Raw genomic sequence first — 54,453 nt, forward strand, 5'->3', positions numbered from 1 at the left:
CTGAAGGTGGGCCTCAATTTACCCGTTTGGAAAAGTTTTAAAAATGAATATTTTCTTGGAAGGGAAACCATACAAAGCAATCTACCGGACATCCACTGCGTCGTTTATCGCGGCGTTATGAGTTGTCGAAGCTTGAAGGAATAAAATGAAATTCAATGACGAAGAAAAGTCGGCTTTATTGGAAGTGAAGGGTGTGGGCCCCACTGTAGTAAAACGATTCGAAGAGATTGGAATCAGCTCATTCAAGGAACTAAAAAAATATAAAGCTGAGGATATTGCGGAGATGGTGGCTAGCATGCTCAATACAACTTGTTGGAAAAACAGCCCTCAAGCAATGAGAGCAATTTCCGCTGCAATAGAGCGAGCCAAGATCTAATGCCTAGCTATTTTCAATATCAAACTCATAACAAAAAGTTCAACCTGACCTTCACTGCGCTGTTTGATTTTGTGGCTTCACGCTACGCTACCACAAAAACAAACAACTCCGCTTCGGCAGATTAACTTGTCTATGAGCATTTAGAGTGTGCGTTTAATATCTCGGTAAAAATTTTCGTGAGAGCCGAGCACCATTAATTCAAGAATTAAAACCCCATCGTCATATGAATAACCCAGCAAAGCAAGCTGCTTATTCATTTTAAATTTGTGCACTCTTAAAAAAAGCAAATCACCTTTCTTTTGCTCTCCCAATAGTGGATCTTCCATTAGCTCACGAACAGTATTATCAAGATCCTTTTTTTGATTTGCTTTTAGCTTCTTAACGGCTTTTTTAAATGTGGGGGTTTGTAATACCTGGGCAACTTTAGTCAAAGTCGTAAGCCTCAAGCTTACCTGCTTCCCGCTCGGCTTTGGCTATGATCGCCTGCTTTACAAACTCATAAGGTAGTTCTGGGTTATCTTCCATCATTTCACCGATCTTAGCCCAGTGTTCTATCTGCTTCGGTGGTGTCCTGTTAAACGCTTTGGCCATAATCGTGGCCTTCTCAACCAGGTCTTGGTCAAGTCGTACACTACTTGTAGCCATAGTATGCACTCACATTGGTTAAACGTACAGCAATTGTAGCATAACGCCACATTTGTGGCTAAGCCTTAACAAGACAGTCAAGTGGAACTGCGCGGCTCCTTTTGCGGCGTTAGGGCCCTATAAAGGTCGTGCGAAGCAACCTACCGGACATCCACTAGGGCCTGTTAACACTAATTAAATACGCTCTGCTGGAGCCTGAATATTCGACCAGAAAGGCACTTTGAGCGCAGTTTAGCAAGCTAAATAAGCGATAAGTAACGTATCGGGGCGGATATTCAGGCCCAGCCCTTCGGGTTGTGCCCCTCATCCCGCTCTCTGTGTTGTTTGTCGCTTATTTGGAGCAACCAAACTGCGCTTCAAACGCCTTGAGAGCAGAATGAGGGGCGCAACAGAGTGCATTTAATTAGTGTTAACAGGCCCTAGCTACTTAAGCTCTACGCCCCGGTCTTTGCTCTCACTACTCTATTCAGCCAAACCCAAACGCGCGAGAACCACTAAATATGTATCGCGCACGCGGTATGCAATACGACAACCAGCTAAATACGCGCAAGGCACCATAAACAAGGTAACAAACGACGAGAACAGCACACCAAAGGCCAAAGACAATACCATTGGAATCAGAAACTGCGACTGCGTACTGGTTTCGAACATAATGGGTAGCAGCCCGACAAAAGTCGTCAGCGACGTTAAAACGATCGGGCGAAAGCGATTTGAGCCGGCGTTTAAAGCTGCATCAAAAGCGTTTAGGCCTTTTTCTCGCAACTGATTAATGCGCTCCATTAACACTAGATTGTCGTTGACAACCACCCCGGCACAGGCGAGAAAACCAAAAAAGGACATCATGCTGATATTGTGGCCAATTAATAGGTGGCCAAAAATCGAGCCCATAAAACCGAAGGGCACGGCAAGCACAACTAAAAACGGCTCAAAAATTGATTTATAGGCAATCGCAAATAGCGCGTAAGCAATAACAAAGGCCAGTAAAAAGTTTTTCCTAAAGGTTGCGCCAAACTCGGCTTGGGCACGGGTATTGCCATCGGCATTTAAATCCAGGCCCGGGTGCTGCTGGCGCCAGTTAGCACCGTGTTCGGTATTCATGCTTTCGACAATTTCAGTTGCGCTAAAGCCTTCAACAACATCCGCGGTAATACTAATATTGCGCACTCTATCTGTGCGCCGAATGGTACTTGCACTGGGAACTAGATGAATATCGGCAACAGCCTCTAACGGCACCTCAGCACCGCTGTCGACACGAATATACATATCGTCGAGGGTATCGAGGCTGCGACGCTGTTCTTTGGGAAAACGCAGCATCACACGAACGTCTTCTTTAGCGCGTGGAATGCGCTGAATCTCTTCGCCAAAAAATGCTTGGCGAACCTGAGTGGCGATGTCGCGTGTACTGATGCCAAGTGTCTGCGCATAGGGTTTTGCTTGAATTTCGACTTCAGTGCGCCCGGAGTCGAGATTGCTGCGCACATTCTCTACGCCCTCGTAGGCTGCCAAGGTTTTAGTAACTTGCTGCACCGCGGCCATTTGATCGGATAAATAAGGCGAGTCCATCGTCAGGTTCAACATAATATCCGGCGCCCCGCCCCCGAACGACGAAATCAGCGAGAAACTCTGCGCCTCTGGAATTGGCCCGATCAGCTCTTTTAACTTGTTTCTGACTTCAGCCGAACCCAGCGCACGTGTTTCCGATGGTGTTAAGCCAATAAAAAAGTGAATATTGTGATCCCACAAGTTGCTGCTGGATATACGCACAAACGGCTCGCCCTTGTTTTTATCAAGCAAAGCCTGATCGTTGCGCAGCAACTCTATTTGCTTGCGTATATGTTCGGCGGTATCGGTGGTGTATTTATACGGTGAACCCTCGGGGTATTTCACATCCAGCAATAAAAACGGCTGCTCAGGCTGAGGGAAAAACGATGTTTTAACCCAGCCGGCCATTAGCATCGATAGCGAAATCATAAACAACATGACAAACGCAATAATGGTACTGGCCTTGTGGTGCAAGGCCAATTCCAGCGCACGCTTGTAGCTGGTATTAGAGAAGTTCTCCATCGCCCCTGAAAATTTAGCGCGTGTCAGCTCCAGTGCTCGAAGCGCCTTAAAACGGCTTGGCTTTTCCGGCTTCATATGTGCAAGGTGCGCCGGCAAAATCAGCAACGACTCAACCAGAGAAAACAGTAAACAAAAGGTCACCACATAAAAAATTGAAATGGTAAACGGCAGCGACTCTTTCGGTACGTCGAGCATCGGCAAGAAAAAGATAATTGTACTTAACACCGCAAGAATCACCGGTGACAGTACGTTTTTAGTGCCGACTATCGCAGACTCAGTGCCTTTTAAGCCCCGGTGCTGTTTGTCGTAAATGCTTTCGCCAACGATAATGGCATCATCAACAACAATACCCAGCACCATTAAAAACGCAAACATCGACAACATATTGATCGATACATCCATGTGCGGCAATATCCACAGGGCGCCGGAAAACGCGGTGACGATGCCCACAACCACCCACATTGCCAGCTTGGGTCTTAAGAACAGCATCAAAATCAGAAAAACAAGGATCAGGCCACTGACTGCGTTGTCTTTTAACAACTGATAACGACTGTCAAATAAGTCTTTAAACGCGAGGCTCTGTTCAAGTTTTAGGCCGTGAGGTAAGTTTTTTGCAAGTTCATCTATGTAGTTTTGTGCGTTGGCATGCCCTTCAAATAATTTGGGGTCATCGCTAATTCGTACAATAAAGTTAAGACCAAAGTCGTCTTCGAAGAAAAACTCAGCATTAACTTCGGCAAGGCCATCTTTAATGGTGGCGATCTCTCCTAATCGCAGCTGCGTGCCATCGTTAAAACTGCGCACAACAATGTTAAAAAAATCATCGCCATTGTAGGCCTGTGCGCGTGTTTGAATCTGAATATCGCCGTGTTCACTGCGAATATTACCGGCCGGAACATTCAGTGATGACGCACGCACGGCCTGGGCAATTTCACTAAATGTTAAATTGTATTTACGCAGCGTATATTCCGACACTTCAAGCGCAACTTCATCGGCGATTAAACCCTGCACATCCACTTGAGAGATGCCCTCAAGCAGCGGCATTTCATCGCGCACTTTGTAGGCAAGTTTTTTATACTGCTGAGGCGACGCCTGACCGTGAATATTAAAAAAGAAAAATTCGTTGCGCGTCACCTGCTGGCTGACAATGGCGCGCTCCGCTGAGGGCGGGAAGGTATTGATCGCATCGACCCGAGTTTTAACATTATTTAATACTTCGCGAATATCGTAGCCGTCGATCACTTCAACACGTACATAGGCGCTACTTTGCCTGGACTCTGACGTTAGCTGAAAAATACCGGGGATATCGGCGATGGCCTCTTCGATGCGCACAACTATCTGCTGTTCGACTTCACTTGGCGAAGCCCCCAGATACGTCATGTTGACGTTAATTATTTGTGGCTCGCTAGTCGGGAACACTTCTTTTTTAATATTGCCCCAACCAAGATAGCCGCCAATTAATAGGCTCAGCATTAGTATATTGGCGGCAATAGGGTTTTTCGCAAACCAGCTTACAAACGCTTTCACAACTTGTCACCTGTGCGCTTGGCAAGCTCAACGCTATTTTCTGAGGGCGCCACCGATTCCGATACAAATACCGGTTCAACAACGGTGCCCGGCGAAAGCAGCGCATGTTTTTCCAGTAAAATTGGCGTATCGTCACTAAGCTCAGCGCGCAGCCAAACCTGGCCATTGTGTTTGCTCAACACCGAAACCGGGCTTAACTGCACGGTGTTATTTTTATCCAGGGTATAGAGGTTGGCGCGATTGACCAGAGTCTCTTTGGGCAAGACCAAAACCCCGTCAAGTTTTTTGCCAGAAATCTGCGCTTCAACAAACAGGCCCGGCAACAGCGGCGCCGCGTGCTGGTTTGAGAACGGTTGTTCAACTTCCGCAATAGCGTGGTACATACGCGAGCGCGTATCGACCGACGCTTCGGTTCGCGTGATATGGCCGAGCCACTGGTAGCGCTGACCGGCAATGACACCACTTAATACAACTTCGGCACGTGAGCTTATATCACTGCTGGATACGGGCAAGTGCAACAGCGCCATCTGCCTATCTGACAGCGGCAGGCGGACTTCCGCGGTCGCGGTATCGTAGACGCTGGCGATGCGCGTGCCGACAGCAATAAACTGGCCGAGGTTGACAAGCGTTTCTTTAATACGCGCATCAAACGGCAGGTGAATTTCAGTGCGCTCAATATTTAGCTTGGCAATATTGACGTCGGCCTCGGCTGCTTCGAGCTCTGCCTGGGCCTCGGCCAACTGCGGTTTGCGCAGGAACAAATCGTTGGCCTCTCGATTGCCCAAATCGCGCCACTCATTTTTTGCCTGGCGCGAGCGCCCTTTTTCTTCGGCAAGCAGGCGCTGCTTTTGACGCAGACGAGATTCTGCGCTGACCAGGGCTGCGCGATAATCTCTGTCATCAATCTTTATCAAGATTTCACCGCGATCAACAAAACGGCCATCAACAAAACTCGGGCTGACATCGACAATTTGGCCAGAAACCTGGGCGACGATATCCACTTCGCGTTTTGCAGCAACCGAGCCCTGGCTTTTAGCGCTTAAGTTGGCACTCTGCTTTACTGCACGCTTCACCGCTACTTTGGGTTTTGCAGGCTCAAGCAGTTGATCAGGGTCTGCCGTCGGCTCCACTTTTGTTGACATCACTGCAAACGAGAGCAACAGCCCAGCCCCCAAAATAGCAGCGGGTAAAAGCATTTTTTTAAACATAAGACTTACCTAGCCCCTTGATAGGGCGGGAGAAAACGGAACAAGAGCGCAGCTTGAGCGAGCGGTAGCAGCTTCGCATAAATAAATATCCCTATTAAACACCGAGCAGTAACGTTTGTTCGCAAGCAAGCTACTCGATAACGGGCACATCGTCGCCTTAGTCGATATCTGGCCATCTCAGCGGTAGTGATGGTGGCGGCCCCGAGCATCAAACTGTGGCGCTTGACACTAAGCTTCGCGGCAAACACAAACGCCAATAATACGAGCCTTCGCCAACACCACCAACAAAATTGTATGTACAGGCGTTAAACGGGCAGCATTTCACAGCTTTGCGAAACTGTTAAGGCAAATACGCTGAAGCGACAAAGAAATAAGACCAGCGGCACCTAAAGCGCTTTAAGCTCAGTTTTTAGCTCTTTCCAAAGCTTGTTATAGGCCGCCAACGCCGAGCCGGATTTAGCGTAAGAAACTAGCGGCGCTTGTTTTTTAGACATTTTTTCGGCAGCCGAGTTGTAGGGCACCCAGGTTTCGAGCATGTTGATGGCTAGCTTGTCTGCATTGGCTAAGGCATCTTTGTGTATGCCGCGGCGTAAATCAACCTGATTAAAAAAACCGAGCATCTTTTTCGGCTTTTTGTTTTTACTGTTAAAAAACGCCACTACTTCATCGACAGCGCGAATAGATAGCGGGCTTGGAATCACCGGCACCAAGACAATATCGCTGCAGCACAGCAAATACTCAACACTTGGCGATAAACTCGGTGGGCAATCGTGAAACACAAAACTCGCATATTCACTGATCGGCTCGATCAAACGATGAAACAAGCGCCGGGGTGATTTTGTCAGCTCCAGGGCAATATCTGCTTTGCGCAGGCTCAGATCCGCCGGAATCAGACTAAGGCGCGGGTACGGCGTTTTTATTTCAAGGCTGCCGACGGGCTTTTTTTGCTGTAACAGCTGAATCGACTTGTTTTTATGAGGGCCATAAGCGCCGCTAAGATACCAGGTTGAGGCCGCCTGCGGGTCCCAGTCCCACAAGACGGTGCTTTTTTTCTGCTGACTAGCCAAGTAGGCAAGATTCACAGCCGTCGTCGTTTTGCCGACCCCGCCTTTGAGGTTGTACAGGGCAATGGAGTGCATAAAAAGAATCTCTTCAGGTTTGATCAGAGCAACAACGCGGGCATGTAAGTGATATACATGCGAACTAAGCAAGGGCAGATAAGGTACGAAGCGCCACAAAATCAAGCACACAAAGCATATCACTTGACAATACATTGTATATACATAAAACTCAAAGCTCAACTCATTAATTAGAGCACTGACTATGTCTAAGATTACTAAGAAAAAAGCCAAAAAAGTTGCATTAAAGCTGGCCACCAAAGCGGTTAAAAAAGCCGATGTTAAGAAATCGCTGAAAGCCAAAAGTGTGAAAAAAGCATCAAAAGTTGCCTTGAAGCTGGTTAAAAAAGGTTCGAAGAAAAAAGCGCGTATCGCAGCAAAAAAAGTTGTGAAAAAAGTTATTAAAAAAGCAGCATAAGTATAAAAGGCGCTGCTTTGCAGCGCCTTTTAACGTACCATCGCCAAGCTTGCGCGAGCCTTAAGCCCCAATAAGCCCAACAAATAGCAGCAACGAAGCCACGCAAAGCACTAGCCCCAAGCACGAGAGGAGCCCGCCATGGTAGATAAAACAACAGCTAGCGGCAAAAAAGCCCCCCAGAAAAAGAAAAAAAACAAAGAAGCCCAGTTGGTTATCCGGCTTGAGAAAGAGCTGCGCGACAACTTTATCGCCGCATGCCAGGATATCGATACAACTGCCGCACGCGAGCTGCGCGGTTTTATCAAGAAGTTTCTAAAGCGCTATGACAAAGGTGAGTTTGACGATACCTAGCGCCTGTTAACACCATAAAAAGGCCCTAGGCTGCTGATTCTTGCGGCTATTAAGACTTAGCCAAACTGGCTAATTATCTACATTCTAATCACTTTCACAAAAGTTCAGATAATAAAACCGGGCACAGCAAGTCGAATACACAACACACACAAAGCTGTTTCAATTTGTAGCACCTGCTAAAGCTTTGTTTCTTGGCGACAGTAAACTTGCAAAAAGACCGCTAAAACCATGCATATCTTTGCCATTGAGGTATCATAAGCTCAAGCAATAACTGCCGGCTCTACAACGGAAAGATACAGGTAGTTACAGTGCGCAGAAAAACCACGCAGGCAACCGCGATAAAACAATAAATTGCGCCAAATAAACGTATCACAACAAGCGCTATTTATTAGCAGTCGTTGCGATATACATAATTGATCTAGTCGCGATAGAACTATCGTAATTATTATCAATGCTTACTACAGAGGACGTACACACATGACAGAATACGTAGTACTTGGACTACTAAGCCTGTTAATTGCCTTGAATGCCTTTTCAAGCTACAGGGCGGTGACATCTGATTACTTCGACAAAAAACAAAAAACCGCTCAGCTTGTGACGATATGGCTTATACCGCTGCTCGGTGCCCTGCTTATCTTGAGTGTCACTGGCACACCTTCGGGCAGCAAAAATTTTGCCCACCCTGATGGCAGCCAAAGTCACTCAGCTGAGCTTATGTCATTGAAACACTCAAACTTTGGCAATAGCTCATCCGACGATAACTAAAATGCTGGCCATATCTATATGGCCGATATGTTTGTGGCACATAGATTGTGCGTATAGATAAGCACATAGTGCGCCTAGACAGGCACGCGATTCCGGGCTGAAACCGGCGCCTCAGCCCGGCCCATTATCGCGCCTTGCATCGGCTCCGGTTTTATAAACGTGCTAACTCTCAACAAGGTGGTCGTGTTTGCTGCTTTTTAGCATTAAGCGCAACACAAACAGGCCCAGCATGCAGCCACCGGCAATAAATAGCAGGTCGCCGGCCATTCTTGCCCACACCAGATGAACCACTTCCGTGCTGCGAATCACCTCCGTTGAACGCGCGTACCAGTAGCCCTTCTCGAGCACTGCGCGAAACTGAATCAAACCTATCGGCAATAAAGACATAAACAACATCGCCGCCAAGCCGATATTCAAACTCCAAAACGAAAATTTCAGCAGCTTGTCGGTAAAATGATCCAGATCGAAGTGATGGCGCAAACAAATCAGCATTAAACCAATGCCGAGCATGCCATAGACACCCATAAACGCACCGTGAGCATGCGTGGCGGTGGTGTTTAAACCCTGAATATAATAGAGCGATATCGGCGGGTTAATTAAAAAGCCGAGTATGCCGGCACCAACTAAGTTCCAAAACGCCGACGCGACAAAAAACATAATCGCCCATTTATAGCGGGCCATCCACGGTGCGCGGTTGCGCATCGAATACGTTTCGTAAGCTTCAAAACCAATCAGTGTTAACGGCACAACTTCAAGCGCAGAAAAGCTTGCCCCCCAGGCAATCACCGAAGTGGGTGTGCCGACAAAATACAGGTGGTGCAAGGTGCCCAATATACCGCCGGTTAAAAAAATCGCCGTTGTCGACAACACGGCAAAACTGGCCGTCTTAGCTCGAACCAGACCTAAGCGCACAAAAATTAATGACAGTATGGCTGTTGCGAAGGTTTCAAAAAATCCTTCAACCCACAGGTGCACCACCCACCAGCGCCAGTACTCGTTAATCGCCAGGTTCTGGTGTTTGCCCACCATAAAGGCCGCGGCGTAGAAAAAACCTATGCACAAGATCGACACATAGAGCAGCAGAAAAATGGGGCGCTGTTCATCGCGCCGGCTAAAAATTGGGCGAACAGCCATTGTCACCAGTACCAGCCACAGCATCAGCCCAATAAATAAAAGAATCTGCCAGAAGCGCCCCAAATCAACGTACTCCTGGCCCTGGTGTCCAAAAAAGAAGCTGCTGTCTAAATCCAACCACTGCTGAATAGCGATGTACTCGCCGATCATCGAGCCGACCACCACCAACACCAGCGCAGCCCAGAGGATATTGACTCCCAGTTTTTGCAATGGTGCCTCGTAGCGCGACAGCGCCGTGGCGACAAATAAGCCCGTACCGAGCCAAACGGTGGCTATCCAAAATATGGCGATTTGTGTGTGCCAGGTACGCGTCAGGCTGTAGGGAAAGATTTCAGCGAGGGGAAGGCCATAAAAATCGCTGCCCTCAACACCGTAGTGCGCCGTCAGGCCGCCGAGAAAAATCTGCAATACAAATAAGCCAATGGCGGTATAAAAAAACTTATAGGTGGCTTTTTGCGACGGCAGTACGCCTTTATCCATCATGGGTCCTTGGCCGGCCCCTGCAGAGGTTCTTCTTTTAATGCGGCGTGGTACCACACCAAGGCACCGACACCGATAAGCAGCAGTACCAAACTGATAATTGACCAAAACACCGAATCCGGCGTAATCGTATTGCCTATGCTCGGGTCGTAAGGCCAGTTATTGGTATAGCTATAGTTCTCTCCGGGCCGCTCGGTCACCGCCGCCCACGCAGACCAGAAGACAAATGCGGCAAACGCTTCGCGCCGAGCCGGGTCGACAAGACTGTTGTTTTTCATCGCATAGGCATCGCGCTCTTCAGCGCTCGCCTCGTCGTCACCAAAAAGCGAGACATAGTATTGCTGCAGGGCTTTGATCGCGCGAGCGCGCTCGACACTGACCACGATCACTCCAGTGCTGGCGTCATAGCTGTTGTTGCGAATCTCGCGCCGGTAGCGATCGAGTAAGGCATCCTGTTCGGCAATTGTCAGCGCAGAAAAAGTCGAGTGGTAGAGTTCGGCGGCAACATAGTCCAGCCACAAGAGCTGCTCTTTGTGAATCCAGTCTGCGGTCCAGTCGGGCGCAACATAGGCGCCGTGCCCCCAGATACTGCCAAGTTGGTGGCCGCCCATTGAACGCCACGCGAGCTGGCCTTTGTCGATATCGCTGTCGCGAAACAGAACCTGACCGCGGCTATCGACAACCGCCGTCGGCATCGGTGGGCTCTGCTGATAAATGTCCCGCCCAACCCAGAGCAGGGTCACAAATGAAAAGACACACACAGCTACCAGCGCCGCTAGCGCGTACTTACTTCTACGATCCATGTTTTTTCCTTGTCATTAAAGCGCGCCAATTAACGCCGCTTACATTAACTTGTAAATAAATCCAGCTATCGATCGATGCAGGCATTGACCGACCTTGCCTTGCAAGATAACCCGGGCGCCACAAAGAACTTGCGCACGCACTAAGATCAAAATAAAGGCAGATTTTTTAATAATGACAGAGAATTAAGACTCAGAAAAGACGCCACCTTGAGCCCGCACGCCGAGGCCCTGCTCAAAGCGCTGAACCGGGGCATTAGGCAACTGCGCCAAAGCGGCGAGCTCAGAGCCATACTTGAAGATGCCGGTTTTTACCCCAAACGAACTCGAGGTTGGCAAGTTGTCAATAATCCCAAACGGCCGCTGCTTAAGCCGAGTTTGTATAACTGTAAATTAACCGCGCAGCACTGACATCGGCGCAACTTTTACCACCTTGCGTGTCGACAGCCAACCCACCGTTGCAATCAATAGCGCGCCAGCTAGCGGCAATACCAGCCACAACATATAAAACGGCGAATAGGCCATTGAAAAACTGCGGCTTTGCAAAAAAAACAAAGCCAGCTCATTGCCCACCAAAGCCAGAACACCGGCACAAAAACCCAGCACTGAAAATTCGATTAACAGGGTTGAGCGCAGCAAATTCTTGCTGGCGCCGAGGCTGCGTAAGATGGCGCTCTCTTTTAATCTAAGATCCAGGCTGGCCTGAATACTGGCAATCAACACCAAAATTCCCGAAAGTAAAATCAGAATAAAAATAAACTCAATCGCCTGGCTGATCTTAGCCACAATCGATCGCAATTGATTGATTGTCTGGTCAAGCTCAATCACGGTAAATGTTGGGAACTTACGTGAAAGCTGTGCCAGCAGTGGCTTATCTGCTTTATCTAAATAAAAGCTGCTAAGCCAGTTAGCGCCGTACTGAGGCCCGAGCTTTTTATTGAAGATCACAAAAAAATTCGGGTTCATCGAATCCCATTTGACTTCGCGCACACTGGCAATGCTTGCGCTAAGCTCTTGCCCGGCAAGTGTAAAACTGAGCACGTCGCCAACTTTTGCATCGAGCCCATCGGCGTAGTCCTTTTCGACAGAGATCAACAAGGGCTCGTTTTTGTCATCAAAGCTCGACCACCAGCGGCCGCTTATCAAAGTATTATCCGCGCCCATCTCAGCAGAAGACGTTAAATTCACCTCGCGCTCGTAGCGAGCTTTTTGCTCGGCATACTGTAAAACAAGCTCTTTGGCATCAACGCCATTGACGGCAACAATGCGCCCGCGTGTCATCGGGTAAAAAGGGCTGTAATCAATACCGTTCGTATCAAAAAAACCTTGTACTTCGGGTAATTGTTCGGCTTGCATATTAAATACAAAATGATTGGCCGCCCGCTCCGGCAGCTGCGCCTGCCACTTGTTAATCAGCTCTGTGCGCACACTAAATAGCAGTGCGATTAGCATCAACAAACTGGCAAATACGCCCATTTGAGTTGCATTCATATGGCGGTGGCGCTGCAGGTTATTAAGCCCCAGGCGCCAGCCCGAGCCCAGGCGCGCCGCCGCCAGCTGGCTGCTTTTTATCAATAGGCTAGAAAGCAACCACAGCATTAACAAAGCGCCCAGCGCGGCAATTAACAGAGCCAGGGTCAACTGCACATCGCCACTGTAAAAATAAATAAGCAGCAACACAGCCAAACTGGCGATAACCAAAGCCGCGCGATTGCCGAGCCCGGTTGCCAACGCCGAGTTTAATACTGTCGCCGGGCTGATTTTCCGCAGCGCTAAAATCGGCGGCGCCGCAAACGCCGCCAGCGCAACAAAACCGGTGACAAGGCCGGTGCCATAAGCCGACCACGACGGCGGCGCCGCTTCGCCCTGAATTAAATCTTTCAGCGCGGCCAGAATAAGCCAGTGCATGGCCCAGCCAAATAGCGAGCCGAGCAGCATAGCAACAAGCGCAACCGCAGCGAGCATCAGCATAAACAGCGCGCTGATATGCGCAGGTTTAAGGCCAAAGGTTTTTAACAACGCCACCGTTTTAAACTGCGCCAACGCGTAGCGCCGCGCAGCCAGGGCAATCGCCGCACAGCCGAGCAGCACCCCTAGGCTGCCGGCCAGCAGCAAAAATTTCTCGGCCCGGGCCAGCGCCTGGGACACACTGCGGTTGCTCTGGTCGGCCGCCAACCAGCGCCGATGCGGGCCGAGTTCACTGGCCACACTCGCCTTTAAATCGGCAAGCGCGGTTTGATCACCAGCGAGCATCAGGTTGTAATTGATGCGGCTACCCTGCTGAATCACTTCGGTGGCTTCAACATCGGCCATCGCCATCATTGCCCTCGGCGCCACGCCAAAAAAACTCTGGCCCTGATCGGGCTCGCGCTGAATAAGCGCACTAAACAGTAATTCGGCTTCGCCGACAGCAAGCATTGCTCCGGGCTCAACACCGAGCGCAGCGGCCAACCTCGGCGCCAACCACAGCTCTCCGGGCGCCGGCCCGTGCTGCACCGCTTTGCCTGCTTGCCAGCCCTGCTGGCTTATCTCTAGCGCACCGAGTAGCGGAAAATCGGGCGTCACCGCTTTAACCTGGGCCAGCGCCATGCCCGTATCCGAGAACACCATGCTCGAGAAATCGACGCTGCTGGCTGTGCGCAGGCCTAGCTCCGTCGCCCGCTCGCCCCAGGCTGGCGGCGCCGGCAATGAACCTAGCACACTCGCATCGGCGGCCATAAACACCGCCGCTTCGTGATAAATGCTGTTGTGAATACGGGAATTAAACAGGCTGATGCTGCTGACCGTCGCCACCGCCAGCAGCGACGACAACAGCAGCAAACTCAAACCGCCGCCGCGCCAGTCGCGCAGCATTAACTTAAAGGCCAACAGCAATAAATTAACGGATACTCGACTGTGCTGGCTCATCGGCAATGTTCACTCAACTGGCCTGCGTGCATGGTCAACTGGCGCTGACAGCGCTCGGCCAACTCGGCGCTGTGAGTCACCAGCACCAGTGTTGTGTCGCTCTCTGCATTCATCGAAAACAACAGTTCGGTAATTAAGGCACCGGTCTCAGCATCTAAATTACCAGTGGGCTCATCGGCAAAAATAATCGGCGCCTCACAGGCAAAAGCTCTGGCCAGAGCGATGCGCTGCTGCTCGCCACCACTTAGCTGGCGCGGATAGTGCTGGGCGCGCAATTTAAGGCCAACGCGCTCTAAGTAGCTCGCGGCCTTTTTTTCTGCTTGCTTATCCCCTTTAACTTCAAGCGGTAACATAATATTCTCAAGCGCGGTTAAGCTCTCGAGCAGCTGGAAGTTTTGAAAAACAAAAGCGACATAGTCGCGGCGAATAGTCGAGCGCGCCTCTTCATCCAGCGCACTGATGCTCGTATTATTAATGGTGAGCTCGCCGGAGCTCGGCACATCCAAACCTGCGAGCATGCCGAGCAAGGTTGTCTTGCCCGACCCCGAGGCGCCGACAATCGCAACCGTCTCGCCTTTGTGAATATCTAAATTGATATTTTTGAGAATCTGCAACTGGCCGCCATGTACCGCAACACTGTGACTAACATCAGAAGCTTTGATCATGAATTGTATTAACCCGACTTATCAACTAGCTGTTTATTTCGCAAAAGCACCTAAGCGGCTTTCGCTGCAGCTACTAAGCATACTTGTTTTTTTGCTATTTGGATCAGCCGGGCACGCGTTTGAGGCAAGCGGCCCAAAAAGCCCGGCCGTTGACAGCAGCGCCAGCGTAGAGGCCCCGCGCCTATTAATACTCGGCGACAGCCTAAGCGCCGCTTACAAATTACCCAAAGAACAGGGCTGGGTGGAACTGCTTGGCGACAAGTTCAACGCCGAAGGTCTGCAAGTGGATGTGCACAATGCGTCAGTCAGCGGTATGGCGACCGCCGGCGGCTTAAAGCTGCTGCCGAACCTTATCAAACAACAACCCGGCTTTGTTATCATCGAGCTCGGCGCCAACGACGGCCTGCAGGGCAAATCCATCGCCTATATCAGACAAAACCTCGAGCAACTTGTTAAGCTCGCGCAGCAAAGCGGCGCCCAGGTGATGCTGGTCGGCATACAGCTGCCGCCCAATATGGGCCGGCGCTACACCGAACCATTTTTTGCACTCTACGCCGATACGGCAAAAAAATACGATACCGCGCTGGTACCGTTTTTACTTGAAGGTGTCGCAGGCCACCGCGCTTATATGATGGCCGACGGCCTGCATCCCAACGCCAAAGGCCAGGAAAAAATTGCCGAGCAGATGTATTTAGCGATAAAAAGCTGGCTGTTTTAGCAGCCTTGCGCCGTGCCCACCCAACCAAGAAGCGGCTGTCACTTAACAGGCCGGCGCCGGTCAAGCGTGATCGCCCACTACACCACCGGCCGGCGCCGATAAAAAATCAAGTTAGGCAGCGCTAAACCAACAGCGAGCGCAGCGATAATCGAGGTGCCGGTAATAAAGTTTTCGGCAAAAATTTTCCACAGTTCAATTGAAAAGCCGACGTGGTTAATCTCAACAATGGCAATCATTGCCTTGTATACGTACACCCCCGGCACCATTGGAATCATCGCCGCCACGGTAAAAATACCGGCCGGAACATGTAATTTTTTTGACCAGTAAATACCGATAAGGCCAACCGTTGTTGAACCGGCGAGCGTCGCCCACTCGATCTGTATGCCCTGCTGCAACAACAGCATGCGCAAGCCGTGAGCGATGGCGCCGCCGAGCGCGCAGTAAGGCAAATATTTGGGTGGCACATTAAAAACCATGGCAAAACCCACGGCCGGAATCGCGGCAAAAAACATATCGTTTAACAGCGCTAAAACTAGAGCCATGTCCAAACTCCCGTGAAGGTTGTTGCTGTAATAATACCGATCGATGTTGCCAAGCCGAGCAAGGTCGCAAAAATCCAGCGCGCAATGCCCATATTGACGTAACCGTTGACCATGTCGGAGATGGCGTTAATTAACGGAAAGCCCGGCACCAGCATCAGTACTGAACTTGCCATCGCCAGGGTCGGGTTGTTGCCAAACTGAAACAGCTCGGCCTGAGCTGCAATTAAGCTGGTCACAAAGGCCGTCAGGCCAAAATTTAACAGCGGGTTAAAATGCCGGTGGGCAATTTCCTGGCGCACAAACATGCCCGCGGCTGAAGCAACAAAGGTCCAGGCAAATAAAAGCCAATCGCCACCGGCCAAACGACAAAACGATGCGCACGACAGGCCGATCATCACGATCACCAACCAGCGGTTGTGCTTGTACGGCTCGATAGACTCAAGCCGCTGTTTAACCTGCCCGGCGCTTAACCGCTGCTGTTCAGCGGCGATCACCAACTGCTGAATTTCACTGACAACATGCATATTGATGCCGCGGTCGGGGCAGCGCCTGGCGGTGGTTACACAAAAGCCATCGACCAGGGTCGTCACCACCATTGAGCTCGCCGACAGCGATATTTCAACACTGTGCAAGCCCATCGCCCGCCCGAGCCTGCAGCTTAAGCTATTCACCATCGAACTCTCTGCACCGTGCTGCAACAACATCTGCCCGGTTTTCACTACCAGCCGCGAAATTTCGCGCTGCTGTTCTTCCTGGATAACGCAGGACATCAATTCCACCTTTGCTCCAATGCACACTAAAACAAACAAGACGTATAAACGGCGCCGCGCCGCAAACGCGCAGCTCGGCCGCGGTTTAGCCGTTAAGTTAAGGCCCTCAGGCACAGGCGCCCTATTTTAAAGCCAGGCTCGTGTCCGTATTTTGATGCGTGCGAAGTTTTTCCAAACGCCACAGAAGTGCTTACAGATAGGAAGCGGATAACTATCAAAAGAAATATTCAACCCATAGGTTGACTAATTAAAATTGGCGAGTATATTAAACCTTATGGTTGAACAAGACACTCAAGCACTATCTGATTTATTAAAAGCGGTTAGTGATGCTACCCGCCGCTCGCTGCTGACTTATTTAAGTCAACACGGGCCAACACGGGTAACAGACCTGGCAGCACTTTACGATATGTCGCTCAACGCCTGCTCCAAGCATATAAAAGTGCTGGAAAAGTCGGGCCTGGTCTCGCGGACAACCATAGGCCGAAGTCACCTTATCGAGGCTAAGCTTGGCACCATCAAACCCGTACAGGCCTGGTTGGACGAGCTGAGCTCGATCTGGGAACTTCGTTTAAACAAGCTCAATGACATCTTGGCAGCAGGAGAAAAGCACGATGACTGACTTACGTCTCGATGTAACAAAAACCATCCACGCTCCGATAGAAAAAGTATTTGATGCGTGGTTAGACCCTGAACGACTAAAACAATTTATGATGCCCGCGGCCAATATGCCGCAGCCCGAAGTCAGTAACGACGCAAGAAAAGGCGGGAAATTCAGCATCATTATGCACGTGGGTGAAAACAAAGTGGCGCACACCGGTGAATACCTTGAACTTGATCGACCGAGCAAATTGGTGTTCAGCTGGAACTCACCGTGCTCCGCTGAAGGCAGCACCGTAAGTATTTATTTCAAGCAGCTCGACAGCGAAAATACTGAAGTAAAACTCAGTCACGTGAAATTTATAGACAAGCAAACCCAGCAGGATCATCACAATGGCTGGCAGCGTATTCTCGGCCATCTCGATGAGCTCTGTCACTGCGCCGTAGCTTGATTTAAGGCGTTTAATGTAAGCGGTTTTAATTGGTCTGGGCGCTAGTGTTTGCCGCCTACACCGCGTGCCCAACAGGAGCCTTGTATCTTTGATGTGAACCTGTTGGGCTTTTTAGAGCGGGGCTGGTGAGGATAAATCGAGCTAAATCAGGCTAAGTGGGCTAGCCGGGCCAACGCGGCAAATTAAACACCTAAAGGTGCAATACCGCCGCGTTCAAGGCTCACTAAGAGAAAGCCACTTAAGTCTTTAACGATTAGTTAAGCTCAGCACCATCAGCACTTTGCACAAAAACCTGCTGGCGCAAGTTTTCGAGCTCCGAGGCCGTAAGCTCGATATTTTTATGCTGCATAAAATTGGTAAATATCTTTGGCGTTTTACTTGCCAGACGTATATCCGTATCGCGATCAAAAAACTGAATGCCGCCAGGGCTTGCAAAGAACAGTTCAGCTACCTCGCTATTTAACGGGCTTTGATCAAATGCCGCGTCGCGGCGCGAGGGAATACGCACCAAACTTTTACTAAAGCGGTTTTGAAATTTTTTGGAGCTGATATATACGATCAAACGCTCAAGTTCAGCGCTCATCTCAGTGTAAGAAGGCACCACAAATACATTAGTTGGGTTAACTGTATAAGCCGGGATGCCCTCGGTAATTTGGGGAAATGGCGCCACCGAAATATCGCGCTGCTGACTAAAGCTCATAAACTGCGGCACACCTTCACTTAAGGTAAAGACACTTTTGCCGCTAACAACCCGAGGAAAAGAATCCCACAGGCTTAGGCGTGCGTAATTCTGATTAAAGCAGCGTGCATCTAATAGTTGTTTCCAGTGCGCGAGGGTATTTTTTACACGCTCATCCTGAAAGCTGACTTTGCCATCGAGCAGTTCGCGGTGAAACTTTAAACCGTTTAAACGCAAATTGAGATAATCAAACCACGCGTGGGTTGCCCACTCTGTATTTACCGCACCAAAAGCAAAAGTATCGAGACCACGCTCGCGCAGGGTCGCGCAGGTTTGTTTGAGCTCGGCCCAATTTGTAGGCACCGCTAAACCGAGCTCCCTCAGACGCTTTTTGTTGTAATACATCGACCACAGCAAAGTGGTTGCCGGCACCGCGTAAATATGCCCACCGTAGCTGATTGCTCCTTTGCTGGCCGCGGTAAAATGCTGATCTAAGCCGTGTTTTTGCCACAGCTTATCAAGCACGTGCAACTGGCCGCTTTGAGCATAACGAGCGATGCGCTGGCCACCGTACCAGTAAACAAGGTCGGGGCCGTAACCGCGCTCAAACCACTGCTGCACCCTATCGCCATAGGCCTCAATGCCGCGATAAACAACCAGGTTCAGTTTGATGTTTGCATTGGCCTTATCAAACTCGTGAAACAGGGATTCAATTTCCCAGCGATGCTTGCCGCCATCGATATAAACAGCCACCTCTAGTGCCTTGCCAGCTTTAGCAGCGCCTAAGCACAGCGGCGACAGAGCCCAACAAGAAAATAAAAACAATAATCGGATAAACAGGCAACGCTGCGCGACGTGAATCAAAGCTCTTCCCCCGGCTGCAAAAGCCACAAGCACTTGAGTTTAGGAGCTTTGAGTATAGACCACCGAAATCTAGCCAAGCGCAGGCCCGGCTTTTAGTTTGTGTCGCGCCACGCCCCTTGTTGCCCTACAGGCTGCGCTAAAAACGGCGAGTTCTGCTGCAGCTTGCCACGCATTTCAAGACCGTTTGCTAACGCCAATACGGCGTCGATGTGAACCCGAACCAGGCGCTCGGCTCCGGGGTAAACAGCACAGGCCCCCGGCTGCCAGTCAACCTCGGCGCGACCACAAATAAAGACGGCATCACCGCTGCTAAAATCTGGGAAGAACAGCCCCACACGTGCGTCTATTTCAATATTGCCCAAGGTATTAAAAAAACGATTCCCACTGAAGTCGGGAAACAGCAGTTCGCCGGCCTGACATTTTACAAAACCACTTAAACCGCCGCGATGCGAAACATCCATGCCCGAACGCCAATCGCTGTCGAACTGGGCACTGCGCGAGGCAATAAAAAAGGTATCGGCCCGCCGTATCAGAGCTTGCGCGTCGGCGTTTAAGTACTGCGCCGTTTGCGGCAAAACGCCGCGCTTGAGCGAAGCGGCGGTGTTTGTTCGCAAAAGCTCGCGAGCCTGGATGTATTTGGCACAGTTGCCAAAGCTCTGCTCGACCGCAATATCCAGGCTCGTCTGAGCGCTATCAACAATAGAGCCGTTCATGCGGTTGCGCCGGCGACTGGCCAAATCAATGCCAAGCATGCCTATCTTAGCGCCAATATGCCTGTTTAAATTTAGCTCGGCCACCAGCAACTCAAACAACGCTGAGCGAAGCTTTATATGAAGGCGCTTATTATCGGGCGAAGAAATAAAACCTTCTGGGCCAAACAATGGCAAAGCCCACGGATAACCTTGCTGGTCTTCAAGTGCGAGTGCAGTAAAAGTCAGCTGGCTAAAAAAAGTGCGGTGCTGATCGGGCATAAAGCTGCGAACAAAAGCCTTGGTTTTTTTTGCAACAGAGTCACCGAGCCCGAGGCGCCGCTGTACTTTTTGTTCACCACGGTGAAAGTGCGAAACAGGCTCAGACATAGCGCCCCCTTTTTAGCCGCTTAAATTGCCCGGGCCCAGTTAAATGGGCCCGCCTAAGAAATTCACACAAGCTCTTGCGAGCGCAGCATGCCAACAAAACGCGGAAGTTGTTCCACGCGGGTAAGCCAGGCGCGAATCGCTGGGTAGGGCGCTAAGCTCACCGCGCCCTCTTGCACGTGAGCGATGTAAGTGTACACGGCAATATCAGCCAGGGTCGGCCGCTCGGCGACCAGGTACTGGTGCTCGGCAAATAATTGCTCAAGTAACTGAAAAAGTGCCTCGGTTTTTTGTTTTGCCAAGTTGTAATCAAGCCTTACCTTAAACAGTTTTGCCAGGCGCACCGCCGCCGGCCCCGCCGCCACCTCACCGGCAGCAACCGACAGCCAGCGCACAACTTGCGCCGCTTCGCCAGCATCTTGTGGCAGCCATTGATTTGGCTCTGCGTATTTCTGAGCGAGGTAATAAATAATGGCGTTGGAATCGGCCAGGGTAAAACCGTTGTCATCAATCACCGGCACTTGGCCAAATGGGTTCAAGGCCAAAAATTCCGGGCTTTTGTGCGCACCGTTGGCCATGTCTAAATCAATGAGATCATAGGGCAAATCCAACAGCGAAAGCAGTAGTTCTACGCGATGGCAGTGGCCAGAAAGTGGGTTGCGATAGAGTTTAATAGGCTGTTTAGTCGCTGAAAAATGCTGATTCATGCTGAGCTCCTTTTGTTTAGCTAAAACGCTTGTTTGTGGCTGTCTAAGTCTGTCGTTAAAAAAACACAAAACAGCAAGCTATAAACCCTGCTCACTGAGCTTAGTCGCATGCTCGTGAATACTGGCGATGCAACAGGTCATTCAGCCGACTCATGACTTGCTATGAAAAGCACTATAAAAGAATGAAGGCAGGCAATAATTGGGTAAAAATAGAATTATTTATTTCACATAATGAAATAAACTCATAAGCCAAAACCATATCTGCGCGGCAATAAGACGCCGGCGCGACAGCACATACAGCGGAGCGATAATGGATCATTTAGAGGCAATGAAGGTATTTGTGGAGGTCGCCAAACAACAGAGTTTTGTTGGCGCCAGTGAGCAGCTCAAGCTCTCTGCCCCGGCGGTCACCCGCGCTGTCGCGGGGCTTGAAGACAGACTCGGCGTCAAATTACTGCATCGCAGCACGCGCCACGTGCGCCTGACCGAAGCCGGCAGCCAGTACCTAGGTGATAGCAAACGCATACTCGAAGATATTGAAGAATCCGAGGCCGCTGCAGCGGGCATTTACGCAAACCCCAAAGGCACACTTAATATCACCGCGCCAATCTTATTTGGCGAAATGCATATCGTGCCTATCATCAGCGAATACCTCGCAGACAACCCCGAAGTATCGGTGCGCGCATTTTTCACAGACCGTATATCAAGCATGATTGAAGACGAGCTCGACATTGCCGTTCGCATCGACAAGCTCAAAGATTCCAGCCTCTATGCCACCCAAGTTGGCAGCGTGCGCCGTATTATCTGCGCCGCACCCAAATACTTACAGCAATACGGTGAACCGCGGCACCCGGAAGAACTTAAGCAGCACCACATTATTTTTCCAACCATGCACAGCCCGTCGACGAACTGGTCGTTTAATATTGACGGCAAAAAACAAACACTTAAATTGCAGCCGCGCCTTCACTGTTTTCACGGTGGCGCCGCGATTAAAGCCGCACTCGAAGGTGTGGGGATTACCCGGGTTATGTCGTATCAAGTTGGCCGAGAACTTGAACAAGGCACACTGGTGCGTGTACTCAGTGACTACGAAGACGAGCTTTTGCCGGTAAGTCTTTTGCGCCTTGAAGGAAGGCGTATGAACGCTAAAATTCGCGCATTTTTAGATTTGGCCACTGAACGCCTGCGCGCCAACCCCTTTATTCGCGCTAATTAAGGCGCTGATGCAAAAGCTTAAGCTGCTCAAAAAGATAATCAAACACCACCCGAATACAGCGGTTACTGCGCAGTTCTTTGTGCACCACCAGCCAGGTTTGCACGGGAAAAGCCGACAGTGCACTTTGCTGCTCTGAAGCGCGCGGCTTAAACAACTGCGTTAGCGATACCAGGCCCGCTGTGTTATTGCCAATAAGTTCCAGCATCACACCGATGCAGGCGCCGCGCTTGGCCAGCTCCCAGTGAACGATATGGCTCTCGGTTAAATACGGAAAGTTATGCTCGTCAAGCTCAACACCCATTTCTTTTAGGCCACTAAGGTAGGCTGCGTTATCGCTAAAACCGGCGTATTCCGCCTGTGCCAGCGATGTTTTGCTAAGCGGTTGTGGCAGGCTATCTAAATACGCTTGTGTCGCATACAGCCCGGCAAGGCTATCGGGCAACTTTTTTGCAATGAGTTCAGCGTGAGTCGGCTCAAAGTTACGCACGGCAATATCGGCCTCGCGGCGGCGCAAATCACTCGATGAATTCGAAGCAATCAATTCAATCTGAATACCCGGTTCGCGCTCGCGCAGTGTTTTTAAAATTGGCGGCAGCACGTAGGCCGCATTGGCCTCGGAGGCAGAAATACGCACCAGACCTTCAAGGCTGGCCGACTTACCCGCCGCGCGCAAACTCAGTTGATTGGCGGCATCGGACATCGCTTTCACATGCTCAAGCAGTTCGAGGCCACTGGGCGTAATTTCGAGCTTGCGACCAACTTTTTCAAACAGTGAAACACCGAGCTCGCGCTCCAGCGCAGCCACCTGGCGACTGAGTGTCGACTGCGTCAGGTTCAAAGCCCGCGCCGCTGCTGCGAGTGAGCCTTCTTCAGCCGTCACTAAAAACGCCCGCGCGCGGTTCCAGTCAAAGTTAATTGATCGCCAATCCATTGTTACTCCACTGCGTAGGCTGTGCTGTGCCAGCGGCTAGGCACCAAACACCAAACACCAAACACCAAACATATAGCGCTCAAGCTCAAAACCGGGCGCGGCAAGATAAAAACACTTGCAAATATGCAAAAATATATTGCGAATACTGCTATTTTACATCCACATACGCAAGCTTACACTGCAAGGCCTCAAAACTGTTAAGCCCGAAACAGCTGCGTTGGAGCAGAGATGACAGATAAAACCCGCTTTTGGAATAAAATTGCCGACAACTACGCCGCCAAACCCGTGGCCAACGAAGCGGTGTATGAAAAGAAGCTGGCACTCAGCCAAGCGCGTATGCGCAGCGATATGGACCTGCTTGAAATTGGCTGCGGCACCGGCACCACCGCACTTCGCCACGCGAGCTTTGTAAACAAGGTGTTTGCCGTTGACTTCTCTTCGCGCATGATCGAAATAGCCAAAGAAAAAGCGGCTAAGCAAAACATAGAAAACGTAGAGTTTATTTGCGCAGATATTAGCAGCGACAATAAAAAGCACGAGATACAAGCAAAAGAGTTTGATATGGTTATGGCGCACAGCCTGTTGCACCTGGTACCAGATAGGCAGGCCGTACTTCGGCAACTGTATCAACAGCTAAAACCTGGCGGCATATTTATTTCATCCACAGTTTGCTTAAGTGGCGCCTGGAGCCTATTAAAACCCATCTGGCCAATATGCAGCGCGCTGGGTATATTTCCCGATGTGAAATTTTTCAAAGCCGCCAGGCTGGTTCAAGATATACAACAAGCCGGCTTTGAAATTGATTACCAGTGGCAAAATGGGCCCAGCTTATTTGTTATTGCGTTAAAAGCGCCACAGCCACAGACAAAATAAGTTAAGCCCTGGCATTTTATGCGAATAACAAAGTATATTTTATGGCGTGCCCTTATAAACTTGAGCGGTTAAATACAGGCAGAGATTATATTGCTGAAAACTTTCAGGCACCGCTTAGCTTATCTGGCATCGCTCAGCAATCAAACATGTCCCCGTATCACTTTTTGCGCGTGTTCAAACAAACTTATGGGGAAACACCCAACGAATATTTGATTCGCCTGCGCATAGCGCAAGCCAAAAGAATGCTGATTACGGAAAACCTAAGTATCTCAGAGGTCTGCGAGCAGGTTGGCTACCTAAGCCTTGGTAGTTTTTCTTCGTTATTTTCACAACAAGTTGGTATGTCGCCTAGTTTATATCGCCGCAGGCTTTGGTCGCTATCCGCTGAAAAATACCGTTTCCCCTCGCAGGCTATTCCTGCCTGTTACGCTTATCAGTTTTTAGGCATTAGGGCGAATTGAGCAAGATCGGAGAAATAACAGCTAGGCTATTTCGATAAAATACGGATGAATTATCAATCAGGGATATAACAATGATCACATCTATCGCACATGCAACAATCTATGTACTCGACCAGAATGAAGCGCTTGATTTTTATACAAACAAGTTGGGCTTTGAGCTCGGTGATGATATGAGTGTCGAAGGTGGCTTTCGCTGGTTAACCGTACATGCAAAATCCCAAAAAAACTTTCAACTGGTATTGGCAGAACCCAAAGAAGGGCCGATGTTCAGCAAAGAATCCGCCGAGGCAATACGAAGTTTGATTCAACAAGGCGCCTTTGGAGCCGGAGTCTTTGAAAGCGAAGACTGCCAAAAAACCTACGAACAACTCGCAGCTAAAGGCGTGCAGTTTATCCAGACTCCAACGCAGCAGCTTTACGGCATAGAAGCCATGGCTTTGGATAACTCTGGCAACTGGTTTAGTTTGGTACAGCGAAAAAAATAACTCATTCAAGAAAACTACAGGGCACCAGCAAAGCTGGTGTTTCTGCTACAAGGCCAAGGCGCTGCCTCAAGCCATATAGATATATTCACAATGGGCGCGCCGCGCATCGCCTACTTCAGGGTACAGTGGTATAAAATAGACTCTAAACGCCATTGCCAGATTAAACGCTTTATTCTCAGCCGGCTGCCAAATCACTTGGAAAGCACAATGAATGACACATTAAAAAACCTCGGCTTTGTACCTTTTTTTGCACAACAGTTGCATGAGCTCAGTGTCATGCAAAGCCGGCTGGGGCGTGTTATTTCCGTGCAGAGATCCGTAATAGCGGTAACATGCGCCGACCAACATAGAAAGGTTGAGCTAAGCGTCAAGTTGCAGCAGGCAGAGCCCATCGATCGCCCCACCGTTGGTGACTGGGTCATTTTGGATGAGGCCCTAAGCCGGGTTGAGCGGGTGCTCGAGAGAAAGAGCCTGTTTAAACGTATAGGCTCGGGAAACACCACTCAGTTTCAGCTTATCGCTGCAAATATCGATGTGGTATTTATCGTCACCTCGTGTAACGAAGAGTTTAATGAGTCCCGCCTTGAACGCTACCTGGCTTTGTGCAGCGAAGCCGGAGCCATGCCCGTTATTGTCCTTAGCAAGACTGATCTCGCAGGCGATATAAGCAATTATATTCAGCGAGCTCGCAGCGTTCAGGCCGGGGTCGCCGTGGAACAGATAAACGCGCTTGATGCACGCACACTAGACGATGTAAAAGGCTGGATAGATAACAGTGCAACCATTGCACTGCTAGGCTCGTCTGGCGTTGGTAAATCGACGCTACTCAATGCGTTAGCAGAGCATAGCCTGGCTGCAACCGGAGGCATTAGAGAGCACGACAAAAAAGGCCGGCATACAACCACACATAGAGAACTCTATAGGCTTGCATCAGGTGGGCTTATTATTGATGTACCCGGGATGCGAGAATTGCGAGTTGCCGACGTAGGTCAGGCCTTGAGCCATGTATTTGAAGATATCGAAGGCTTATCTAGTCATTGCCAATTTTCCGATTGCAAGCATATAAACGAGCCGGGATGTGCTGTGCTGGCAGCAATTGAAGATGGGAAAATAGATAGGCGAAGATTAAATAGTTTTCACAAACTCTTGCGCGAAAATGAATTTGCAAACGCAAGTCTGGCCGAAAAACGCGCAAAAGACCGAAGCTTTGGCAAGTTAATAAAAGGCGTAAAACTACATAAACAAAAAACTGGCCGGCAATGATACGCTAAACAAGCTAACGAAAGACTTAGCAAGAAGGGACTCATGCCGCTCTACGTGATGTTTGCCGCTTATTTGGAGCAAGTAAATAAAGTGCGAGAAACGGTTTTGCGCACCAGCCCCGAACGGGGGGGGAGCACAAGGATGTGCCGAACAAACTACGCCCCAAACGCCTTAATAGCAGAATGAGGATCGCGGCAGGGGCATTTAATAAGGGAAGTTTAATAAGTGATTATGGGAGACTGTAGATAAAACTGTGTAACTGCCTATCATACTAGCCGTAACGGCTAAGGATAGGCAGCAATGAACAAGCAAGAACTAGAAGCCCTCGCTCGCGAGGCAGCTAAATCCATTAAGTCAGAAAGTGACCTGGCCGATTTTCGGCAGATGCTCATGAAGGTCACGGTCGAGACTGCTTTGAATGCGGAGCTGGATGATCATCTCGGCTACGACAAGCACGACAAATCCAATTCCAATAGTAACTCCCGAAACGGTCACAGCAGCAAGAAGCTAAAGACTGAGGACGGCGAGGTGCTGCTGGAGACCCCGCGCGACCGCGACGGTAGCTTTGAGCCTCAGCTCGTTAAGAAACATCAAACACGTTTCCAGTCGATGGATGACAAGATCCTGAGCTTGTACGCCAAGGGTATGACAACGCGCGAGATCGTCACCACCTTCAAGGAAATGTACGGTGCGGAAGTATTGCCTACGCTCATCTCCAAAGTAACTGATGCGGTGCTTGAGCAGGTTGTTGAGTGGCAGAGCCGACCTCTTGATGCCGTTTACCCTATTGTTTACCTAGACTGTATCGTCGTTAAAATCAGGCAGGACAAGCAAGTCATTAACAAATCTATCTATCTGGCGCTTGGCGTAAACATGGAAGGCCAGAAGGAGTTGATGGGCTTATGGATCGCTGAGAACGAAGGCGCTAAGTTCTGGCTTAGTGTTTTAACCGAGCTTCAAAATCGCGGAGTGAACGACATACTGATTGCTTGTGTCGATGGCCTTAAAGGCTTCCCTGATGCAATCAATACGGTGTTCCCGCAAACCCGCATTCAACTGTGTATCGTGCACATGGTTCGCAACTCAGTGCGCTACTTTCCGTGGAAAGACTACAAGGCTGTCGCATCCGACCTTAAGCTTATATATCAATCAGTAACCGAGGATGAGGCTCTGCTGGCGCTAGAGAAGCTGGAAGATAAGTGGAGCGAAAAGTATCCGCAAATCAGTCGGTCCTGGCGTACGCACTGGCACAACCTCAATACGCTGTTCGATTATCCTGTCGACATCAGGAAGGCTATCTACACAACCAACGCGATCGAATCGCTCAACAGCGTAATACGCAGCGCCATCAAAAAGCGTAAGCTCTTCCCTACGGACGACTCTGCTAAAAAGGTAGTGTACTTGGCGATCATGGATGCATCGAAAAAATGGTCGATGCCGATTAGAAATTGGAAGGCGGCCTTGAATCGGTTTATGATCGAGTTCGAAGACCGCTTGGTCGATTATATTTAACCCTGGCAGTTACACAGAATTATTTACAGGGTCGATTATGGCCTCTAGCTACATTCAACACTGGCCCCTTATATACCCGCTTTTCGTCAGACCAAATCAAATCACCAGGGTAGTCGGGTACGGGAACTTTTGGATCCGCATCTTCATACAAAGCCTTTCCCCATGATTGATACATCACATACAAAAATGGGGCGTCGTATATAGAGATAAACCTTATACACGCGCCCCACACTGCATTCATTTTTGAAAAGAAATTGAGATCAATTCACCCTACAAGAAACAGCAAGATTTTCGTATTTTAAATGCATAGCCACTCAACCTTTAGCTGAGCGGCTAAAACTATTTAGAACGAAAATGACTCTGGTTTAGCTTTGTCTTGCTCGGCAGGCTCCTCTGAACCCATCTCAGCATCATCGCTGCCTTGTTCGGCACTTTCTTCTTCAGCAATTGCAGCAAGTGTCGCTTCAAGCTCAGCAATTTTTTCAGCTTTTTGCTCTTCAGTTAACTCTTCGCTCTGCTGAATACGCTCGATCATCGCAGTAAGCTTCTCTTTCATTGCTTCACGATAGTGATCTGCAGCGTTCTCACCAGCTTCAGGCCAATCAGCCATATCGCCTTCTAGCTCGCGCTTTTCTTCCGCACATTCGCGCAAAGATTCAAAGCGCTCTTGCATTTCTTTTTCAAGCTCTGGATCGCGACCGAAGTTTTTGTGACTTTCTAACCATTGATCAAGCATGGCTTCAAGCTCATCGGTATTTGCCAGTAACTGCTCGATATGCGCAGCGCCTTCTTCGTCGCCAAGTTCTTGCAGGTATTCAAGTACTTTCTGCAAGCGCTCAATAACCGCCTCTTTGTCAAACTCACCGTCGAACTCTGGACGCTCACCTTCGAACTCTGGACGCTCGCCTTCGAACTCTGGACGCTCGCCTTCGAACTCTGGACGCTCGCCTTCGAACTCTGAACGCTCGCCTTCGAACTCTGAACGCTCGCCTTCGAACTCTGGACGCTCGCCTTCGAACTCTGAACGCTCGCCTTCGAACTCTGGACGCTCGCCTTCGAACTCTGGACGCTCGCCTTGATCGAATTCTGGGAATTCAAATTCAGGCATTTCATTGACATCTTTTTGCAGCTCTTCGATACGAGCTTTCATAGCTTCAATATCAGCTTCGTCCATCACATGAGCGTGATCGATAACACGATCTTCGAGCTCTTTTACGCTGTTTTCAAACTCGACAAACTCTTCACCGACATACTCAAACTGTATGCCTTCAGCATCAATTAGCTGGTCCTGAAGAACCTTGACCATGTCTTCGGTTTGATCAGTCAAACCATCAAGTTGCTCAAGCTTATCTTCTGGAGCCATTTCTGGACGAGGCATAAACTCAAAGTCAGGCGTTGCGTTCATTGCCGTGACAAACTTAGCCTGAAGAACACCTTCTTCATTGTAAATACCGGCAATAAATAACTCGTCGCCGTCACTACCCAAAGTAAGCTCATCAAGTTTTGCAGACGCTGTGATATGAGTCTTTTCACTCAATGCAACCACAACACCATCAACGGTAATGAGCTGCTGACCGGAAACACTTTCAATTTTAGTATGCAAGCTGGCTTTGCGAGCTTTAGCTTCTTTAATTAAAGTCAGCTCGTTTGCGGTCATACCATCTTGACGCTCTTTATACGCATCAAGCATCACGCGATCGCCAACATCGATATCCTCAAGGTCAAAGATACGCTCTTGCTGAAACTCATCATTAAATCGAGTTCCATCATCGATAACAAACTCCTTGCCATCGATGATCACACGACCATTGTCCACGTCTACTTTTTCTACACGCCCCATCATGCGGGTTGTTGAGGGGCGCTCAAATTTAACCGAGTCAACATCAATATCGCCGCCTTGATCAACTGAGCCTTTAATAACAGCCAGTTTGCCTTCTTGTAGCTCAGCGTAGCTGCCATTTTCAAAGTCTTCTAAGTCTAAGCCTTCGAGACTGAAACCATCAATTGTAAATCGGCCCTGTTCAACCTCAATTTTTCCAGTAAGCTCAACACGCTTTTCTTGATACTCTTTCGCGAAATCACGCTGCTCTGGAATAACAAAAACTTTGTCTGCATCGAGGCTTGTTTCGCCAAGCTTGCCGACAACAAATACTTCAAGACCTGCCTCAAGCATATCTGCATGAATCAGATCAGCATCAAGGAAATCAACTACCTGACCATCAATAATCAGCGTACTCGCTGCTGTATCAATGCTTTCAATTACACCAGAAAGGCGATCTTTCATTTCGCGCTCTTGGAAAGTATCGATGCGGGTAGCCACAATGCTACCGTCTTCATTGCTGCGCCCGCTGATGCGCACCTGCACACCTTCAGCTAATGGCGCAAGCGTGACTTCATCAATGCTCTTACCGTATTTAGTATCCGCTGTTAACAAGACTTCGGTACCCATAACAGTCAGGGTTTGAGCGCCTACATTAATTGCTTCAATTTCTCCGGCAAGCTTACTGTAAAAACGAATATGCTTGGCTTTAGCTTCGCCTTGACCATCCTCTTCGGCGTCTACCTCAACCAACATACCGCGATCTAAATCTTCTTTAACTGCAGGCTCACCATCAATAGTTATTTGTGCATGGTCACTATTGTAACGTTTGCCGTTAACCACAACTTCACCGCTGGCTTCGTTTTCACCAAGTGCCGTTACAGCAGTCGCTTTTTGCTTAACAGCAGAACTGGTGTTACCCGTTGGGTTTATTTGACCACCGTAGGCAGCCGCACTATTCGCATCGCCCTCTGAACCGCTTCCGCACGCGGCAAGTACAGCAGAAATTGCTGAAGCTAAAACTAACTTTTTACTAATTTTTTTCATGGGTATTTCACTCCTGACGCATCAAAAACTTACCTCAAGTTTTTGATATTTTTCCAACTAGTGTTGATGTTTTTTCTTACCACTTTTCACGGTTTTTAGTTTTATTAAGCGGTGACATGTGGCTCGCAAGTAAGTCCACCTACTGCAAAGCTCGGATGGAAAAACTACACGGCTAAAAATATTTAAAAAGCGACTTCGGACGAGATGCAGCGCTAATAAAAAAAACTGAGACAACGAGCTCGCAGTCATTGTGACCAAAAGCACGAAAAACAGACAAAGCTCGCTAAGGCAAGTAACGACAAAATAGAAAAATCAACGGCATTTGCATGGAGCAATCAAAACCGACTTAGATACCCACACACAAAACAACATACTTTAGAAGCAAAAACACAACATAAAACCAATAAAATATAATCAAGCCCAATAAAAAACACTCAAACTTAAGAAGCGGTAAGCATTTACTGACTTGAATGATTTCAATTCCAGATGGATCAAATACAAAGCATAGTGTTGCACTAAAATTTTTTTGCGCAGCGTTCTTGCGGGTTTACTCGCTCATCATCAAGCTCACACAGATGAGACTCGGCATTTTTAATAACTTCCAACATCGCTAAACTTGCCCAGCGGTGCAGGACGTTTTTTTAAACAACTTGTTAAGCTTCATCAGCGGCACCAGCAGTTGCCGCTTGTAGTGTTTTTTCAAAAAGGATGTAGTATGAAATATAAGCTTCTAAGCTTAGCTGCGATCGCAGCTTTGTCATTGCCCAGCGCTCTTTCCCTGGCAGCCGCAAAGAGCGAGCTCCACAGCCAAACAATCAGTGATAGCCTTATCGCCAAACAGCGTAAAAATCTTGCCGCAAACACTGCGGGCCAAGGTTTTGGCCCTCAGTCGCCGCGAAATATCGACAACAGTGCCGGCGCTAACCCGGTAGTGTTTGCCGAGGCGCCCGCCTATAGCCAGATGAACTTGTGCAATATTCATATGCACAAAAACGCCGAACACGCCGGCGGTGAATTTAGCCGTTATGCAGGCAATGGCGATGGCCACGGTTATCAAAGCGGTTACAAATACGCAGGGCAGTTAAGCCCTTCTGAGAGCAAGGCCTGGGCTAAGCCAGTTTGCCAAGGCGAACACGGCGGCCTGGAAGTTGGCGACACTATTGAAGTGCACTACGTGCACTCCAGCGCGCAAATCCAACCCGGGCCAACGCTCGCGTCGTGCTTAAACGATGCCATCAACAACCCGCAACTGCGGGTTGAAGCTCAAGTGTTTGTACTGGTCAACGATAGTAATGCGCTCGACTTTGTTGATTTAACCAAAGTGAAAAAGATGGAGGGCCTCTACCAGGCGCCAAATATATTAAATAATACCGGCCAGCCCGTTAACTACCTCGGCTCCACCACCGGGCCGGGTTATAACGAGCACGGCTCCCCTTTTCAGGTCAGCTGGAGTGTGCACCCCAAAGTCGCCAAAGTGACTATTGAGAGTGTCGGCCGCTGGTGTGAAAAAAACCAGTTTAATGAAGACCACGCCCACGGCGTGCGCAACCTGGTTACAAACCCCGAGCTACTTGCCAAAATCAAGTAATTTAAACAAGCTTCAGCGGTAGAAACAGCAAAAAGAGCTTAAGCCCCTGCATTTGCGCTAAGGGCTGTTCACACGCCGGCTCTACCGCTTAAGTTTATCGGCCAACACAAACAACGCTGCTAGAGCGAAAAAGCGAGACGCGGGGCCTTATAGCTCGCAACGCAAAATACTTTAAAGTTAAGGCGCTAGTAAAACAGTGCGCCTCTGTATGGACACAAAACAAGGAAGCAGCGATGAACCGAGTGTTATTGGTAAAAAGCCACCTTATCTTGGCGAGCTTTTTTTCCCGTGTTATTAATGTTCTTTATTACAGGTAGCCTCTACACTTGGGGCCTAAAAGGAACGTCGAAAACTAGCACTTATACCATTGAGCTCAAACAAACAATAAACGCATAACGAGCTACAGCGTCGCTGCAGGGCTAGTGTGTTTTACCTTATTGGTTCTGGTAAGCTAGGGCCTGCTAACACAATAAAACAAGCAAACCGAAATGAACTCGCCACCTAACGGCACAAGGTAGATGACAATGCCGAGCTCCTCTAATACAGCTAAGCACGCAAAAAAAATGCCCCAAATAGGCTACGGCACCTGGAATCGAGACGAACAACAAGCCTACCAAGGCGTGCTCGACGCGCTTGAGCTCGGCTACCGCCATATTGATACCGCCCAGGCCTATGCCAACGAAAATGCCGTCGGCAAAGCGATACAAGACAGCGCAATTCAACGCGGCGATATTTTTATCACCACCAAGGTCGACCCGGTTAACTACGGCCCCGGCGAAGTTGCTCCGAGCGTTGAACGCTCTTTACAAGAGCTCGGCTGCGACCGAGTCGACCTGCTGCTTTTACACTTCCCATCACTGTACGACAAATACCCACTACAAGATTATTTTGCTCAATTACTGCAAGTGAAACAACAGGGGCTGTGCGATGCAATCGGCGTTTCAAATTTCACCAAAGCCTATCTCGACGCCTGCCTGCCTCTGCTCGGTGATGAGCAAATTACCTGCAATCAAGTTGAGCTGCACGCATATATGCAAAATAATGCCATTGTTGAACACTGCAAAAAACTGGGTATTGTCATCACCGCCTATTCACCGCTGGCCCGCGGCGCCCTGCTCGACGACCCGCTTTTAAATGATATTGCCTCACGGCACCAAGCCAGTGCCAGTCAGGTCGCGTTAGCATTTTTAATGAATCAGGGTTATGCGGTTATTCCATCATCAGCATCAAAGATGCGTATTCAAGAAAACCTCGATGCCGGTAAACTGCAGCTGAGTGCCGAGGAGATAAAACAAATAAAAACGCTGGACAGAGGCATGCGCCTAGTCGATGAAGATTGGTGCCCACGCTGGGATTAACGATTCCAGAGCCTATTGAAGAGTCAGCTTACTGAATATGGCTGGGATTTAATAAAATCCAATTGCGCACCTGTTTAGGAGAGGTCCCAACAAAGGCTTCAAGGTCCTCACTCTGACGCAAAAAGGCCATACCTTCATTTATTGCTCGCAGCAGGGCCCTGGCGTAAGGCTTATTTTTATTGATTAAAAAATGCCGGCTGCCGTCGAGTGCGACTTTCACCCCCGGCACTGGCAGCGCGGGCACCCCTTCAATATTGGTTAACAAATCATCGCGAGTGGAAAATTTATACAGCGTAAAATCCGCCCTGCCCGCCATCAACATCTGATGCATGCGGGTGTGCTGGGCAGTTAATACAGAATTATCGGTAATTGAATTTAACGCGGCTTTATCGTGATGCCAAAATTCAACCGTAATACCTTTATAATTTTTGTAATCTCGCTGTGGCTGAGCACTTAATAAAATCGGGTGGTCCGTCAGACTGTACAGACCTTTTACAAAGTAGCCCCGGCGTATTAATGCATCGCTGACATAGACCTTGCTTGTATCACCGTCACTGAGCCAGGCACTCTCAGTTAGGATATCGGCACGGCCATCTTCGAGCAAACGTATGGCGCGGGCGTGACTCGGCGCATCGAGCATGGTCAACGGCATCTGCCAGCCCGCTGCACGCAGGGCTTTGCAGGCGATCAGAGTTTCGTAAAAACCTCGCGTAAAGTCGTGACCTTTGGGCAGGGAATAATCCACGCAACTTTGCTCGCCGAGCTGTTCTTGCCAGAGCTTAGGTAAACCGCGCGCAACAAATGTCAGCCCCGCGGGGGGAGCCGCAGCGCTAAAATCAACACTGCCCGGCGCTAAAGCGCTATCGTGCTCAGCTGCATGTAACGAGCCTGACTGTGCAAAAAAAACACAACACAAGAAAAAATAAAAGCTCGATGATCGTAACATTGGCGCAGAGTTCAGCAGGTCCGATTTACAGGCGCAATACACAAAACAAAGTGCGCCTGTGAATAGCTCTATCTTGGCAAAGAAGCATGCCGGCCGCAATCAACAAAACAAGCGTTTAAATGTTTTTGGCTAAAGTTGCGCAATAGAACATCACAGAGCGATCAATATCTAGACAAGCTAGCCCGAGGCAACTGCCCTAACAAGCGATGTCTAATGCCGTGCGCGGCAAGCTGTGAGTGCGCTCGGCAATGCGCTGGCCAAAATTTCGGCAGTGAGACAAGACGCCCGCACTTGTTGTTGTCCCCGCAGCCAGCGGTGACGATAACAAAGACGAGCCCGTACTGAGGGTAAGGCCGCTTTGACCGCCGCGCTCGCCATAGCGAATATCGTCGGCAACCACCGGGCTAATTGCCCTGTCTGCGCAGCCGACCCAAAGCATCAAGTGGCGCATGGCAAACGATACCAACCAATTCAACACCGCCCGGCCCTCGTCACCAGGGGCATCGCTAAAACTAAAACCCGCAGCCAATTTATTTTGCCAATTGAGATTGAAATCGCCGTGGCGTTGATGGCTGTCGATTGCAAACTTTTCAAACTGCCAGGCAATGCTGCCCAGCGATGTCGACGAAGCAAAAACAATGGCGTCGGAGGCGTCCAAAGTTAACCACTGCTCGGCTGTGATAAGGCCATCTTCACCGATGGCAATTTGTTCAACCTTGGTTGCCTCAAACTCGATCATTGCCTGCACCAGCGCGTCAAGCTGTGCCTGACAAGCTTCACTGAGCACGGCGTCGCCAGCGCTAATATCGCGGGCATGATAAAAGACAAGAGAAATCGTTCTCATCGGGCTCTCCTGAGCAGCTACTCGTTTGAGCAGCACATAGCAGCTAAATAATCGAAAACTTAAGCCTAACTATCTCACTTTTTTAAACACAAAAACTGCGCGGTGAGTCGAATTACAAAAAAAATGAGACAAATGTACTAGGGCCTGTTAACACTAATTAAATACGCTCTGCTGGAGCCTGAGTATTCGACCAGAAAGGCACTTTGAGTGCAGTTTAGCAAGCTAAATAAGCGATAAGTAACGCATCGGGGCGGATATTCAGGCCCAGCCCTTCGGGTTGTGCCCCTCATCCCGCTCTCTGTGTTGTTTGTCGCTTATTTGGAGCAACCAAACTGCGCTCCAAACGCCTAGATAGCAGAATGAGGGGCGCAACAGCGTGCATTTAATTAGTGTTAACAGGCCCTACCCGCAAAAAACGGGGAGTCGGCGCTAAGGCTTAAACACCTGCACCGGAGCTACGCGGCTCGTTTTCTAAGTACTCAAGAATACGGCCGTTCTGGCGCAGGTACTCGACGTAACTTTTGATATAACTCGCATCGGCGCTGACCTGTTGACTGCGCGCTGCGGCGAGGCGACTTTGTAAATCGAGCACAAAAAAGTTATTGCTGCGCCCAACAGCCATTTTTTCCTCTTCGGCGTTTAATGTCAGCTGGGCAAGTTGCACCGAGCGTTTGGCTGCCTCAACTCGTTTCCAATCCTGCCTTAAACGATAGGCGGCGGTATCCAACGTCAACAATATGCGCTGTTCCAACTGTTTGATCTGTAACTGCGCCTGGCGCAGTGCCAATTGCGAGCGCCGAGCCTGAGCCCGGCCCTGCTTGTTAGTCAGCGGTACAGAAAAGTTTAAGCCGACATAGTGGCCCGCTTCGTGTTCACCCCGGTAGGCCTCGTAGGCTTGGTCTAAGCCGCGTTCGGCCGTTTCCGAACTCTGTTGATAACGCATCACTAAGTCGAGCTGGGGCAGGCGATTGCGCTGATCGCGCTTGAGTTCCGTCTGGCGATTTTGTTGCTGTAATTGAGCAATATTAAAATCAGGGCGCAAGGCCAAGGCCTGATCAAAATCAGCCTTGGTATCCACATCTACCTCAATGATTGCAGGCAGCGTTGCAACCTGCACGCGCCCCATAACCGCATCAAGATCACTAAACAGCAGTGCTTTTAAACTATTTTCCTGTAAACGCAAAAGCTGCTCTGCGCGAATAACGGCATCTTCGCGCAGCGCATAGGTCGCATCGGGGCGATATAAATCGCTCTGCGCAACTTTGCCAAGGCGGTGTCGCTCCTGCTCTTGCTCAAGCGTTTGCTTAGCCAAATCACGGTTTTCAATAGCAATATTTAAACCCTGCTGCGCTGCGTACATATCGACGTAAGCCGCAACCACATCTTTAACCAAGCTCATCATGTCATCTTTAAACTGCAGTTGAGCGAGCTTTTGGTTGTTTTGTTGAAGGCGAACATCGCTGTAGGCCGATGCCAGCCACGCGCCTTTTAACAAAGGCTGAATGATTTCAAGCGAGCTGTAATAACCGGAGGCATCGGGCAAAAGTATCTCACCGCTTTCATACGAACGCGCATCGACACCGAGGCGCCACTTTGTGCCCGTTGGCAATAAGCCGCGAAGGCCTGACGCCGCACTTTTTTGCGCACTTGCCGACGGCGCAGAAAATAGTTCACTGCTGGTTTTACCATCGCCCTCGTTATAGCTGCTAAAAAACTCCGCATCGTGCCGGGCTTTAGCGAGTTCTAAATCTTGTTGTGCGTATTCGGGGTTAAATTCCGCAAGTTTAAGCTGGTAGCTCGAACTAAATGCCAAACTAATAGCTTGTTCCAGATCGATTTTAAATATTTGTTGCTGCGAGGTATTCGCCCAGGCGGGCTTAACTGAAAAGGAAAAAACAATAAAAAATACACCCGAGAACAAAAGCACAATAAGGCGCTGTTGAGTGTTAGGGAGTGAGCGCATGAAAGTCTCCAAAGAGCGCGAAGAACCGGGCCAGGCCCGGCTCTAACCAAAAAAAGACAAATCTAAAATAAAACTAGGCGTAAGCACGCAGGGCAATATTGGGTTTAATAGAGGCAGTGCGCAGCGCCGGCACCAATAGCGCCAGGCCCAATACCAAAGTAACCAAAACCAGGGTGCCGGCGTAAACCAAATAAGCATTGACCTCAAAACCACTGTTGACAATGCCATTGGGGCCTGAGCCCAAGGCTTGCTCCATTACTCGCCCGAGCACATCAGAAATCAGCAAACCAAAAAACAGGCCAATACCCAACTGCCAGCGCACCGTTTTTAGAACAAGCATCACCACATTATTTTTATTGGCGCCAAGCGCCATATGGATACCGTACTCGCGCTGGCGCTGTTGCGCCGTAAATGAAGCAATACCGTACAAACCCGCTGCCGCCATTAACAGTGCAACCACGGCAAAGCTGATAATAAAATTCATAATCAGCCTGGCAAACATGTCGTTCTGCTCAATTAATCCGGCGATGGTTTGATACTTGCCAAGCGGCGCCATTTTTGTGCTCTGACTGGCAATAGCCTGGCTAACATCTTGAGCGTAATTTTCTATTCTGCCATCTGCTGTTACCAACACATTCATCACCCGCGATATCCACTGGCGATTGTTTAAATACACACTTAAATACGGCCCGGTTGTACCGCTAGCGCGGGCGTTTTCATAACCCTTAGTTGATATCAGCGCTGGCGTCACCCCGACAACGGTCATCCAGGGAGTCCAGTCGTCTTTGTCGCGATTCTGCGGCTCCCAGGTATTGCCCGGTTGCATTAGGCGCAGGCGCTTGCCGATAGGGTTTTGCCCTGGGAAAAATTCATTGGCAAAATTCTGATTAATCACAACAACCGGGCGGCTGTCGGCATCATCGGTTTTGAGGAAAAATCGCCCCTGAACCGGGCTTTTACCATGTAGTTCAAAATACTGTTCGCTGACAATATTGGAATTAACCGATACTAAATCTTCTTTGCTAAGTGTGGTCTGCCCTTCAATTTCAACGGAGCGAAGATTGGCGGCCAAATTTGCCGTATAAGCGTACGCGACATGACGAATGCCGGGAATCGCGGCGACTTCTCGCTCGACACTGTCGTAGAAGGTCTGCACCGACGCCTCGCTGTCGTAGCCGGCTTCATGCGTGACGTACAGCATATTTTGCAAGATTTTTTCAGGTTGCCACGGCAACTGCCGGTCAAGTGCATCGCTTACAGTCAAACCAAAAAAACTGGCAGTAACAATAAGAATGACCGTTAAACCAATCTGCACCGACATCAAAATATTGCCCGCGCGGCTTGAACTTAAACTACTTGATGTGCGCGAGTTATCTTTTAGCGAATCGTTATTGTAGCGGCCACTTATTTTAATAATCGCCGATAAGCTCGACACCAATACAGCGAGCAGTACAACACAAATACCGAAAACAAATACCTTGATATCGATGTCCATGCTCCACCAGTACGGCAGGAACTCGCCGTACTGTTCATAGAGCAGCCCCCAAATTATTCGCGACGCCCAACTGGCCATCAAAAAGGCAAGAACAAAACCAAAAAACGCAATAAGCAGTGCATCGAGCACCACTTGCATGGAAATTTCTCTGCGACTTGCACCGAGTACTTTGCGCATGCTCAGTTCGAACTGGCGCTTGCTTACCCGGGCCAACAATAAGTTGCTGACGTTGGCACTGGCGATCATCAGTACAAACAGCGAACCAATTAATACCATAAACATCAGCGCGCGCACCTGTTCATTGGCAATAAGCCAGCCGTAAGGGTTAACACTTAAACGCACAAGATCTTTGTTGTGTTCGGGAAACTGCTCGCGCAGATGGCTTGCCATTGTTTCTAAGTCCATGCGCGCCTGATCTTTGCTGACACCTGGTTTTAAGGTGCCGAGCAGCGTGGCTTTAAATTCGTTGTCGCGCCCGTCTTTTTCCCAGCGCCAGTTGTAGGGTTTCCATATTTGCTGCGAAAAGGGAAATGAAAAATTATCGGGCATAACACCGATCACCTGGTGAGGTGTGCCATCGAGCAACAGGGTTTCGCCGATCACATCTTCACTGCCGTCAAACTCCTGTTGCCACACTTTGTAGCCGATCAGCACCATATCTCCAGCGCTTGCTTCTGCATCGGCAAGCACTGGTAAACGCCCCATCAGCGGCTGAACATTTAACATGGAGAAAAAATTTCCGCTGACACGACCTGCCTGATAGCGCACAACTCCGTGATTTGAGCCCGGGTGATAAACCGAATAATTGAGACTGTGAAACGCTGCCAACTCGTTAAAACTGCTGTTGTTGTTAGCAAAATACTCATAGTCGAGGATGTTGACGCCCTCTTGGTTTTGCCCGTTTGGGTTAAAACTCCGAATCCAGTCGACCGCAACAAGTTCTTCGCCGTCGGTAAACTGAGGGTTGTCCCACATAATCATTTTGCTCAGGTTAAACATGGTTAAGGACATAGCCAAACCAATGGATAACACCAGTACAGCAATCAAACTTGTACTTAGGTTTTTAAAAAACAAGCGCAGGGTAAACTGTATATTGCCGAATACATTCATCGCTCCGCCCTCCTATGCGCCAACCATTGCCAGTTCTTGTTCATAACTGGCAACGTGTTCATCGACAACTTTGCCATCGAATAAGTGAATAACCCGGGAAGCAAAACTGTTGTAGCGCTCGTCATGTGTGACCATGCAAATGGTGGCGCCGAGTTCGTGTAATTCGGCGAGCAGGTCCATCGCTTTTTCACCGTTGCGCGAATCGAGGTTTCCGGTCGGCTCGTCGGCCAATAAAATTGCCGGTTTGCCAGCGAGTGCACGCGCAATTGCAACGCGCTGCTGTTGGCCACCGCTGAGCTGATTCGGCAAGTGCTTCATGCGATGGCTCATCTGCACTCGTTCTAACACTTCAGCAACACGCTCGCGGCGCTGCTTTTTTCCAATACCGGCGTAGATCAGCGGCAACTCGACATTTTCCGCAACCGACATATCCGAAATCAGATTAAAGCTTTGGAAAATAAAACCCACCTCGCGATTGCGTATGCGCGTTTGCTCGGCAACGGCCAGTGAACTGACGTCGCGGCCATTGAGTTGGTAAGTGCCGCTATTGGCATCGTCAAGCAGGCCCATAATCGATAACAAAGTAGATTTACCGCAGCCCGAGGGGCCTGCAATCGAGACAAATTCGCCTTTGTTTATCTCAAGGTCTATACCGCTAAGTGCGTGCGTTTCGATATCATCGGTGTGATAAACCTTGGTGATAGCCTGCATTTTGATAACTTGATTTTCCATAATAATTACCTGCGTCGCCTAAGTTGGTATTCATCTGCCAACTGTGTTTATTGTTTGAACTACTTAATTAAGTTTGATTTGCTGGTGCTGTAGCCAGCTGGAGCTGTCGGATAAAATAATTTCATCGCCGGGCTGCAAGCCCTCGACTATTTCAATGCTATTGACGGAACTGCGACCAAAACTTACTTTGACCTGCTCGGCGATATTGCTGCCTTTAACAAAGCGAAAAACCCGGACTTTACTATCGGCACGGGCATAGGCCGGGCGCGAAACAAATGCAACGTCGCTTATGCGCTGCACCTCAATGGTCGCCTCAACACTGGCGTTGGGGCGCAAGCCCGGTGGCAGCGCTTCAATAAAACTAATATCGACTTCAACCGTGCCCGCCTCAACATTGGGGTCAATACGACTGACACTGCCAGCCAGCTTGCCGCCTCGCGTATCCACTTCGGCGTTGAGGCCAAGGCTTAAACGCTTGGCCTGGTGTTCGTCGATACGCACACTGGCTTTTAAACTTTTTGGATTAACGACCTGCGCCAGAGCCTGACCAACACTGACTTGCTGCCCCGCTTTTAATTCAAGTTGTTGCAGCAGACCGCTAAAACCGGCTTTGACCTGCAGCGCGTCAACTTGCTCATTGAGCAGCGCCAAGCGAGCTTGACTCTGTTCAAGCTTGGCCTGCTCGGCTTTCACCTGCGCATCAATGGATTCGGCACTTAGCTGGTAGCGCTGTTTTTCTAGCTTAAGTTCTTCCGCCAGGCGCGCGCTGCGCAGGCTCGAGCGCAAACTGGCCTGCTCACTTTCCAAACCGCGCTCGAACAGTTGTTTATCAATTTGGGCGTCGAGCTCGGCTTGTTTAAACTCGGTTTCAGTGCGACTTAAAGCACTGCGACTGCTGAGCAGCGAGCTTTGCAGCTCGGCTTTGCGCACTAAAAAGTTCGCTTCATCGGTCAGCAGTTGGAGTTCGGCCTGCTGCTGCTGTTGCAGCAACTCGGAGTTACTCAACTCCAGGATCAAGCTTTGTGGCTCTACCTCGGCGCCGGGCAACACGTGAATACGCTCAACCCGACCGGCACTTTGCGCGCTGATCCAACGCACCTCTTCCGGCTCCAGACTGCCCACGCCGTGCAACTCGTGACGCATCTCACCGCGCTCGACTTTGCCGCGAAAAACCAGATCCCTGTCAACTTCGTAGGGCCCGGGTGTGTAAAAAATAAAAAATAAGCCCACAATCAGCGCCGCAGCCAACAGTGCGGCAATTGCCAATCGTTGTTTAAGCTGTTTGCGGCGCCCCAGTTCAGGCCTGTGCACATCCATGCTCCATCCTCATCTTTGCTGCGATGTCGTGGCGACATGCCAACGACCTTAAGCAGAGTATTGAAATAAGCGTGCCAAAACGTAATCACACACTAAACCCTTGTTTTTATTGAGCTTTTACATAAAGAGCCCCTCTAGAACAGCGGCGCAACGAGAGGGCGTCCCATTTTCGAGACGGCGCGCGTATCGTTTTCGAGACGTAGGAGTTAGGCGACAGCGGCGGACGGCTTAGTAAAGCCGAGCTATAAAATGCAGAAATAAAGTACAATGTCAGCGCTACTTTTGGCCGCGACACTGTTGATCGTGACATTGTGAGCTTAATAAGCTCTTGGCGAAGGCAAAAGCCGTGTGCTGATTTCAGCCAGTTTAAAAACGCTAAGAGCTGACTACCACCGGCAGCACCTATATCAGCTAAAAAGAATTACCGTTAAATAAGGAAACAAAAATAATGCTAGCGACAGGACAATTTGACGTAGAACTTAAACCCGCTCAAGACAGCGACTACGACGCCGGCCGCATGTTGATAAACAAAAGTTACAGTGGCCAGCTGCAGGGCAGTGGCAAAGGCCAGATGTTAAGTAAACGCAGCGACAGCGGCAGTGCCGCCTATGTTGCTATCGAAGAGTTTAACGGCAGTGTCGACGGCAAAGTCGGCAGTTTTAGCCTGCTGCACCGCGGCCTGATGAGCAGCGAAAATCAGAGCCTGGACATCGTGATTATTGAAGGTTCGGGCACGGGTGAGCTGCACGGCATTGAAGGTGAGCTGAGCATTGAACAAAAAGCCGGTGAGCACCTTTACCAGCTGAACTACCAGCTTCCCGGCTAATGTAAATAGACTATAAAACAAACGGCGGATAAATAGCGCAGACCGCTAAGAGCGGGGGCTATCTGAGCGGCAGGCGAATACTGGCGAGGCAGCCCGGGCCACTGTCGCTATTTTGCAGTTGTAACTGACCGCCGTGCGCTTCAATAATTTGGCGGGATAACACCAAACCAATTCCGCTGCCTTCACTTTTGGTTGTAAAGTACGGAATAAACAGGTTGTCGGGGTTGTCGATGCCCTGGCCAAAATCTCTTAGAGATATTTCGACACTGTGTGGCTCGCGCCGCCAACTAAGTTCAATAGGCTTGCCACGATCACTGGCTTCAAGCGCATTTTTAATCAAGTTCACCAGCACTTGTTCAAGTTGAGCCGGGTCGGCCTCAAAGCTCAATTCGTTTTCGGTTAAAAGCTGCAGGCCTTTATCTTTATATGTTTCGTACAGGCGCTGCAACAGCGGTCGCAAGGCCATCATCTGTTTTTGAGGCTCGGGCAGGCGCGCAAGTTTGGCGTAAGAGCTGACCATGCGATTTAGATTATCGACACGCTCGTCGATGATTTCTAAGCCTTCACTAAAATCTACTTTCCAATCCGGATAGCTATCTGTGCGTGGCAAGATGCGCGCCATACTACCGGTTGTGGTTTTCATCGGCGTCAGCGCATTATTTATTTCGTGACTTAGAATACGGATCAACTTGCGCCAGGCGTCGAGTTCTTCTTCACGCAAATTGACACCGATATCGGCCAGTAAAATAAACTGATACGGCAGGCCCTGTTGGCGATAGGCACTGTGTTTAACTAACCAGCGGCTTTTATATTTTGGAAAGCCGTGCTCGTGGGCGCTGGTATGCGCGGCTAACTGGGCAAAACTTAAACCTAAGTCATCGACACTTTGGCCGATCAAGCGCGCCTCGGTGAGGCCATAGAGTTTGCAAGCGTAGCGGTTCGCCATAACCAGGTGCTTGTGGTTATCAAACAAAAACACCGCAACATCCACTTCCGCCAGTATGCGCGACAGTAATTTCTGGCTCTCATAAGCGCTGCTGCGACTGGAGCTTAAATAATCGGCAATCGCATTTAATTCTCGCAGAACGACGTTGACAACATCTTTGCTATTATCCACCGCCGAGCGAAGCGAATAATCATCTTCGCGAAACCCCATTAAAATATTCGCCACTGCCTGCCATGGGCGAAATACGCTGAACCAAAATGCTCCGACGGCCAGTGCACTCGGCACCACAACCAAAAGCAGTACAGTCGTTACTTCGAGCCAGTCGTAATTGCCGAGACATAAAAGTGCTGCACAGGCAATAAGTGGTGGACACAGCGCCGCCAGCGCAAGCAACAAGCTGCGGCGTAAACCAACAAAACGCCACAGCTGCCATTGAGTATTATTTATCATGAGAGATCAAAACCGTGCTTTGCGAGTTTGCGGTAAAAAGCGCTGCGGCTAATCCCCAAAGCTTCAGCGGCGTCATCGGGTTTTTTCATATATTTAATTAATGCAGCATCAAGCATTTGATACTCAACCTGGGCCAGGGTCAGGCCGTCCAAACCTGCCGCGCCAGTGGGCGCATTGATATTCACTGCAACGTGACTTAAGCCCAGTACTGACGGCTCGATTTGTGGCCCCGGTGAAAGCAGCGCAGCGCGCTCAATACAGTGTTCAAGCTCACGCACATTGCCCGGCCAGCAATAGGTACATAGCTGTTCTAGCGCCGCGTCACTAAAACGAAGATCGCTGCGCCCGAGCCTTAATTTGGCCTGGCTTAGAAAATAATTCGCCAGCGGAATAATATCCTCACTGCGCTCGGCCAAGCTGGGGATGCGAACCGGCACCGTGCTAATGCGATAGTAGAGATCCTGGCGAAAGCTGCCATCGGCAACGGCCTGTTGCAGATTGGCGTTGGTGGCGCAGATAATTCGCACATCGGCGCTTAGAGTTTTAGAACTGCCGACCCGCTCAAACTCGCCGGTCTCAAGCAGGCGCAATAGCGCCGCTTGCTGTTTTTCACTGATGTTGGCTATTTCATCGAGAAACAAGGTACCGCCATCAGCCAGTTCAAAACGGCCAATGCGCAGGCTTTCGGCGCCGGTAAATGCACCTTTCTCATGCCCGAAAATTTCACTTTCAAAGACACTTTCAGCCAGAGCGCCCATATTCACACTGATAAACGGCCCCGAAGCGCGGGCACTTAGCTCGTGGCAAAGACGCGCCATACGCGTTTTACCGGTGCCGTTTTCCCCGGTGAGCAAGACACCGACATCGGCGCCAGAGATCTGCTCAAAACATTGCACAATGTCTTGCATCGCCGGCGATTCCAACAACAACTTTTTACTCTGGCATTCTCTTAACAGGCGGTTTTCACCCTCGAGCTTTTTTTGCTTAAACAGGGCCCGGCTCAAGGCCAGTTGTGTTTTAACAATGCTGAGCAGCCGCTCGACGTCCCAGGGTTTGACAATAAAATCATTGGCACCGCGCTTCATCGCTTCAACGGCAATATCAACCGAGGCCCAGGCCGTCATCACCACGATGGGCAGCTGCTCATCGTACTTGCGCACCTGCTCAATTAACTTGAGGCCCTCGCCGCCGGAGGTGGTATCGCGTTGATAATTTAAATCGAGCAAAACCAGAGCACAGTCTTGCTGCTCGAGCGCCTTAAGTGCACGCTCGGGCGTATCGACGCTTTTACAGGCCATGCCTTCGCTTTTAAACAACAATTCCGCCGAGCGACGAATATCGGCCTGATCGTCCGCCACCAGTATTTTTATGCCCGCTTGGCTTTCGCTCATAGTCTGACTTCCTTCAGCTGGACGGCCATTATAGGGTCGGCACAGCAAAACTGCTAAAATGCATCAATTTTCCGCGGCGAGCTTCTCCATGCTAATTAATTGGTATCCCGGCCACATGCACAAGGCCCAAAAAGACGTGCGCAAACTGATGCCATCCATCGACATCGTTATCGAAGTTTGCGACGCGCGCCTGCCCTACTCGAGCGCCAACCCTATGCTCGAGCAAATTCGCGGTGACAAGGCCTTTCTTAAAGTACTGAGTAAAAGTGATCTCGCCGATGCCGACGTCACCGAGCAGTGGTTAGCCGAGCTAAAAAAACAGCACAATACCGATGCGCTGGCCATTACCACAGATAACCCATCGCTGGCCAGGAGCATACCCGATCGCATACGTAAAATGCTCAAAGGGCGCAGCGACGACTTTAAAGCAATACGCGCGCTGATACTCGGCATTCCCAATGTCGGTAAAAGTACCCTGATCAATACCCTCGCCGGTAAAAAAGTCGCATCCGTTGGCAATGAGCCGGCAGTGACCAAAGCGCAGCAGAAAATCAAGCTCGCCGAAGACCTTGTACTTATCGACAGCCCCGGCATGACCTGGCCCGGTTCCAAAAATGAGACCGTCAATTACCGCCTGGCCACCAGCGGCGCCATCCGGGATACCGCGATGGAGTACGATGATGTCGGTATGTTTGCCGCCGAGTTTATGGTCAAGCGCTACCCCGAAGCGCTAAAAAAAGCCTATCAACTATCGAGCCTTGAGCCTGAAGCCTGGCAAGTGCTTGAGCAAATCGCGCGCAAGCGCGGTTGCATGCAACGCGGTGGCGCCGATTTTCAGCGAGTCGGGGAGCTATTGGTTCGCGAATTGCGCGCAGGTAAACTCGGTCGCCTCAGCCTCGAACGCCCGGGGCCCGACTGTGAGCACGCCAAGGTCGGTTAAGAGCCGTGCCCGCAACAACAAAACAAAATAAACAGAAGGGAAAAACAGTGACTCACAGCGTTGAATTTAAGGTTCGCGACTACGAACTCGATATGCAAGGCGTCGTCAACAACGGTGTTTACAGCAACTATTTTGAACACGCCCGCCACGAGTATTTGCTCGATAAAAACGTCGACTTTGCCGAGCTGGCCAGGCAGGGCATCAATTTAGTAGTCAGCCGCATCGAGATTGACTACCGCAAAGCACTGACCAGCGGCCAAGTTTTCCAGGTTGAAACCTGTGCGGCTCAGGTATCCAAGCTCAAGTTCCAATTTGAGCAACGCTTGCTCAATCAAGATGCCGAGCTCTGTGCCAAAGCGGTGGTCACCGGGGTTGCAGTAAATGCTAAAAGCGGCCGGCCGATGCGCTTAGAGGGCCTCGAGCAAATATTCACTCAGGCTTGATATCGCCGCCGGTGGCGTTAATCTTCGCCAAGATCAGCGCAGGTGGCACATTTAACATCTAAACTTAAGGCCGACTTCCTACGTTGGCCAAACTATGCACTTGAGCTTCCCGAACTGGGCAGTGTCTATGCTGATCCTTGTCTTGGCATGTGCCAATACTGCGGCCGAGACCATTAGCATAGGCATGCAATTGCTGCGCGGCGAGCAGCGAAGCGAGGCCAACAAACAGCTGGCCAAGTTTCAAGCCGCCCACCCAGATATCGAACTGAAATTGCAGCTTTTGAGCCCACAGGCTTATGCCAGCGGTGTACACCTCTGGCTGACGCAGTCTCACGGCCCGGATGTGATGCTTTGGTTTGGCGGCGAGCGCCTAAATCACTATGTCGAGGCTGGGCTGATTGCCAACCTGAGTGAGTTTTGGCAGCAGCACCAGCTCGACCAAGCCTTCGCGGAGACCATTAAGGCAAGCGTTACCCGCCGCGGCAGTATTTGGGCCATTCCTTACTCCTATTCAAATTACCAGCTCTACTATTTTCCCGAGCAGCTACACAAGCTCGGTATTGAGCGGCCGCGCGATTGGAAGCAGTTGTTACAAAGCTGCGAAAAACTCAGTCAGCAAGGTGCAAATATGTTTGCGCTGGGCATGCAAACCGCGTGGTCTGTGCACGGCTGGTTTGACCTGCTCAACTTGAGAATAAACGGTTTGCATGAGCACAAGGCCCTGTTAAGTGGCCGCTTGAGTTATGAATCCGATAACATCAAAGCGGTTTTCTCACATTGGAAAACACTGCTGGACGCCAATTGTTTTAACAACAACTACGCTTCCTTAAGTAATATTGAAGCCTTTCCGCGTTTGTTCCGCGGCCTTTCAGCAATGATGTTATTAGACTTTGTACCGGCGCAGGGCATTCCCGAAAACAAACGCCGGCAAGTTCGCTCGAGTAACTTCCCTGTTATCAATACAGAGTTGGCCAACTATACGGTAAACCCTGTTAATGTTTTTATTGTTCCGGCCTACCGCAAAGTGGATAAAAACTTAGAAAAAGTTCTGAAATTTATCGCTGGTGCTGAATTCCAGTATGCGCTGAACACGCCAATAGACCGTCCTCCTGCACGAAGTGATCACAACTACCCCTTGCAACCGCGCGCAGCAAAACTAGAACGAGCGCTGCAGCAAAGCCCCGGCGGCATCCAATATTTTGATCGCGACACCGATATTCACTTTGCGGAAAAAAGCCCGGCGATATTTATCAGCTTTCTCTCCCACAGGGACGTAGATCGGGTCTGCGCCGAGCTTGAAGCCCTGCGCCAGCAAGTGTTTTTCAAGCCCGAGCGGACAACAACGCTTGCGCCAGCTCCTAGGTAGAATGTCTCAAGCTTTGCGCTAGCAGCTAAACGACAAAAAATAGAAGGAAAACTGGCGCCAAAAACCGCAAATTCTGACCCAGGTCAAGGTTGATGCTACGGCTACAAACTAGGCTTAAACTACCGTCAATATCAAAGAGGTAGTCGTTATGAATAGCCCCAGTAGAGCTCAACAGACTCCGACGGAAACAGAAACCCTTGTGGCCTTAAGTGTACTGTGCGGCGAACAAGTGCAAGTTCTTCCCGAACATCTAGAGTACTTTCAAACCAGCGAAAAGAACCGTGCAGACTCCGGTCAGGTCGAGCTTACGTACCAGCTTGCTTTAAAAAACACCGTTCATTTGCAGTAATAACCTCGCGCACCTTGGCTGCTGTCAACAAGTTCGCCAAGGCTGGCGCAATAGGCGCACACAGGATTAGTTGCGTCACTTGAAGTGGCTGTTAGCGCAACGGCAAGCATGTGCCGTTTGCCTGGGTATTGCATCGCGTTTATATAGCCCCACAGCCGTAAAGATACAAAACGCGCCACTTCTTGCAGTACTGTCTCTCGTGATCAATTCACTGACGCCAGCGGCTAAGAATCTTGCCTCCCTACTCAGTAAAGTTAAATCGTAGCCCAAGCAATGAGCTCCATTTTGAACTTGGGATGTTCTAAACAAATGAGTAAGGAGTTGGATATGTTAGTTTTAACTCGTAAACGCGGTGAAGTATTAATGGTTGGTGACGATGTAGTTATCACCTTTTTGGAATCACGTGGCAACCAAGTCAAAGTGGGTATCGAAGCCCCAAGAGACATTGCTATCCACAGAAAAGAGATCTACGATCGAATCCAAGCTGAAAAAGCTGCAAAGAAGATTGATGATGAACTGCCTCTAGAAAACGCAGTCTCTCACTGAACTTTGCGAAAATAAATCGCATATTAATGCGGCATAAAAAAAGGGCCAAATCTGGCCCTTTTTTTATGCATCTACCTTCGTAAAAATTCAGCAAATAAACTTAAGACTGATTGCTCTGTTGTTCGGGCTCACTTTTCGATTCGCGCCAGCGTTCAAATACGACGTATAACACCGGAACAATCAACAAGCTTAATATGGTCGACAACAACATCCCGCCGAATACGGCAGTACCGAGAGAGTGGCGACTACCCGCTCCAGCGCCCGTCGCTACAACCAACGGCGCAACACCTAAGATAAATGCGAAGGCTGTCATTAATATCGGGCGCAAGCGTGTTTTACAAGCGTAGAGCACAGCCTCAACCGAGTTTTTACCTTCAGCTACTTTATCGTTGGCAAACTGTACAATTAAAATTGCGTTTTTAGCCGCAAGGCCGATCAGCATAATCAGTGCAATTTGACAGTACACATCGTTTTGTAAACCTCTTAACCATTGAAAGCTCAATGCACCAAACATAGCCAACGGTACTGAAAGTAAAATAACTGCCGGCAAAATCCAGCTCTCATACAAAGCAGCGATAATCAAAAAAACTAAAATTAACGCAAGGCCAAAAATAAGCGGGGCAGTATTGCCGGCTTTTTCCTGTTGATAGGCAACCCCCGTCCACTCATAACCAAAACCAGATGGAAGCATTTTTTCCGACAGTTTTTCAATAATAAACATTGCCTGGCCGCTGCTGTGACCGGGCGCTGGCGCTCCCATTACGTGTGCGGCGTTAAACAGGTTGTAGCGCGTAACGATATTAGCCGCCGCTTGACGCTCTATCTGAACGAACTCAGAAAGCGGGATCATTTCATGCTGGTAGTTGCGAACATAGAGCCGGCCGATGTCTTCCTCACTCGAGCGCTGATCTTGTTTGGCTTGTATGTAAACTTTGTAAGTTTGATTGTATTTATTAAAGTCGTTGATATACATCGAGCCCAGGTTTGCCTGCATAGTCTGATAAATATCAGATAGGGCAACGCCCTTTTGCATGGCTTTTTTTGCATCGATGTCGACATACAAGCGCGGCGAATCGACTTGGAAGGTTGAGAACATCGGGCTTAGCTGACTGATATGCTGTTTCGCATAACCGATCATCGCCCAAGTGGTACCCCATAAAGCCTGCTCTCCTGCCCCGGCTCTGTCTTCTACCACAAACTCAAAACCACCTGTCGATGACAGCCCCTGAATTGGCGGCGCATTAAATGGAAGAGCCAAACCACCTTCGACATCGCTAAGTAAAACACGCAACTTTTTAATAATATTATCGGCGCTGCTGTCACTATTGCGCTGGTCATAGTCTTCAAGCAAAACAAAGATGGTGCCGGCATTGTAAATAGAGGAGCCTGTTAATAAATCAAAGCCAGTGATCTCCGCTGTATGCTCGACGCCGTCGACACTACGAATTATTTCCGCTACGCCGTCGACAATTTGCTGAGCTCTATCAAGCGCCGTGCCGGAGGGCATCTGCACGCTGACAACAACATAACCCTCATCTTCCTCCGGTACAAAACCCGTTGGCACCCAAAAAAACATAAAGGCTGTCACTGCAGAAATAACTGCAAGAACACTAAGTGCAAGGCGCCGCCGTTTGAGCGATACCTTAACGGCTTTCATGTAGCGCTCAGTCAGTGCATCAAAGCGTTTGTTAAACGCCTTCGCCCACGACGCTGTTGGCGCCTCTGATCCCTGCTTAAGTATTTTGGCAGACATGGACGGCGCAAAGCTCATTGCCACAATCCACGATAGGGCGAGTGAACAAGCAATCGTTAAAGCAAATTGCTGATAGAGCTGGCCAGTTAAGCCCGGCATAAACGCCGCTGGAATAAACACCGCCATCATCACCAAAGTGGAAGCCGTCACGGGGCCAAACACTTCCCCCATCGACTTTAACGCAGCATCTTTTGCACTCATGCCTTCGTCTTCCATCAAGCGGCTGATGTTTTCAACAACAACGATGGCATCGTCAACCACCAAGCCAATTGCCAAAACTAAACCAAAGAGTGTCAGTAAGTTGATTGAGAAACCCATCGCCGCAATCAATGCAAATGTTCCTACAATGGATACAGGAATGGCGATAACAGGGATTAACGTGACGCGCCAACTTTGCAGAAAGACAAACACCACAACAATAACCAGGGCCAAAGCAATAAGCAGTGTCCACACAACTTCAGATACTGCTTCGCGGACAAAATCGGTGGTATCAAATGGTAACTGGTAATCTACCCCGGATGGAAAATCGCGCTTTAATTCCTCCATTGCCGCGCTTACCCGTTCGGCAACCTTCAGAGAGTTCGCATCGGGCAGTTGATAGACCCCCAAGCCCACCGTCGATGTTGCGTCAAACTTGTTGCTGGTCATGTAGTTTTCTGCACCGAGCTCGAGCTGGGCGAGATCTTTCAGGTAAATTAGCGAGCCGTCATCATTCGTACGCACGATAATTTGTTCAAACTCTTCAACGGAGCTCAAGCGACCTTTCGCCTGGACAACGTAATCCATAACTTGTTTGCCACCACTTGGCGGCATGCCTATCGATCCAACCGGCGCAATAACATTTTGCGCCTGAATTGCGGCGCTAACATCTGCGCTGGTAATGCCATAACCGGCCATGGTCTCGACATCCAGCCAAATACGCATCGCGTAAGTGCGCTCGCCAAAGATGGTAACGGAGCCAACCCCTGGTACACGCTTCAAACTATCAACAACATAGATGGATGCGTAGTTACTAATAAACTGCAGGTCTCGGCTGTTGTCCGGCGATATCATCGTCAACATCAACACCATTTCCGAACTCTTTTTCTTGATGTCGATGCCGTAATCAATCACCTGAGAAGGCAAACTGGACTGGGCCATAGCAACACGATTTTGTACATCCACCGCCGCAATATCTAAGTCGTAGCCGATCTCGAACGTCACTGTAATCGTGCTGACCCCATTATCGGTACTTGTCGATGAAATACTGATCATGCCCTCAACACCGTTAATCTGTTCTTCAATCGGCGTTGTAACAGTTTGCGCAACGGTTTGTGCGTTGGCACCTCGGTAAGTGGCGACCACTTGCACCGTAGGCGGAGCGATCTCTGGGTATTGGGCGATAGGCAGGGTTGGAATACTGATAACACCAGCCAATACAATAACGATGGAAATGACCGAGCAAAAAATAGGTCGATTAATAATAAACTGGCTAAACATTTACTGACGCTCTCCGTGAGTCATTTACAGCAAAATACAAACTAGGTGCCCACAACCACTAAGAGCTGGCGGCTGTTTCTGGGCTCGCGGATGCTGAGGGGCTTGGACTGATAAGCGGGCTTGGGCTTGGGCTTGGGCTTGGGCTTGGCAGCGCAAGTACAGTAGCGGGCTTCGGCAATGTATGTGTTTGATCTGCTTTGGGCGCAACGGTAATACCTTCGCGCATAAGCATTAAATGCCCGGCTACAATTTTATCGCTCGCGCTCAAGCCTTTACTGATAACCTGCCAGCCATCTATTTTTGCACCTGGCTGAACTTCTTTGCGCTGCAGTTTATTGTCTTTATCGATGGTGAAAACGTAGGTTCCTTCAAGGTCTTGCTTCAATACATATTCGGGAATCAACAACGCATCTTTCTGGCTGCCGACCTGCAGATCAACGGTGCCAAATTGCCCGGGAAATAAGCGCTTGTCGGGGTTGGCTATGCTCGCACGCATTTGAATTGTTCCGGTGCTCGACGATACCTGGTTATCGATGAAATCTAGCGCTCCGATAAAACTTAAGTTTTCTTTGCCTTTTAAACGAAAGCGAACAGGCAAGCCGCCTTGTTCAGCCCTGGCTTTCATTACCGCTTGTAATTCCGTCGATGCGACGCTGAAATAGAGGTATATCGGGTCAAGCTGCACCATCGACGTCAACACCGTTTTTTTATCGGTTCCGACAAGGTCGCCAACATCGTACAAAGTGCGACTAATACGACCACTAAATGGCGCGGCGATATGGGTATAACTTAGGTTTTTACTCGCCTCTGTTAGCTGGGCTTGCGCCTTTAGCATGCGCCCTTTGGTCTGCTCCATATGCAGACGCTCATTGTCTACTTGTTCTTTTGAAACCGCATTCGTCTTTAACAGGCGCTCATAGCGCGACAGCTCCAGTTGAGCCTGCTCCAGATCTGCCGTTGCAATATTGACTTCGGCTCTCGCCTGCTCGACCTCTGCCTGATTGGTGGTAAATTCAATGGTATAAAGTGGCTGGCCTTGCTCAACATCCTGACCATCGATAAATAATATTTCTTCGACATAACCTGGAGTGCGGGCGGTAATATCGACATCGAGCGTTGCAGATGTATTCGCTGCGTAATGGAGAAATGCCGGTACTGTCAGCTTTTGCGGCTGAATAAACGGCGCTTGCTGTGGAGGCAAACTTGAAGGGTGTTTGTTACAAGCGCTAATTGTACTAAGAAGCAAAGCTGCAAATCCCCAAGCAAGAGTATGGGGGAAAGTTTGCACAAGACGTCGACGCATGATTTTCATTCCTTTGGCAAGCGAGAAGGCTAGGTTAGCAGAAAGCAAGCAAAAAATATGCGTTGATTACAACATGCACGCATGCACTTGATGCAAATTAGCTAATGATAAAAGCGACCAAATCACACTTAACCATTAAATTAAAGTGCAAGAAAATTTCAATACAGGAACTAAAGCAAGTAATAAACATCAAATTACTGACGCGATAGGCCACGCTGTATGCGTTTGGCCCATTACGGCTAACACCTCCCCAAGTAGCAAATAGCGATACGCAACAGAAAAACTTGGGATAGTTTTCCTCAGTAATGAAAGGAGTTGTATATGTTGGTACTAACTCGTAAAAAAGGTGAAATATTGATGGTCGGTGACGACGTAGTCATCACTTTCTTAGAGTCGCGCGGCAACCAAGTTAAAGTAGGCATTGAGGCGCCAAGAAATATCGCCATACATCGCAAAGAAATCTACGACCGAATAAAGGCAGAAAAGGATGCCAGCTCAAGAGCAAACACTTTCCATACACACATATCGCATTAACACTGAAATTAGCCTGCAGTTTTCTAAATCATAAATAATCATCAAGCCTTAAGTCAGTCAGCGCTGGCTCAAGGCTCAGCTGATCCCGACGCATTTCCCCTCCTGCCGCTCCTTCAGAGCAGGGATACTTAGCATCTCCCTGGATACACATTACGCCCTAAGATAGTGAAAAATTGTAGTTCGCCCCCTAATAAAAAAGCCCTGACCGCAATAGCGATCAGGGCTTTCGACAAGCAGACATAAAAAAAGGCCCATCCTTTCGGATGAGCCTTTTTGAATAAGAGCCTGACGATGACCTACTCTC

Annotated in this window: 49 protein-coding genes; 23 read left to right on the top strand and 26 right to left on the bottom strand. The window is 49.5% G+C overall.

Annotation, left to right across the window (positions count from 1 at the left end; translation table 11 throughout):
• Positions 1 to 145: 145 nt before the first annotated feature.
• Positions 146 to 376 carry a hypothetical protein gene (locus CFK45_RS17060; RefSeq protein WP_096087660.1) on the top strand — a complete coding sequence of 77 codons (231 nt, stop codon included), beginning with the start codon at positions 146 to 148 and terminating at the stop codon, positions 374 to 376.
• 140 nt (positions 377 to 516) lie between these two features.
• Here CFK45_RS17060 and CFK45_RS17065 read toward each other — a convergent pair whose 3' ends face one another.
• From CFK45_RS17065 to CFK45_RS17085, 5 genes are all read right to left on the bottom strand, one after another.
• On the bottom strand, positions 517 to 807 hold the full coding sequence (locus CFK45_RS17065) for a type II toxin-antitoxin system RelE/ParE family toxin (RefSeq protein WP_096087661.1): 291 nt from the start codon (positions 805 to 807) through the stop codon (positions 517 to 519).
• Positions 800 to 1,021, bottom strand: a complete 222-nt coding sequence (locus CFK45_RS17070; protein ID WP_096087662.1) for a TA system antitoxin ParD family protein — start codon at positions 1,019 to 1,021, stop codon at positions 800 to 802. Before CFK45_RS17070 ends, CFK45_RS17065 begins: the two co-directional genes overlap by 8 nt.
• Before the next feature lie 462 nt (positions 1,022 to 1,483).
• Entirely contained in the window at positions 1,484 to 4,612 is a 3,129-nt protein-coding gene (locus tag CFK45_RS17075; RefSeq protein ID WP_096087663.1) for an efflux RND transporter permease subunit, read from the bottom strand.
• Positions 4,609 to 5,820, bottom strand: coding sequence for an efflux RND transporter periplasmic adaptor subunit (locus CFK45_RS17080; protein ID WP_096087664.1), 1,212 nt, complete (start codon positions 5,818 to 5,820; stop codon positions 4,609 to 4,611). The genes CFK45_RS17075 and CFK45_RS17080 overlap by 4 nt, the downstream gene beginning before the upstream one ends.
• Positions 5,821 to 6,206: 386 nt before the next feature.
• Positions 6,207 to 6,959, bottom strand: coding sequence for a ParA family protein (locus CFK45_RS17085; protein ID WP_096087702.1), 753 nt, complete (start codon positions 6,957 to 6,959; stop codon positions 6,207 to 6,209).
• 184 nt (positions 6,960 to 7,143) lie between these two features.
• On the opposite strand from CFK45_RS17085, the gene CFK45_RS17090 reads away from it, so the two are divergent.
• The 3 genes from CFK45_RS17090 (at position 7,144) to CFK45_RS17100 (ending at position 8,472) form a co-directional block, all read left to right on the top strand.
• Complete coding sequence (locus CFK45_RS17090) at positions 7,144 to 7,356, top strand: hypothetical protein (RefSeq protein WP_096087665.1); 213 nt, start codon at positions 7,144 to 7,146, stop codon at positions 7,354 to 7,356.
• A gap of 138 nt (positions 7,357 to 7,494) precedes the next feature.
• The gene (locus CFK45_RS17095; protein ID WP_096087666.1) at positions 7,495 to 7,707 is read left to right on the top strand and encodes a hypothetical protein; all 213 of its coding nucleotides are present in this window, start codon (positions 7,495 to 7,497) and stop codon (positions 7,705 to 7,707) included.
• 477 nt (positions 7,708 to 8,184) lie between these two features.
• Complete coding sequence (locus tag CFK45_RS17100; RefSeq protein WP_143247631.1) at positions 8,185 to 8,472, top strand: hypothetical protein; 288 nt, start codon at positions 8,185 to 8,187, stop codon at positions 8,470 to 8,472.
• Positions 8,473 to 8,634: 162 nt separating this feature from the next.
• Here CFK45_RS17100 and CFK45_RS18640 read toward each other — a convergent pair whose 3' ends face one another.
• Positions 8,635 to 10,089: a cbb3-type cytochrome c oxidase subunit I gene (locus CFK45_RS18640; RefSeq protein ID WP_204378501.1), complete on the bottom strand. Its 1,455-nt coding sequence runs from the start codon at positions 10,087 to 10,089 to the stop codon at positions 8,635 to 8,637.
• Entirely contained in the window at positions 10,086 to 10,889 is an 804-nt protein-coding gene (locus CFK45_RS18645) for a nitric oxide reductase (RefSeq protein WP_204378502.1), read from the bottom strand. The genes CFK45_RS18640 and CFK45_RS18645 overlap by 4 nt, the downstream gene beginning before the upstream one ends.
• 207 nt (positions 10,890 to 11,096) lie before the next feature.
• On the opposite strand from CFK45_RS18645, the gene CFK45_RS17110 reads away from it, so the two are divergent.
• Positions 11,097 to 11,297 carry a hypothetical protein gene (locus CFK45_RS17110; RefSeq protein WP_096087668.1) on the top strand — a complete coding sequence of 67 codons (201 nt, stop codon included), beginning with the start codon at positions 11,097 to 11,099 and terminating at the stop codon, positions 11,295 to 11,297.
• On the opposite strand, the gene CFK45_RS17115 is transcribed toward CFK45_RS17110, so the two are convergent.
• Positions 11,280 to 13,793, bottom strand: coding sequence for an ABC transporter permease (locus tag CFK45_RS17115; RefSeq protein WP_096087669.1), 2,514 nt, complete (start codon positions 13,791 to 13,793; stop codon positions 11,280 to 11,282). The two genes, CFK45_RS17110 and CFK45_RS17115, sit on opposite strands and share 18 nt — an antisense overlap.
• Positions 13,790 to 14,458: an ABC transporter ATP-binding protein gene (locus CFK45_RS17120; RefSeq protein WP_096087670.1), complete on the bottom strand. Its 669-nt coding sequence runs from the start codon at positions 14,456 to 14,458 to the stop codon at positions 13,790 to 13,792. Before CFK45_RS17120 ends, CFK45_RS17115 begins: the two co-directional genes overlap by 4 nt.
• Before the next feature lie 91 nt (positions 14,459 to 14,549).
• Between CFK45_RS17120 and CFK45_RS17125 the strand changes: the two genes are divergently transcribed.
• Positions 14,550 to 15,176 carry an arylesterase gene (locus CFK45_RS17125; protein ID WP_204378503.1) on the top strand — a complete coding sequence of 209 codons (627 nt, stop codon included), beginning with the start codon at positions 14,550 to 14,552 and terminating at the stop codon, positions 15,174 to 15,176.
• A gap of 77 nt (positions 15,177 to 15,253) precedes the next feature.
• On the opposite strand, the gene CFK45_RS17130 is transcribed toward CFK45_RS17125, so the two are convergent.
• Positions 15,254 to 15,718 carry a threonine/serine exporter family protein gene (locus tag CFK45_RS17130; protein WP_096087672.1) on the bottom strand — a complete coding sequence of 155 codons (465 nt, stop codon included), beginning with the start codon at positions 15,716 to 15,718 and terminating at the stop codon, positions 15,254 to 15,256.
• Positions 15,709 to 16,488: a threonine/serine exporter family protein gene (locus CFK45_RS17135; RefSeq protein ID WP_096087703.1), complete on the bottom strand. Its 780-nt coding sequence runs from the start codon at positions 16,486 to 16,488 to the stop codon at positions 15,709 to 15,711. Before CFK45_RS17135 ends, CFK45_RS17130 begins: the two co-directional genes overlap by 10 nt.
• Before the next feature lie 274 nt (positions 16,489 to 16,762).
• On the opposite strand from CFK45_RS17135, the gene CFK45_RS17140 reads away from it, so the two are divergent.
• On the top strand, positions 16,763 to 17,107 hold the full coding sequence (locus tag CFK45_RS17140) for an ArsR/SmtB family transcription factor (protein WP_096087673.1): 345 nt from the start codon (positions 16,763 to 16,765) through the stop codon (positions 17,105 to 17,107).
• The gene (locus tag CFK45_RS17145) at positions 17,100 to 17,537 is read left to right on the top strand and encodes an SRPBCC family protein (RefSeq protein ID WP_158224745.1); all 438 of its coding nucleotides are present in this window, start codon (positions 17,100 to 17,102) and stop codon (positions 17,535 to 17,537) included. The genes CFK45_RS17140 and CFK45_RS17145 overlap by 8 nt, the downstream gene beginning before the upstream one ends.
• A gap of 253 nt (positions 17,538 to 17,790) precedes the next feature.
• Here CFK45_RS17145 and CFK45_RS17150 read toward each other — a convergent pair whose 3' ends face one another.
• The 3 genes from CFK45_RS17150 to CFK45_RS17160 all read right to left on the bottom strand — a co-directional run bounded on the left by CFK45_RS17150 (position 17,791) and on the right by CFK45_RS17160 (position 20,863).
• On the bottom strand, positions 17,791 to 18,969 hold the full coding sequence (locus CFK45_RS17150) for an ABC transporter substrate-binding protein (RefSeq protein WP_158224746.1): 1,179 nt from the start codon (positions 18,967 to 18,969) through the stop codon (positions 17,791 to 17,793).
• 203 nt (positions 18,970 to 19,172) lie between these two features.
• Positions 19,173 to 20,159 carry a pyridoxamine 5'-phosphate oxidase family protein gene (locus tag CFK45_RS17155; protein ID WP_096087676.1) on the bottom strand — a complete coding sequence of 329 codons (987 nt, stop codon included), beginning with the start codon at positions 20,157 to 20,159 and terminating at the stop codon, positions 19,173 to 19,175.
• Between the two features lie 62 nt (positions 20,160 to 20,221).
• Positions 20,222 to 20,863 (bottom strand): glutathione S-transferase family protein, encoded by a 642-nt coding sequence (locus tag CFK45_RS17160; RefSeq protein WP_096087677.1) that lies wholly within the window; start codon positions 20,861 to 20,863, stop codon positions 20,222 to 20,224.
• A 310-nt stretch (positions 20,864 to 21,173) separates the two neighbouring features.
• Between CFK45_RS17160 and CFK45_RS17165 the strand changes: the two genes are divergently transcribed.
• The gene (locus CFK45_RS17165) at positions 21,174 to 22,079 is read left to right on the top strand and encodes a LysR family transcriptional regulator (protein ID WP_096087678.1); all 906 of its coding nucleotides are present in this window, start codon (positions 21,174 to 21,176) and stop codon (positions 22,077 to 22,079) included.
• Here CFK45_RS17165 and CFK45_RS17170 read toward each other — a convergent pair.
• Entirely contained in the window at positions 22,072 to 23,010 is a 939-nt protein-coding gene (locus CFK45_RS17170) for a LysR family transcriptional regulator (RefSeq protein WP_096087679.1), read from the bottom strand. The genes CFK45_RS17165 and CFK45_RS17170 overlap by 8 nt on opposite strands.
• A gap of 228 nt (positions 23,011 to 23,238) precedes the next feature.
• On the opposite strand from CFK45_RS17170, the gene CFK45_RS17175 reads away from it, so the two are divergent.
• From CFK45_RS17175 to CFK45_RS17195, 5 genes are all read left to right on the top strand, one after another.
• Complete coding sequence (locus CFK45_RS17175; protein ID WP_096087680.1) at positions 23,239 to 23,883, top strand: class I SAM-dependent methyltransferase; 645 nt, start codon at positions 23,239 to 23,241, stop codon at positions 23,881 to 23,883.
• Positions 23,884 to 23,924: 41 nt separating this feature from the next.
• Complete coding sequence (locus CFK45_RS17180; protein WP_096087681.1) at positions 23,925 to 24,344, top strand: AraC family transcriptional regulator; 420 nt, start codon at positions 23,925 to 23,927, stop codon at positions 24,342 to 24,344.
• Between the two features lie 71 nt (positions 24,345 to 24,415).
• Positions 24,416 to 24,829, top strand: a complete 414-nt coding sequence (locus tag CFK45_RS17185; protein WP_096087682.1) for a VOC family protein — start codon at positions 24,416 to 24,418, stop codon at positions 24,827 to 24,829.
• A gap of 207 nt (positions 24,830 to 25,036) precedes the next feature.
• A complete protein-coding gene (rsgA, locus tag CFK45_RS17190) occupies positions 25,037 to 26,092 on the top strand; it encodes a ribosome small subunit-dependent GTPase A (protein ID WP_096087704.1) in 1,056 nt (351 codons plus the stop codon).
• Between the two features lie 300 nt (positions 26,093 to 26,392).
• The gene (locus CFK45_RS17195) at positions 26,393 to 27,604 is read left to right on the top strand and encodes an IS256 family transposase (protein WP_096087683.1); all 1,212 of its coding nucleotides are present in this window, start codon (positions 26,393 to 26,395) and stop codon (positions 27,602 to 27,604) included.
• 343 nt (positions 27,605 to 27,947) lie between these two features.
• On the opposite strand, the gene CFK45_RS17200 is transcribed toward CFK45_RS17195, so the two are convergent.
• Complete coding sequence (locus tag CFK45_RS17200) at positions 27,948 to 30,470, bottom strand: DUF5666 domain-containing protein (protein ID WP_096087684.1); 2,523 nt, start codon at positions 30,468 to 30,470, stop codon at positions 27,948 to 27,950.
• Between the two features lie 715 nt (positions 30,471 to 31,185).
• On the opposite strand from CFK45_RS17200, the gene CFK45_RS17205 reads away from it, so the two are divergent.
• Together CFK45_RS17205 and CFK45_RS17210 are read left to right on the top strand one after the other, a co-directional pair.
• Positions 31,186 to 32,058, top strand: coding sequence for a delta-class carbonic anhydrase (locus CFK45_RS17205; RefSeq protein WP_096087685.1), 873 nt, complete (start codon positions 31,186 to 31,188; stop codon positions 32,056 to 32,058).
• Between the two features lie 563 nt (positions 32,059 to 32,621).
• Positions 32,622 to 33,416, top strand: coding sequence for an aldo/keto reductase (locus tag CFK45_RS17210; RefSeq protein ID WP_096087686.1), 795 nt, complete (start codon positions 32,622 to 32,624; stop codon positions 33,414 to 33,416).
• Positions 33,417 to 33,444: 28 nt separating this feature from the next.
• On the opposite strand, the gene CFK45_RS17215 is transcribed toward CFK45_RS17210, so the two are convergent.
• The 6 genes from CFK45_RS17215 to CFK45_RS17240 all read right to left on the bottom strand — a co-directional run bounded on the left by CFK45_RS17215 (position 33,445) and on the right by CFK45_RS17240 (position 41,823).
• Positions 33,445 to 34,161 (bottom strand): type 2 periplasmic-binding domain-containing protein, encoded by a 717-nt coding sequence (locus tag CFK45_RS17215; RefSeq protein WP_143247632.1) that lies wholly within the window; start codon positions 34,159 to 34,161, stop codon positions 33,445 to 33,447.
• Positions 34,162 to 34,558: 397 nt separating this feature from the next.
• The gene (locus CFK45_RS17220; RefSeq protein WP_096087688.1) at positions 34,559 to 35,206 is read right to left on the bottom strand and encodes a flavodoxin family protein; all 648 of its coding nucleotides are present in this window, start codon (positions 35,204 to 35,206) and stop codon (positions 34,559 to 34,561) included.
• Between the two features lie 436 nt (positions 35,207 to 35,642).
• Positions 35,643 to 37,169, bottom strand: a complete 1,527-nt coding sequence (locus CFK45_RS17225) for a TolC family protein (RefSeq protein ID WP_096087689.1) — start codon at positions 37,167 to 37,169, stop codon at positions 35,643 to 35,645.
• Between the two features lie 73 nt (positions 37,170 to 37,242).
• Positions 37,243 to 39,774: an ABC transporter permease gene (locus tag CFK45_RS17230; RefSeq protein ID WP_096087690.1), complete on the bottom strand. Its 2,532-nt coding sequence runs from the start codon at positions 39,772 to 39,774 to the stop codon at positions 37,243 to 37,245.
• A gap of 12 nt (positions 39,775 to 39,786) precedes the next feature.
• Entirely contained in the window at positions 39,787 to 40,506 is a 720-nt protein-coding gene (locus CFK45_RS17235) for an ABC transporter ATP-binding protein (protein ID WP_096087691.1), read from the bottom strand.
• Positions 40,507 to 40,569: 63 nt separating this feature from the next.
• Positions 40,570 to 41,823 carry an efflux RND transporter periplasmic adaptor subunit gene (locus CFK45_RS17240; RefSeq protein WP_096087692.1) on the bottom strand — a complete coding sequence of 418 codons (1,254 nt, stop codon included), beginning with the start codon at positions 41,821 to 41,823 and terminating at the stop codon, positions 40,570 to 40,572.
• 448 nt (positions 41,824 to 42,271) lie between these two features.
• On the opposite strand from CFK45_RS17240, the gene CFK45_RS17245 reads away from it, so the two are divergent.
• Entirely contained in the window at positions 42,272 to 42,649 is a 378-nt protein-coding gene (locus CFK45_RS17245) for a DUF3224 domain-containing protein (RefSeq protein WP_096087693.1), read from the top strand.
• Between the two features lie 58 nt (positions 42,650 to 42,707).
• Here CFK45_RS17245 and CFK45_RS17250 read toward each other — a convergent pair whose 3' ends face one another.
• Together CFK45_RS17250 and CFK45_RS17255 are read right to left on the bottom strand one after the other, a co-directional pair.
• Complete coding sequence (locus CFK45_RS17250) at positions 42,708 to 44,045, bottom strand: sensor histidine kinase (RefSeq protein WP_096087694.1); 1,338 nt, start codon at positions 44,043 to 44,045, stop codon at positions 42,708 to 42,710.
• Positions 44,042 to 45,436 (bottom strand): sigma-54-dependent transcriptional regulator, encoded by a 1,395-nt coding sequence (locus CFK45_RS17255; protein WP_096087695.1) that lies wholly within the window; start codon positions 45,434 to 45,436, stop codon positions 44,042 to 44,044. Before CFK45_RS17255 ends, CFK45_RS17250 begins: the two co-directional genes overlap by 4 nt.
• Before the next feature lie 58 nt (positions 45,437 to 45,494).
• On the opposite strand from CFK45_RS17255, the gene ylqF reads away from it, so the two are divergent.
• The 5 genes from ylqF to csrA (CFK45_RS17280) all read left to right on the top strand — a co-directional run bounded on the left by ylqF (position 45,495) and on the right by csrA (CFK45_RS17280) (position 49,080).
• Positions 45,495 to 46,376, top strand: a complete 882-nt coding sequence (ylqF, locus tag CFK45_RS17260; protein ID WP_239923741.1) for a ribosome biogenesis GTPase YlqF — start codon at positions 45,495 to 45,497, stop codon at positions 46,374 to 46,376.
• Between the two features lie 47 nt (positions 46,377 to 46,423).
• Positions 46,424 to 46,819: an acyl-CoA thioesterase gene (locus CFK45_RS17265; protein ID WP_096087705.1), complete on the top strand. Its 396-nt coding sequence runs from the start codon at positions 46,424 to 46,426 to the stop codon at positions 46,817 to 46,819.
• Positions 46,820 to 46,946: 127 nt separating this feature from the next.
• Positions 46,947 to 48,185, top strand: coding sequence for an ABC transporter substrate-binding protein (locus CFK45_RS17270; RefSeq protein WP_158224747.1), 1,239 nt, complete (start codon positions 46,947 to 46,949; stop codon positions 48,183 to 48,185).
• A gap of 148 nt (positions 48,186 to 48,333) precedes the next feature.
• A complete protein-coding gene (locus CFK45_RS18400) occupies positions 48,334 to 48,534 on the top strand; it encodes a hypothetical protein (RefSeq protein WP_143247633.1) in 201 nt (66 codons plus the stop codon).
• A 327-nt stretch (positions 48,535 to 48,861) separates the two neighbouring features.
• Entirely contained in the window at positions 48,862 to 49,080 is a 219-nt protein-coding gene (gene csrA / locus CFK45_RS17280) for a carbon storage regulator CsrA (RefSeq protein ID WP_096087706.1), read from the top strand.
• 100 nt (positions 49,081 to 49,180) lie between these two features.
• On the opposite strand, the gene CFK45_RS17285 is transcribed toward csrA (CFK45_RS17280), so the two are convergent.
• Positions 49,181 to 52,312, bottom strand: coding sequence for an efflux RND transporter permease subunit (locus CFK45_RS17285; protein WP_096087699.1), 3,132 nt, complete (start codon positions 52,310 to 52,312; stop codon positions 49,181 to 49,183).
• Positions 52,313 to 52,370: 58 nt separating this feature from the next.
• On the bottom strand, positions 52,371 to 53,513 hold the full coding sequence (locus tag CFK45_RS17290; protein ID WP_158224748.1) for an efflux RND transporter periplasmic adaptor subunit: 1,143 nt from the start codon (positions 53,511 to 53,513) through the stop codon (positions 52,371 to 52,373).
• Positions 53,514 to 53,936: 423 nt separating this feature from the next.
• On the opposite strand from CFK45_RS17290, the gene csrA (CFK45_RS17295) reads away from it, so the two are divergent.
• On the top strand, positions 53,937 to 54,149 hold the full coding sequence (csrA, locus tag CFK45_RS17295; RefSeq protein ID WP_096087701.1) for a carbon storage regulator CsrA: 213 nt from the start codon (positions 53,937 to 53,939) through the stop codon (positions 54,147 to 54,149).
• Positions 54,150 to 54,453: the final 304 nt, after the last annotated feature.

The organism is Agaribacterium haliotis (assembly GCF_002312815.1).
Classification (GTDB): domain Bacteria; phylum Pseudomonadota; class Gammaproteobacteria; order Pseudomonadales; family Cellvibrionaceae; genus Agaribacterium; species Agaribacterium haliotis.

Coding starts and splice junctions, on each gene's coding strand:
- CFK45_RS17160 (WP_096087677.1), bottom strand. CDS start 20,863: ATGAATCAGCATTTTTCAGCGACTAAACAGCCTATTAAACTCTATCGC.
- CFK45_RS17220 (WP_096087688.1), bottom strand. CDS start 35,206: ATGAGAACGATTTCTCTTGTCTTTTATCATGCCCGCGATATTAGCGCT.
- CFK45_RS17085 (WP_096087702.1), bottom strand. CDS start 6,959: ATGCACTCCATTGCCCTGTACAACCTCAAAGGCGGGGTCGGCAAAACG.
- CFK45_RS17090 (WP_096087665.1), top strand. CDS start 7,144: ATGTCTAAGATTACTAAGAAAAAAGCCAAAAAAGTTGCATTAAAGCTG.
- CFK45_RS18400 (WP_143247633.1), top strand. CDS start 48,334: ATGAATAGCCCCAGTAGAGCTCAACAGACTCCGACGGAAACAGAAACC.
- CFK45_RS17250 (WP_096087694.1), bottom strand. CDS start 44,045: ATGATAAATAATACTCAATGGCAGCTGTGGCGTTTTGTTGGTTTACGC.
- CFK45_RS17135 (WP_096087703.1), bottom strand. CDS start 16,488: ATGTCCTGCGTTATCCAGGAAGAACAGCAGCGCGAAATTTCGCGGCTG.
- CFK45_RS17120 (WP_096087670.1), bottom strand. CDS start 14,458: ATGATCAAAGCTTCTGATGTTAGTCACAGTGTTGCGGTACATGGCGGC.
- csrA (WP_096087706.1), top strand. CDS start 48,862: ATGTTAGTTTTAACTCGTAAACGCGGTGAAGTATTAATGGTTGGTGAC.
- CFK45_RS17225 (WP_096087689.1), bottom strand. CDS start 37,169: ATGCGCTCACTCCCTAACACTCAACAGCGCCTTATTGTGCTTTTGTTC.
- CFK45_RS17140 (WP_096087673.1), top strand. CDS start 16,763: ATGGTTGAACAAGACACTCAAGCACTATCTGATTTATTAAAAGCGGTT.
- CFK45_RS18640 (WP_204378501.1), bottom strand. CDS start 10,089: ATGATGGATAAAGGCGTACTGCCGTCGCAAAAAGCCACCTATAAGTTT.
- CFK45_RS17060 (WP_096087660.1), top strand. CDS start 146: ATGAAATTCAATGACGAAGAAAAGTCGGCTTTATTGGAAGTGAAGGGT.
- CFK45_RS17185 (WP_096087682.1), top strand. CDS start 24,416: ATGATCACATCTATCGCACATGCAACAATCTATGTACTCGACCAGAAT.
- CFK45_RS17130 (WP_096087672.1), bottom strand. CDS start 15,718: ATGGCTCTAGTTTTAGCGCTGTTAAACGATATGTTTTTTGCCGCGATT.
- CFK45_RS17095 (WP_096087666.1), top strand. CDS start 7,495: ATGGTAGATAAAACAACAGCTAGCGGCAAAAAAGCCCCCCAGAAAAAG.
- CFK45_RS17195 (WP_096087683.1), top strand. CDS start 26,393: ATGAACAAGCAAGAACTAGAAGCCCTCGCTCGCGAGGCAGCTAAATCC.
- rsgA (WP_096087704.1), top strand. CDS start 25,037: ATGAATGACACATTAAAAAACCTCGGCTTTGTACCTTTTTTTGCACAA.
- csrA (WP_096087701.1), top strand. CDS start 53,937: ATGTTGGTACTAACTCGTAAAAAAGGTGAAATATTGATGGTCGGTGAC.
- CFK45_RS17080 (WP_096087664.1), bottom strand. CDS start 5,820: ATGTTTAAAAAAATGCTTTTACCCGCTGCTATTTTGGGGGCTGGGCTG.
- CFK45_RS17245 (WP_096087693.1), top strand. CDS start 42,272: ATGCTAGCGACAGGACAATTTGACGTAGAACTTAAACCCGCTCAAGAC.
- CFK45_RS17155 (WP_096087676.1), bottom strand. CDS start 20,159: ATGTCTGAGCCTGTTTCGCACTTTCACCGTGGTGAACAAAAAGTACAG.
- CFK45_RS17180 (WP_096087681.1), top strand. CDS start 23,925: ATGGCGTGCCCTTATAAACTTGAGCGGTTAAATACAGGCAGAGATTAT.
- CFK45_RS17230 (WP_096087690.1), bottom strand. CDS start 39,774: ATGAATGTATTCGGCAATATACAGTTTACCCTGCGCTTGTTTTTTAAA.
- CFK45_RS17200 (WP_096087684.1), bottom strand. CDS start 30,470: ATGAAAAAAATTAGTAAAAAGTTAGTTTTAGCTTCAGCAATTTCTGCT.
- CFK45_RS17205 (WP_096087685.1), top strand. CDS start 31,186: ATGAAATATAAGCTTCTAAGCTTAGCTGCGATCGCAGCTTTGTCATTG.
- CFK45_RS17270 (WP_158224747.1), top strand. CDS start 46,947: ATGCTGATCCTTGTCTTGGCATGTGCCAATACTGCGGCCGAGACCATT.
- ylqF (WP_239923741.1), top strand. CDS start 45,495: ATGCATCAATTTTCCGCGGCGAGCTTCTCCATGCTAATTAATTGGTAT.
- CFK45_RS17240 (WP_096087692.1), bottom strand. CDS start 41,823: ATGGATGTGCACAGGCCTGAACTGGGGCGCCGCAAACAGCTTAAACAA.
- CFK45_RS17175 (WP_096087680.1), top strand. CDS start 23,239: ATGACAGATAAAACCCGCTTTTGGAATAAAATTGCCGACAACTACGCC.
- CFK45_RS17170 (WP_096087679.1), bottom strand. CDS start 23,010: ATGGATTGGCGATCAATTAACTTTGACTGGAACCGCGCGCGGGCGTTT.
- CFK45_RS17165 (WP_096087678.1), top strand. CDS start 21,174: ATGGATCATTTAGAGGCAATGAAGGTATTTGTGGAGGTCGCCAAACAA.
- CFK45_RS17210 (WP_096087686.1), top strand. CDS start 32,622: ATGCCCCAAATAGGCTACGGCACCTGGAATCGAGACGAACAACAAGCC.
- CFK45_RS17100 (WP_143247631.1), top strand. CDS start 8,185: ATGACAGAATACGTAGTACTTGGACTACTAAGCCTGTTAATTGCCTTG.
- CFK45_RS17070 (WP_096087662.1), bottom strand. CDS start 1,021: ATGGCTACAAGTAGTGTACGACTTGACCAAGACCTGGTTGAGAAGGCC.
- CFK45_RS17115 (WP_096087669.1), bottom strand. CDS start 13,793: ATGAGCCAGCACAGTCGAGTATCCGTTAATTTATTGCTGTTGGCCTTT.
- CFK45_RS17235 (WP_096087691.1), bottom strand. CDS start 40,506: ATGGAAAATCAAGTTATCAAAATGCAGGCTATCACCAAGGTTTATCAC.
- CFK45_RS17145 (WP_158224745.1), top strand. CDS start 17,100: ATGACTGACTTACGTCTCGATGTAACAAAAACCATCCACGCTCCGATA.
- CFK45_RS17255 (WP_096087695.1), bottom strand. CDS start 45,436: ATGAGCGAAAGCCAAGCGGGCATAAAAATACTGGTGGCGGACGATCAG.
- CFK45_RS18645 (WP_204378502.1), bottom strand. CDS start 10,889: ATGGATCGTAGAAGTAAGTACGCGCTAGCGGCGCTGGTAGCTGTGTGT.
- CFK45_RS17285 (WP_096087699.1), bottom strand. CDS start 52,312: ATGTTTAGCCAGTTTATTATTAATCGACCTATTTTTTGCTCGGTCATT.